Annotated in this window: 42 protein-coding genes, 1 tRNA gene and 2 CRISPR repeat arrays; of the genes, 13 read left to right on the top strand and 30 right to left on the bottom strand. The window is 48.5% G+C overall.

Annotated elements, in window-relative coordinates; all coding sequences use genetic code 11:
• Positions 1-112: 112 nt before the first annotated feature.
• Positions 113-1,420, bottom strand: coding sequence for an RloB family protein (locus HMPREF9439_RS11395; protein ID WP_008864977.1), 1,308 nt, complete (start codon positions 1,418-1,420; stop codon positions 113-115).
• A gap of 229 nt (positions 1,421-1,649) precedes the next feature.
• Between HMPREF9439_RS11395 and mobA the strand changes: the two genes are divergently transcribed.
• Positions 1,650-2,273, top strand: coding sequence for a molybdenum cofactor guanylyltransferase MobA (gene mobA / locus HMPREF9439_RS11390; protein WP_008811733.1), 624 nt, complete (start codon positions 1,650-1,652; stop codon positions 2,271-2,273).
• A complete protein-coding gene (moeA, locus tag HMPREF9439_RS11385) occupies positions 2,263-3,474 on the top strand; it encodes a molybdopterin molybdotransferase MoeA (protein WP_008864975.1) in 1,212 nt (403 codons plus the stop codon). Before mobA ends, moeA begins: the two co-directional genes overlap by 11 nt.
• Here the strand turns inward: moeA and HMPREF9439_RS11380 are convergent.
• Together HMPREF9439_RS11380 and lolA are read right to left on the bottom strand one after the other, a co-directional pair.
• Positions 3,440-4,276: a metallophosphoesterase family protein gene (locus HMPREF9439_RS11380; RefSeq protein WP_008811731.1), complete on the bottom strand. Its 837-nt coding sequence runs from the start codon at positions 4,274-4,276 to the stop codon at positions 3,440-3,442. The two genes, moeA and HMPREF9439_RS11380, sit on opposite strands and share 35 nt — an antisense overlap.
• A 338-nt stretch (positions 4,277-4,614) precedes the next feature.
• Positions 4,615-5,232: an outer membrane lipoprotein periplasmic chaperone LolA gene (lolA, locus tag HMPREF9439_RS11375; protein WP_157645889.1), complete on the bottom strand. Its 618-nt coding sequence runs from the start codon at positions 5,230-5,232 to the stop codon at positions 4,615-4,617.
• A gap of 303 nt (positions 5,233-5,535) precedes the next feature.
• Here lolA and HMPREF9439_RS11370 point away from each other — a divergent pair, with 303 nt between their 5' ends.
• Entirely contained in the window at positions 5,536-6,558 is a 1,023-nt protein-coding gene (locus tag HMPREF9439_RS11370; protein WP_008864973.1) for an amidohydrolase family protein, read from the top strand.
• Positions 6,559-6,569: 11 nt separating this feature from the next.
• A complete protein-coding gene (locus tag HMPREF9439_RS11365) occupies positions 6,570-7,244 on the top strand; it encodes an orotate phosphoribosyltransferase (RefSeq protein ID WP_008864971.1) in 675 nt (224 codons plus the stop codon).
• 61 nt (positions 7,245-7,305) lie between these two features.
• Here HMPREF9439_RS11365 and HMPREF9439_RS11360 read toward each other — a convergent pair whose 3' ends face one another.
• Positions 7,306-9,855, bottom strand: a complete 2,550-nt coding sequence (locus tag HMPREF9439_RS11360) for a DNA translocase FtsK (RefSeq protein WP_008864970.1) — start codon at positions 9,853-9,855, stop codon at positions 7,306-7,308.
• Positions 9,856-9,944: 89 nt separating this feature from the next.
• On the opposite strand from HMPREF9439_RS11360, the gene trxB reads away from it, so the two are divergent.
• Positions 9,945-10,910 (top strand): thioredoxin-disulfide reductase, encoded by a 966-nt coding sequence (gene trxB / locus HMPREF9439_RS11355; RefSeq protein WP_008864969.1) that lies wholly within the window; start codon positions 9,945-9,947, stop codon positions 10,908-10,910.
• Between the two features lie 5 nt (positions 10,911-10,915).
• A complete protein-coding gene (locus HMPREF9439_RS11350) occupies positions 10,916-11,563 on the top strand; it encodes a Smr/MutS family protein (RefSeq protein WP_008864968.1) in 648 nt (215 codons plus the stop codon).
• A gap of 52 nt (positions 11,564-11,615) precedes the next feature.
• Here the strand turns inward: HMPREF9439_RS11350 and HMPREF9439_RS11345 are convergent, their stop codons facing one another.
• From HMPREF9439_RS11345 to hemC, 5 genes are all read right to left on the bottom strand, one after another.
• On the bottom strand, positions 11,616-11,954 hold the full coding sequence (locus tag HMPREF9439_RS11345; protein WP_008811724.1) for a P-II family nitrogen regulator: 339 nt from the start codon (positions 11,952-11,954) through the stop codon (positions 11,616-11,618).
• Between the two features lie 33 nt (positions 11,955-11,987).
• Positions 11,988-13,610 carry an NAD+ synthase gene (locus tag HMPREF9439_RS11340; protein ID WP_008811723.1) on the bottom strand — a complete coding sequence of 541 codons (1,623 nt, stop codon included), beginning with the start codon at positions 13,608-13,610 and terminating at the stop codon, positions 11,988-11,990.
• 148 nt (positions 13,611-13,758) lie between these two features.
• On the bottom strand, positions 13,759-14,292 hold the full coding sequence (gene ppa / locus HMPREF9439_RS11335) for an inorganic diphosphatase (protein WP_008811722.1): 534 nt from the start codon (positions 14,290-14,292) through the stop codon (positions 13,759-13,761).
• A 59-nt stretch (positions 14,293-14,351) separates the two neighbouring features.
• On the bottom strand, positions 14,352-15,101 hold the full coding sequence (locus HMPREF9439_RS11330) for a uroporphyrinogen-III synthase (RefSeq protein ID WP_008811721.1): 750 nt from the start codon (positions 15,099-15,101) through the stop codon (positions 14,352-14,354).
• Positions 15,101-16,033: a hydroxymethylbilane synthase gene (gene hemC, locus HMPREF9439_RS11325; protein WP_008811720.1), complete on the bottom strand. Its 933-nt coding sequence runs from the start codon at positions 16,031-16,033 to the stop codon at positions 15,101-15,103. The genes HMPREF9439_RS11330 and hemC overlap by 1 nt, the downstream gene beginning before the upstream one ends.
• 198 nt (positions 16,034-16,231) lie before the next feature.
• Between hemC and argH the strand changes: the two genes are divergently transcribed.
• The gene (argH, locus tag HMPREF9439_RS11320) at positions 16,232-17,668 is read left to right on the top strand and encodes an argininosuccinate lyase (RefSeq protein ID WP_008811719.1); all 1,437 of its coding nucleotides are present in this window, start codon (positions 16,232-16,234) and stop codon (positions 17,666-17,668) included.
• A 93-nt stretch (positions 17,669-17,761) separates the two neighbouring features.
• On the opposite strand, the gene HMPREF9439_RS11315 is transcribed toward argH, so the two are convergent.
• Both HMPREF9439_RS11315 and HMPREF9439_RS11310 read right to left on the bottom strand, forming a co-directional pair.
• On the bottom strand, positions 17,762-18,790 hold the full coding sequence (locus HMPREF9439_RS11315; RefSeq protein ID WP_008864967.1) for a branched-chain amino acid aminotransferase: 1,029 nt from the start codon (positions 18,788-18,790) through the stop codon (positions 17,762-17,764).
• Between the two features lie 107 nt (positions 18,791-18,897).
• Positions 18,898-20,253: a TldD/PmbA family protein gene (locus HMPREF9439_RS11310; RefSeq protein ID WP_008811716.1), complete on the bottom strand. Its 1,356-nt coding sequence runs from the start codon at positions 20,251-20,253 to the stop codon at positions 18,898-18,900.
• A gap of 31 nt (positions 20,254-20,284) precedes the next feature.
• On the opposite strand from HMPREF9439_RS11310, the gene yjgA reads away from it, so the two are divergent.
• The 4 genes from yjgA (at position 20,285) to gluQRS (ending at position 24,258) form a co-directional block, all read left to right on the top strand.
• Positions 20,285-20,881: a ribosome biogenesis factor YjgA gene (gene yjgA / locus HMPREF9439_RS11305; protein ID WP_008864966.1), complete on the top strand. Its 597-nt coding sequence runs from the start codon at positions 20,285-20,287 to the stop codon at positions 20,879-20,881.
• Positions 20,871-22,139 carry a molybdopterin adenylyltransferase gene (gene mog / locus HMPREF9439_RS11300; RefSeq protein WP_008864965.1) on the top strand — a complete coding sequence of 423 codons (1,269 nt, stop codon included), beginning with the start codon at positions 20,871-20,873 and terminating at the stop codon, positions 22,137-22,139. The genes yjgA and mog overlap by 11 nt, the downstream gene beginning before the upstream one ends.
• A gap of 93 nt (positions 22,140-22,232) precedes the next feature.
• A complete protein-coding gene (locus HMPREF9439_RS11295; protein WP_008811713.1) occupies positions 22,233-23,333 on the top strand; it encodes a mechanosensitive ion channel family protein in 1,101 nt (366 codons plus the stop codon).
• A 58-nt stretch (positions 23,334-23,391) separates the two neighbouring features.
• A complete protein-coding gene (gene gluQRS, locus HMPREF9439_RS11290) occupies positions 23,392-24,258 on the top strand; it encodes a tRNA glutamyl-Q(34) synthetase GluQRS (protein WP_008811712.1) in 867 nt (288 codons plus the stop codon).
• Here gluQRS and HMPREF9439_RS11285 read toward each other — a convergent pair.
• From HMPREF9439_RS11285 to rpsU, 16 genes are all read right to left on the bottom strand, one after another.
• Complete coding sequence (locus HMPREF9439_RS11285; RefSeq protein ID WP_008811711.1) at positions 24,255-25,631, bottom strand: DEAD/DEAH box helicase; 1,377 nt, start codon at positions 25,629-25,631, stop codon at positions 24,255-24,257. The two genes, gluQRS and HMPREF9439_RS11285, sit on opposite strands and share 4 nt — an antisense overlap.
• 500 nt (positions 25,632-26,131) lie before the next feature.
• The gene (locus HMPREF9439_RS13685; protein ID WP_270208577.1) at positions 26,132-26,275 is read right to left on the bottom strand and encodes a hypothetical protein; all 144 of its coding nucleotides are present in this window, start codon (positions 26,273-26,275) and stop codon (positions 26,132-26,134) included.
• Between the two features lie 51 nt (positions 26,276-26,326).
• A CRISPR array of direct repeats spans positions 26,327-26,722; the repeat unit is 29 nt; unit sequence CGGTTCATCCCCGCTTACGCGGGGAACTC.
• 77 nt (positions 26,723-26,799) lie between these two features.
• Entirely contained in the window at positions 26,800-27,081 is a 282-nt protein-coding gene (gene cas2e / locus HMPREF9439_RS11280; RefSeq protein ID WP_367882962.1) for a type I-E CRISPR-associated endoribonuclease Cas2e, read from the bottom strand.
• 5 nt (positions 27,082-27,086) lie between these two features.
• Positions 27,087-27,980, bottom strand: coding sequence for a type I-E CRISPR-associated endonuclease Cas1e (gene cas1e, locus HMPREF9439_RS11275; RefSeq protein ID WP_008864961.1), 894 nt, complete (start codon positions 27,978-27,980; stop codon positions 27,087-27,089).
• Between the two features lie 20 nt (positions 27,981-28,000).
• The gene (gene cas6e / locus HMPREF9439_RS11270; protein ID WP_008864960.1) at positions 28,001-28,645 is read right to left on the bottom strand and encodes a type I-E CRISPR-associated protein Cas6/Cse3/CasE; all 645 of its coding nucleotides are present in this window, start codon (positions 28,643-28,645) and stop codon (positions 28,001-28,003) included.
• On the bottom strand, positions 28,627-29,376 hold the full coding sequence (gene cas5e / locus HMPREF9439_RS11265; protein ID WP_008864959.1) for a type I-E CRISPR-associated protein Cas5/CasD: 750 nt from the start codon (positions 29,374-29,376) through the stop codon (positions 28,627-28,629). Before cas5e ends, cas6e begins: the two co-directional genes overlap by 19 nt.
• 7 nt (positions 29,377-29,383) lie before the next feature.
• Positions 29,384-30,436 carry a type I-E CRISPR-associated protein Cas7/Cse4/CasC gene (gene cas7e, locus HMPREF9439_RS11260; RefSeq protein WP_008864958.1) on the bottom strand — a complete coding sequence of 351 codons (1,053 nt, stop codon included), beginning with the start codon at positions 30,434-30,436 and terminating at the stop codon, positions 29,384-29,386.
• A 17-nt stretch (positions 30,437-30,453) separates the two neighbouring features.
• Positions 30,454-31,005: a type I-E CRISPR-associated protein Cse2/CasB gene (casB, locus tag HMPREF9439_RS11255; RefSeq protein ID WP_008864957.1), complete on the bottom strand. Its 552-nt coding sequence runs from the start codon at positions 31,003-31,005 to the stop codon at positions 30,454-30,456.
• Positions 31,002-32,513: a type I-E CRISPR-associated protein Cse1/CasA gene (gene casA, locus HMPREF9439_RS11250; protein ID WP_008864956.1), complete on the bottom strand. Its 1,512-nt coding sequence runs from the start codon at positions 32,511-32,513 to the stop codon at positions 31,002-31,004. The genes casB and casA overlap by 4 nt, the downstream gene beginning before the upstream one ends.
• Positions 32,514-35,234 (bottom strand): CRISPR-associated helicase/endonuclease Cas3, encoded by a 2,721-nt coding sequence (locus HMPREF9439_RS11245; protein ID WP_008864955.1) that lies wholly within the window; start codon positions 35,232-35,234, stop codon positions 32,514-32,516.
• A 579-nt stretch (positions 35,235-35,813) separates the two neighbouring features.
• A CRISPR array of direct repeats spans positions 35,814-36,568; the repeat unit is 29 nt; unit sequence CGGTTCATCCCCGCTTACGCGGGGAACTC.
• 247 nt (positions 36,569-36,815) lie between these two features.
• Positions 36,816-36,892, bottom strand: a tRNA-Ile gene (locus HMPREF9439_RS11240).
• Positions 36,893-37,212: 320 nt separating this feature from the next.
• Positions 37,213-39,657 (bottom strand): RNA polymerase sigma factor RpoD, encoded by a 2,445-nt coding sequence (rpoD, locus tag HMPREF9439_RS11235; RefSeq protein ID WP_008864952.1) that lies wholly within the window; start codon positions 39,655-39,657, stop codon positions 37,213-37,215.
• A gap of 351 nt (positions 39,658-40,008) precedes the next feature.
• Positions 40,009-41,322 carry a Na+/H+ antiporter NhaC family protein gene (locus HMPREF9439_RS11230; RefSeq protein ID WP_008864950.1) on the bottom strand — a complete coding sequence of 438 codons (1,314 nt, stop codon included), beginning with the start codon at positions 41,320-41,322 and terminating at the stop codon, positions 40,009-40,011.
• A 2-nt stretch (positions 41,323-41,324) separates the two neighbouring features.
• On the bottom strand, positions 41,325-43,274 hold the full coding sequence (dnaG, locus tag HMPREF9439_RS11225; protein ID WP_008864949.1) for a DNA primase: 1,950 nt from the start codon (positions 43,272-43,274) through the stop codon (positions 41,325-41,327).
• Positions 43,275-43,382: 108 nt separating this feature from the next.
• Entirely contained in the window at positions 43,383-43,829 is a 447-nt protein-coding gene (locus tag HMPREF9439_RS11220; RefSeq protein ID WP_008864948.1) for a GatB/YqeY domain-containing protein, read from the bottom strand.
• 30 nt (positions 43,830-43,859) lie between these two features.
• The gene (rpsU, locus tag HMPREF9439_RS11215; protein WP_008811706.1) at positions 43,860-44,072 is read right to left on the bottom strand and encodes a 30S ribosomal protein S21; all 213 of its coding nucleotides are present in this window, start codon (positions 44,070-44,072) and stop codon (positions 43,860-43,862) included.
• A 269-nt stretch (positions 44,073-44,341) separates the two neighbouring features.
• Here rpsU and HMPREF9439_RS11210 point away from each other — a divergent pair, with 269 nt between their 5' ends.
• Positions 44,342-45,031, top strand: a complete 690-nt coding sequence (locus HMPREF9439_RS11210; RefSeq protein ID WP_008864947.1) for a hypothetical protein — start codon at positions 44,342-44,344, stop codon at positions 45,029-45,031.
• A gap of 44 nt (positions 45,032-45,075) precedes the next feature.
• Positions 45,076-46,110, top strand: coding sequence for a tRNA (adenosine(37)-N6)-threonylcarbamoyltransferase complex transferase subunit TsaD (gene tsaD / locus HMPREF9439_RS11205; protein WP_008811704.1), 1,035 nt, complete (start codon positions 45,076-45,078; stop codon positions 46,108-46,110).
• Between the two features lie 115 nt (positions 46,111-46,225).
• Here the strand turns inward: tsaD and HMPREF9439_RS11200 are convergent, their stop codons facing one another.
• Genes HMPREF9439_RS11200 through ispH form a run of 3 tightly spaced genes read right to left on the bottom strand, consistent with a single transcriptional unit; the run spans position 46,226 to position 48,137 of the window.
• On the bottom strand, positions 46,226-46,717 hold the full coding sequence (locus HMPREF9439_RS11200; RefSeq protein WP_008811703.1) for an aminoacyl-tRNA deacylase: 492 nt from the start codon (positions 46,715-46,717) through the stop codon (positions 46,226-46,228).
• A 9-nt stretch (positions 46,718-46,726) separates the two neighbouring features.
• The gene (locus HMPREF9439_RS11195) at positions 46,727-47,203 is read right to left on the bottom strand and encodes a methylated-DNA--[protein]-cysteine S-methyltransferase (RefSeq protein ID WP_008864946.1); all 477 of its coding nucleotides are present in this window, start codon (positions 47,201-47,203) and stop codon (positions 46,727-46,729) included.
• Complete coding sequence (ispH, locus tag HMPREF9439_RS11190) at positions 47,181-48,137, bottom strand: 4-hydroxy-3-methylbut-2-enyl diphosphate reductase (RefSeq protein WP_008811701.1); 957 nt, start codon at positions 48,135-48,137, stop codon at positions 47,181-47,183. The genes HMPREF9439_RS11195 and ispH overlap by 23 nt, the downstream gene beginning before the upstream one ends.
• Positions 48,138-48,207: the final 70 nt, after the last annotated feature.

The following is a 48,207-nucleotide window of genomic DNA, read 5'->3' as shown; positions in this document are numbered from 1 at the left end:
AAAACGGAGGCGAATTATGAATGCTTATTTTGGGCTTGTCAAGTCAACAAAATTCAACTTTCTTTCAACAGATTTTTTATCTCAATAAAGGCTTCAATGTCACGCTTACGTATTAGTCATTATTGTCCCTACTCGGAGGCTCTTCTTGCGTTGTCTTTGAGGAGAGCTTTTCCTTGAGTTCCAGGAGGTAACTCAACCGGCCTTCCGCATTCTTTAAAAATTTGGCTTGGTTTTCTTCGTACACTCTGTTCTTGTTGTTATTTTGTGAAGCACGCTTGCTCTTAGCCAGCAAATAGCCTGCCCTCGCTTGTTCTACTTTATTCTGAGCCGCGGCTATTTTTTCTTCGATTGCCAAAAGCTCAGTATTGTCGATGTTTAGAACTGCTGATACTTCTGAAGCGTCCTCTAAAGTTTTACCGGCTATATCCGCAAGAGCTTTCAGCAACTCAGGAAAACACGATCCTATTTGATCGGGGTCTTTATCAGAATTCTGGTACTGCACCATTGCAAATGACAATTTCGAGTGGAGTTCTTCTACATAACCCAATCCATTCTTCTTGTAGCTAGGCCACTGTTTCATAAGGGCTTCCAAGCTCTCTTCAGGATCGAATAATTTGTAGTAAACCTGCTCAACAATTTCCTTTTCCATGCTTTCAGAAACTTTGAGCAGTTGAGTTTGTGTCGGGCCAGGAAAACGGACTGATGCTGTTAATCCGCATGGAAGTTTTAAAAAGTGCATCAAGAACCAAAGCTCTATGCAGGGATTGGACCAGCAAAGACGAATTCTTCTATTGCGAGAAGCTAGTTCGAAAGCTTCCCGGTAGGAAGGATGTCTATCCCGATCGAAAACACACCAAACATCTCTTAATGTCGTTCCTTTTAATTCATCCAGCGCCAGAATTCTGGCTGCTTCCTTTACCATTTCAGCCGGTGAATTGCCTGATGGCTTGATAATGGAGATCTTATTCAGCACACCAAGTCTTCTCGCATAGGCAGAAATGTAGTTTCCTTCCGTCTCGCCTTCGACCAAGAAACAAAGGTGATCGGGCGAAGCTTCCAATGTTTCTTTAGGAACCAGGGCGCGCTTCAATGAGTCAACTAGGTCTGCGATGATTTCGGGGCAGCCCCCCGTAGCTTTGCTAATGATTTCAACCCTCAACCCTTCCCTGTACCGAAGAATAAATTCTTTGACTTCTGCTGCTTCAAGCTCGGTCTCCATTGTTTTTGTGAAAACACTGATCTCTTCAATTTCTTCATTTGTCAATTTCAGATTAGGCTCGAACTTAGCTGGATAGACGGTGAAATCTACGGTAGCTGCCTTTTGATTGATTTTCGCTCGCTTGCCCTCAGAACCTGCTTCGAAACGCACGATTTTGTACTTCAAGCCGTTTTTAGAAGCTATGTATTTCAGTTCGCTCATGATGAAACACCGACAATAGTTTATTTGTTTCATCGTCCTCCTTAGTGCGTCAGGTGATGTCTTACGTCCTAAAACAGCAAATGACAAATCAGACTTTTGTAGGCTTCAGTCAAACGATATGTTCGGGATACACTGTCCTTTTGTTCGATTCAAAATCCAGGAGTAATACAATCAAGTGATAACTCAGATGTTCGGCATTGGCCGAACACACTTTGTAGATTTATTGCGAATGAGTAACGAAACAAAAAACGAAATCAGCGGAATTCTCTTGGCAGGCGGAAAAGCCCGAAGAATGGGAGGCGTAAATAAAGGAGCTCAGCTTCTTGGAGGCCGAACACTCGCAGGCTTGGTCATCGAACGCATGAAACCTCAAGTCAAGTCCATATTCATTAGCTCTAATGAGTTTGCCGCCGAATTTGATTCTTACGGTTATCCTGTGTTCAAGGATGTTCGTCAGGATTATCCGGGGCCTTTAGCCGGAATCGAAACTATCTTAAAACAAGACTTAGGCGGTCCTTGGTATTTCGTCTCACCGACGGATACCCCGTTTCTACCGAGAAATCTGGCCGGACTTTTGCATAAGACAGCGAAAGAGAAACAGGCACTCTGTGTTTTTCCAACTCACAAAGGTAAAAAGGAACCTCTGCACTGCCTGCTTCATAAAGACGTCCTGCCCTCGCTAACCTCATTCTTGGATTCAAATAAACGGAGCGTTCTGGGATTCCTAGAGCATCTTGGTGCACTCGAATTGGAATGTGAAATCGATGAAGGCGATTTCATGAATCTCAACACGCTTGAAGAGCTGGAACTATTAAACAAAACGTTAGAACAGGAGCTTTCCGATGGAAGTTAAAACCTACACGCAGACACTCGAATTTCTGCGTTCCTATATCGAGCCTGTGGCTTCAACAGCAGAAAAGACGATTTCCGAAGCGCTTGGTTTTGTATTAGCTGAAGATCTTCACTCACCCATCGACCTTCCGCTTTTTAATAACTCAGCGATGGACGGCTGGGCTTTTGGTTCGGAAGACATCAAGCCTGAAGGTTTTACGTTAAAAGAGGTCGGATCTTCTTTTGCCGGTCATCCTTACCCGAAAAAGCTGCAGTCAGGTGAATGTGTTCGTATTATGACCGGCGGAGAAGTACCAGAAGGAGCGGACACCGTCGTCAAACAGGAAATTGTGAAGGCCGACGATAAAGAAATTACTTTCCCGTCGGAAGTAAGGGCCGATGACAATGTCCGCCGAAAAGGAGAAGAGATCAGGAGCGGTGACGTTTGCATGACGAAGGGTACGCTGCTCCATGCGCCCGAAATAAATTTCCTTGCAGCGCTCGGCATTCACAAGGTAACTGTTTTTAAAAAGGTGAAGGTCGGCTTTTTCTCCACGGGCGACGAACTTCAAAGCATCGATCAGCCACTTGCTCCGGGAAAAATTTACGATTCGAACCGTTACTGCATCGGAGCGATGTTAAGAGAAAAAGGCTTTGACATCATCGATTACGGTGTTATCAAAGATAATCCTGAAACCTTGAAAGAATGTCTTTTAAGAGCTTCTCAAGAGTGCGATGCCGTGATTACCTCCGGCGGTGTCTCCGTGGGAGAAGCCGATTTCACAAGAAAAGTTGTCTTAGAGATCGGGGAACTCATTTCCTGGCACTGTCTAATTAAGCCGGGCAAACCTTTAGCTGTCGGAAAAATCGGAAAGGCATATTTCTTCGGTCTCCCGGGAAATCCCACTGCTGCACAAGTCACTTTCTATGCCATTGTCTCCATTGCCTTGGCATTACTCTCCGGTCAGAAGGATCCTAAATTGGTCTATGCCTTAGCGGCGGCAAAAGGCAAGTTCAAGAAGAATGTAGGTTACACAGATTTCCAAAGAGGTCTGTTGACAATGGAAGACTGCCGAGTAACGGTGACGCCTGCAGGTTCACAAAAAACGGGCGCCTTAAAGTCCATGATAAAAGCCAACTGTTTCATTTACTTGGCTGATAATCAGGCTGCACCCGCTGACGGAGAACTTATCCCTGTCGTTCCTTTTTGGGGAGCCTGTTAGACCATCCCTTTCTTGAAAACCGATTGAATCGATTGAGACGCCGGAACTTAGAAGCCGGCGTTCTTCTTAACTGAGTTTTCACCGGAGAAGGTGCAGACCGGACTTTTGCTTCGAGCTCACGCGGATCGACCTGTGCGGGAACGATAACGTTTCCTTCTAAATCAATGATTCCGCGAAGTCCGATTCCGCGTGCGCAGAGTCCGTTGCACGGGCAATAGCGCTTGCTTTCATGCTGGTGGGCGTGAAAGATAATTTTGCAACCCATTTTCACAGCAAGATCGTCCAAGGCTTTGAAGCCTTTCGGATGCATCGAGGGGGCTTCATGCGTAATCAGGATGTCAGCCTTGCATTCCTTGAGTTTTTCATAGACACTCTGGAAAATCGTCGAACGGTGTCTGCGGGGAAGACCGCCGCGCCACATTCCGCTCTTGCCGATCTTTCGGATGAAAAGGCTTGGAGAAGCATAAAGCGGCATTGCCGGAGGCATCCAAATTTGGCCGCGGAATACACCGCCTAAACCGGCCACTTTAACGCCGCAAACGTCCTGAACTCTGCCGTGGAGATTATGTTTAGCGAAAGAAGACCTCCAAAGACGGTCATAAATAAGGTCTGAGTCAGTGTCGTGATTACCCGGAATCCAGTAAATCTTGGTTCCTTTAACACCTTTAAAAATCTCATCCAAGGAATGAGACGGCGTCAGGTCGCCGAGAATCAGAACCGCATCCGGGTGCCATTGGTCTATGGCGCTCAGGATGTGGTCAAACTCTCCGTGCGGATCGCCGCATAGAAAAACCTTACTCATTCATGCCTCCGTTGCTAACGAAGGCAGAGTTCACCCGACTTCTCGCCGGACGAAAAACTTCGTTCTTTGTGTCCATCAATACAAGCCGGCCTTCTTTTTACTTATAAGGGACTGGATTAGAAGACCTGGCTCCCCGTGTGTTCTGCTACTCGGAGAATAACACTATTTAGCGCCGTCTAAAAATTAAACCGACTCTCCCCACAAATTTGGGCATAAAAACTGACAAAAGAAACACAAATCGCACAATTTTTTCTAAAAAGAGAAGCACTGCGCGTTATCAGCCGCAGAGTACCTGGCTAAAAATTCAGATTCCTGCGCCAGGCCGGAACAAAGATTCTTCACTTGACTTCGATCACGTCCGCACCTTTAGGAGCCGTGAATTTAAAAGTCTCGGGGCTTAACTGAACATCAGTCTTAAGATCGGAAATCGTTAGATTTGTCTTCTCACCCATCGATCCGACAAAAATGAGTTTCTCAAGTTTTTCAGACTTAAATCCGAAAGAAACTGAGTTCACCGAAGCGTCCTTGGCTTTAGGCGTTAGCGTGATCCAGGTATATCCGTCTTCTTGCTTGGGTTGTGTCGCATTCCAATCTTTTTTGTAGGACTGAGTTCCGAATAGGATAGAGGCAGGACTCTTAGGAATAGCTCCTTTAGCCGACCGAACAGTCACTTGGTTTAAATCCTCATCCCAAATATAGATTCGGCTGCCGTCGCAAACCATCTTCTGAGGATACGGGCTGGTATAAGTCCAAACAAATTTTCCGGGCCGAGAAAACGAGAACGTTCCTTTCTGTAATTCTTCTGCAGGTTTTCCGTCTTTTTGAAAGGTTTGTTGCTCAAAAGCACCGGAAGCCTGTTTTGTCTCATTCAAAAAATTATTTAACAGATCCAACGGCTGGGAAAAAACAACGAACGGAAATAAACCGGTAATGGTCAAAAGTGCTGTTTTTTTCATGAAACGCTTCTTCCTCAATCTAACAAAAGTTAGCGATGAACTAATCATAAATGATGATTAGTAGTTTTACTAAGACTAGCGTTTTCTTGCAAACATTGTTTGCGATTTGTTTGTTCCCTCAGGCTTTTAATCAAAAAATCTCATCTTATTTTTGCTATGCTCCTAGCTCATGAAAACAGGAACAATCCAAATTCAAGAAGAAAAACTTCTGTCTTTTTGGAGGGCTTTGCGCAAGCCCAAGAATAACTGTTTTCTTCAACGGCCTTCCCAATTTCGGGAGGCCGTTTTTTTACAGGAATTGAAATGAACTTGGAAACTCCTCTTACTATTCGCTCGATGATTGAACCGGTCATCAAAAGGAACGGCGGATGGGTGAATACCCATGCTCATGCCGACCGTTCCTTTACGCTGAGTCCGGATGTACTGCATATGAGAAAGACTTGCACGCTGCAGCAGAAATGGGATGCGCTGGATAAGCTAAAGTCAGAATCCACTGAAGAGGACTTCTACAGAAGGTTTTGTCAATTCTTCGAGCTCATGATTTCTCAAGGCGTCACTGCCGTCGGTACCTTCGTGGACATCGACCCGCAGAGCAGAGACCGCGCTATCAAAGCCGGCGTTCGAGCAAGAGAGCATTACGCAGACCAGCTGGCTGTTAAATTCGCTAACCAGACGCTCAAGGGTGTTATCGATCCTGAGGCCAGACAATGGTTCGATATCGGCTCCGAAATGGTCGACATCATAGGTGCCCTTCCTAAACGCGATGAAAAGGACTACGGAAAAGGCTCCGAAGCTTTTGACATTATTTTGAGCACTGCAAAACGCCTCAATAAGATGGTTCACGTTCACGTCGATCAATTCAATGAATCGCTTGAATATGAAACCGAAGAGCTGTGCGCTAAAACCATTGAACACGGTATGCAGGGCAAAGTTGTGGCCATTCACGGTATTTCCATCGCAGCTCACTCCAGAATGTATCGCCGCCGCTTGTACGATCTGATGAAAAAAGCCGACGTCATGATGATCGCCTGCCCTACTGCTTGGATTGACACACCGCGTTCGGAAAGTATCGGCCCTGTCCATAACTCGATGACTCCTGTCGATGAGCTCGATCCTGCCGGCATCACGGTTGCCTTAGGTACGGATAACGTCTGCGACGCCATGGTGCCTTGGAATGGCGGCGATATGTGGCACGAACTGATGACGCTTGCGACCGGCTGCCGTTATGACGAAATGGAAGCCCTGGCAAAGATTGCAACGGTCAACGGACGCCGAGTCCTCGGTCTGCCGCCGCTGGAAAACACCGACTTCTCTATCCAAATCTAGGAGTGTCAGCAATGCCTACTTCTTTTATCGCTCAAGATATCATGGCTGAACACCTCCTCAGTCATAACGCCATCGTATTTCTCAAAGACAAGCCTATGCGTCTTCGCTCGGGTCTGGTCACTCCGATCTACGTTGATAACCGTATCCTTCCTTCTTATCCGGAAGCCTGGAGAGATATTGTTGAAACGATGGCATCCCGCATCGTTGAACTTAAGCTGGACTTTGACGTCATCGCCGGCGTTGAAGGCGCCGGAACTTCTCACGGCGCCGCCCTGGCTTACCGCCTCGGCGTTCCGTTCGTCACGGTTCGCCGCGCTACCAAGAGTTACGGCAACCTCAGTCGAATCGACGGTATCGACGTCAAAGGCAAAAAAGTTCTCATCATTGAGGACCATCTTTCTACCGGTCTTTCTTTATTGGATGCAGCCAAAGTACTTCGTGAAGCCGGCGCCATCGTAGAAGCCTGCTTTGCAATCACTAACTTTGATATGCCGGAGACGATGAGAAACTTTGAAAAGCATCACATCACCGCTTATCAGCTTCTTCCTTTTGCGTTCATTGTTGAAAAAGCCGAAAAATTAGGCCTTATCGACGCAAACGAGAAAGAACAAATCGATGCTTGGCTGGATACGCCCTGGACATGGGCAGCTGAGCGCGGTCTGTTTGCTCAAGCTTCTGAAAACTAATCAGTTCCCATTAACAGAAAACGGAAGGCCTCGAAACCTTCCGTTTTTCATGTGTGAACGTTTAATCCATTGAGGGACCGGAACCAACTAAAACTCGGCGTTTGCCCATACTGTTCGGTTTAGACACCACGCCTTCCTGTTCCATTTTTTCGATCAAGTTGGCGGCACGGTTATAGCCGATGTTTAGACGGCGCTGCAGGTAGGAGATAGACGGGCGATTTTCCGTCGTAACCAGCTGAACTGCCTTGTCATAAAGTTCGTTACCTTCATTGCGGGCGGAAGAAGTTTCTTCAACCTCTTCCTCTTCTTCCTCAGGTGCGTCAGTCACACCATCGACATATTCCGGCTTGCCTTGTTCCTTGAGGAACTCGGTCACACGGTAAATTTCTTCGTCCGGAACAAATGCACCGTGGATGCGCTGCAACTGAGCACTGGGCTTCATATAGAACATGTCGCCGCGACCAAGCAATTCTTCCGCACCCGGAGTATTCAGAATCGTCGTCGAGTCATAGCGGTTGGAGACCTGGAAGCTGATACGCGACGGGCAGTTAGCTTTAATCACCGGCGTGACAATATCAGCACTCGGACGCTGTGTGGCGATAATCATGTGCATGCCGGCCGCTCGGGCTTTTTGGGTCAGGCGCATGATCTGAGTCTCTACTTCCTTGCCGTAAACCATCAGCAAGTCAGCCAACTCGTCGATGATGATAATGATGTACGGGATCTCTTCCAAAGGAATCGGCGGCTGGGCATGCGGATTCATAATCGGAGTACCGGCTTCCTTCGCTTCGCGAATTCGCTGGTTGTAACCGTCAAAGTTTTTCTGTCCGGCCATCTTCAGCAGTTTGTAGCGTCGATCCATTTCGCGGACGGCCCAGGCCAGACAATGAGCCGCCTTGGCCATATCCGTAATCACCGGGGTCAAAAGATGGGGAATATCTTCGTAGGGACTGAATTCCACTTCCTTCGGATCAACCAGAATCAGCTTGAGCTTATCAGGCGGATTCTTATACAGCATCGACAGAATCATGGCGTTGATACCGACGGACTTACCGGAACCCGTAGTACCGGCGACCAATAGATGAGGAGCTTTAGCCAAGTCAATAACGACGGGGTCGCCCGCAACGCCTTTACCAAGTGCCAAGGTCAGCGGAGAAGTACTCGACTGGAAGGGGTGACTGTTGATAATTTCTTTCAGATAAATCGTCTGTACCGACTGAGAAGAATTCGGCACTTCAAGACCAATACAGTCAGCTTCCTGCATATTCTCTACAATACGAACATTGGGCTGTCCTAAGCCGCGAGCCAAGTCTTTTGCCACTTCCACGAACTTACGAGAGCGGACGCCCGGAGCCGGCTGCAGTTTGAATCGGGTAATAATCGGCCCCGGCAGAGCAGAAAGAACCTTAGCGTTAATTTTATAATTTTGGAGTATGTGTTCGATACGCTGAGAGGTCAGGTTCAATTCTTCCCTGCTGACCTGAACCGCTTCAAACGGAGGATCGTTCAGCAACGACACCGGAGGCAGGACAAACTCCTTCGGTTCTTCCGGAACTTCTTCGATCAGCCGGGCTGGCTGTTCAACGACATGATCTTCGATCGGCAGATCTTTGACACTTTCCTCTTCATCGCGGATATCTTCAATATCGAAGGGTTCTTTTTCCATCGGCGCAACGGTATTTTCGGGCGTAGGGCGGAGTGAGGCCGGTGCCAAGTCTTCCGGATCGCGCTCATAATCAATCGGTTTAAATTGATCCGGACCTTTCACCTCGTCTTCCTTATCATCAGCGAATAAAAGTTCCTCAGTTTTAATCTCTTCAGCCCGCGGCTGAACAACCGGAGCGGAAGCAGCAGGAAGCGCAGGCAGTTCGGGAGAAGGCCCTTGTCGGTCCTGAAGCGACTTCTCTCTTTCCTCCATAGAGGCTTTCGCAAAAGCGTCATCTTCTTTGCTTTGCTTAATTGAAGCCACTCTGCGGAATAAACGCTCAAAAGTTCTTCCGATTTGTTCCGCGACCGACATCCAAGAAAAACCGAAAAACACGGAAGAACAAAACAGAACTAAAACAAGAACGAAAGCCGTGGCTGCTTCTAGGCTCATCCAATAGAGGAGCTCGGATCCGATCGCGCTTCCAAGCGCTCCGCCTGTCGTGCCGGGAAGCCCTTCGGAATGAGTATGGAACCGAAGGAAGAACAGCGCACAGCAACTAAGGACCAACACACAGAAAGCCAAAATACGGAAACCCATCGGGATCGGAGAAACGGAAACTTTTTTTCCTCGCAGGCGTTTTAAGCCGCGAACCAGAAAATAAAAGAGTCCGATAACAAAGACCCAGGCGCCCCAGCCGAATAAAAGATAGAACAGATCGGCCGTCCAAGCACCCTGCACTCCGAAGAGGTTGCTGACTTGGAGCTTGGTATTGAAGCGTGAAAATCCCGGATCCGAGTAGTCATAACTTCCCAGAACAAGAGAAAGAGCGATACAAGCCGCCGCGCAAACGCAAAAGAGAACCAGACCCCAGAGTTTTCCTCCGGCGCCGACCTCGTCTTCGGAATTATTCCGAAACCGGGGGAAATTTCTATATAAGAAGGAGGTTTCTATCGAGTTGCTCATTATGTGTTAAATGGTGTTTCCGTAATTCTAGTTGTAAACCAACGCTCTATAATCGTTGGACAATTTGTGAATATTAAAGGAAGTAGAACATGACTACCAATACCGAACACAGTAAAGTTTTGATCATCGGTTCGGGCCCCGCCGGCTATACCGCCGCCGTTTATGCCGCCCGCGCTAACTTAAAACCTACTCTCATTACAGGTATGGAGCAAGGCGGTCAGCTGACAACAACGACTGAAGTCGACAACTGGCCCGGCGACCCCAAAGGCGTGATGGGTCCGGAACTTATGCAGCGCATGCTCGAACATGCTGAGCGTTTTGAAACAAGAATCGTTTTCGATGAAATTTCCGAAGCTCATCTGAACGAAAAACCGATCCGTTTGGTCGGCAACAACGGCAACTACACTTGCGACGCTCTGATTATTGCTACCGGCGCCAGCGCTAAGTATCTCGGTCTTCCCAGTGAAGAAGAATTCAAGGGCAAAGGCGTTTCCGCCTGCGCAACCTGCGACGGTTTCTTCTACCGCAACCAGGAAGTTGCCATCGTCGGCGGCGGCGACTCCGCAATTAAAGAGGCCATCTATCTTGCCGGTATCGCCTCCAAGGTTCACATGATCCACCGCCGCGACCAGTATCGCGCTGAAAAAATCATGGTAGATCGTCTTAAAGCCGTCGCAGCCGAAGGCAAGATCGTTCTCCACGAGTTCTGCACGCTGGACGAAATCCTGGGCGACAAGACCGGTGTGACCGGCGTCCGTTTGAACAACCTCAAGACGGGTGAAAAGGAAGACATTCCGGTTATGGGCGTTTTCATTGCCATCGGCCACTCCCCAAACACCAAGATGTTCGAAGACCAGCTGGAGATGAACCACGGTTACATCGTCACTAAAGGTATTGCCTCCGGCGCTGCTCAGGCCACCAACCTCCCGGGTGTCTTTGCCGCCGGCGACTGCCAGGACCAGGTTTACCGTCAAGCCATTACCAGCGCTGCTTCCGGCTGTATGGCTGCTCTGGACGCCTTAAACTATTTAGAAACAAACGGTTTGGTTGATTAACAGAAATGAATGTCGATAAAGAGTCTTTCGCTTCTCTGATGGGCTTGAAGGAACAACTGAAAGTCAAACAGGAAGAAGAAGCACGAATCGCTGCCGAAAAGGAACAAAAGCGTAAAGAGGCTGAGGCTAAAGCTCACGAGTTCGAGAATGCAATGAAAGAACTCGGAGTCAAAAAAAAAATAGGCAGGGAAGATAAAGTCTTCCACGCCATGCCGAAGCCGGCACCCATTCCTCGTCAGCGCTACGCCGACGAAAAGGCGGTGCTCGAAGACTCTTTGTCCGACAACATCAGTATCGATCACCTTCTGGATTCCGATGAACGGCTGTCTTATCGGGCACCTTCTATGGCGCCCGATGTTCCCAAGAAACTGCACCAGGGCGCATGGTCCGTTAAAGGTACCTGGGATCTTCACGGGTACACGTCGGAGGAAGCCAGACTGCTTCTGGTGGAATTCTTAAACGAGGAGAGAAAAGCCGGACACCGTGCCGTGCGAATCATCCACGGACAAGGATTCGGCTCTGCTGGACGGAAGCCTGTTTTAAAGGAAAAGGTTCCGGTTTGGCTGGCTCAGCGAAAAGAGGTGCTCGCCTTTGTACAGGCGCCGCCTTATGACGGAGGAGCCGGCGCCGTTTATGTTCTTTTAGCGCCTTAACCGGCAGAAAAAAAATTCGACCGATGCTTTGCGGCATCGGTCTTTCGTTTTGTTAGACGGCAGCGTTTCCGGTTTCACCAGTTCTGATTCGAATCACCTCTTCGACCGGCATCACGAAAATCTTTCCGTCGCCGATCTTGTTGGTACGGGCGGTTTTCATAATCGCTTCGACCGCCATGTTGACCAGCGAGTCGTCGACCACGCACTCAATCTTCATCTTGGGCAGAAAGTCCACGACGTACTCCGCACCACGGTAAAGTTCGGTATGTCCTTTCTGACGGCCGAAACCTTTGACCTCGGTCACGGTCATACCCTGAACACCAATTTCTGCGAGTGCCTCTCTCACTTCGTCAAGTTTGAAGGGCTTGATAATAGCGACGACTTGTTTCATTTTTTCTCCCGAAATTTTTCAGAAATTTTACTCTTAAAGTCTGTATTTATTAGTGACCGGGAAGCGCCAATCCCGCCCGAAAGCGACTTTTGTCACCTTAGGTCCGATCGGAGACTGGCGGCGCTTGTATTCCGCACGGCTGACCATTCTTAAAACTTTGTCGACGACGGCACGGTCAAAGCCTGCTGCAACAATCTCTTCCGGCCCTTCACGATCTTCGATGAAGCGGCGAAGAATCTCGTCGAGCACGCTGTAATCCGGCAGAGAATCCTGATCCTTTTGATTCTCACGAAGCTCCGCGCTCGGAGCACGAGTCAGTATCGTTTCCGGGAAAACCGGATTCTCTTTACTGCATTCGTTAATCCAGCGGCACAAAGCGTAGACCTGAGTCTTGTAGACGTCTTTAATCACGGCGAAACCGCCTGCCAGGTCGCCGTACAGGGTTGAATAACCGACCGCCATTTCGCTCTTATTCCCGGTCGTAGCAACCATCGAGCCGAACTTATTGGAAATAGCCATCAGAATGACACCGCGGATACGTGCCTGAAGGTTTTCTTCAGTGACATCGTGCGGCATGCCGTTGAACTGCTTGGCCAGCATGAATTCAAATGCCGTGTAGCCGTCCTGAATTGAAATCGTCTCAAGGCGTACGCCCAAACGAGAAGCCAATTTGGCCGCGTCACCACGGCTTAATGAAGATGTATAAACGGACGGCATCATCACGGCGAGCACTTTGTCGTTGCCCACGGCGTCCACCGCGATCTTAAGGACCAGTGCAGAGTCCACGCCTCCGGAAAGGCCCAGCACGACACCCTTAAATCCGTTCTTATTGATGTAGTCCCGCATGCTGACAACCAGGGCTTCGTAAAGCACGGCCCAATCAGACAGCGGCTGGGAATCCTCTCCGCGGCAGATTCTGCCTTTTCTGACTTCCACAGAAAGAAGCGACTCTTTCATATGAGGCGCACGGGCCAGAACCTCGTCGGCCGAGCAGGCAAAAGTTTCTCCGTCAAAAACGATTTCATCCTGCGCTCCGCACATATTGACGTAGCAGGCGTCCATTCCGATGGCGTTCACATGGCGGCGCACCATATTTAACCGCTGTTCTTCCTTTCCTTCTTCAAACGGAGAAGCATTGGCGATTAAGAGAACCTGTGCGCCCTGCTCTTTGGCTTGCGAAGGTGCTTCCGGGAACCAAATATCTTCACAAATATTGACGCCGAAGCGCGTATCTCCGACATCAAACGTGCAGACGTCTTCTCCGCCCGGCGTGAAGTAGCGTTCTTCATCAAAAACACCGTAGTTGGGAAGATTCTTCTTTCGATAAGTAAGGAGAATTTTGCCGTTGAGGATGACGGAGACCACGTTATATAAACGGCCGGCTTCTTTTAAGGGATAGCCTGCAAGAATATGCAGTTTCGGAAAACGGGTTGAATATTCAACCAGCTCATTGAGTTTCTTTGCACAGTCTTCTAAAAAACTGTCCAAAAACAATAAATCTTCTGGAGGATATCCGCACAAAGAAAGTTCAGGGGTCACTAAGATGTCGGAATGCTTCGCTTTTTCTGCGGCTTCGGCTATCCGCTTAAAGTTTCCTTCCAAGTCACCGGCAGTCTGATTCAGCTGCGCCATTGAGACCACTACTTTTTCAATCATCCGTGAACCTCCTAATCGATTGCGGACTCCAAACCCGATGTTCTAGATCATACAAAACAAAGTGCCGTCCGAGTGCTCAGCGGAGGCCAAAAATAGAAAACCCGAGCGAATTGCCCGGGTCTCATCCTAAAAAACAGGGATCGAAAGATTATTTAGCGTTGTTGTAAGCTTCAACGCCTTTCATGATCACCTTGCAGGCTTCTTCAGGACCGGTCCAGCCGGAAACCTTAGCCCATTTGCCTTTTTCCAGATCTTTGTAGTGTTCAAAGAAATGGCGGATCTGAGCAAGATAATCTTCAGGAACATCATCGATGGTCTGAATCTTGTTGTAGCGCGGAGTCAGCTTCTGAACCGGAACTGCAAGCATCTTCATGTCGCCGCCGCTTTCGTCTTCCATCAGGAGCATGCCGAGCGGACGGCAGCGGATCACGGATCCGGCCAGCAGAGGGAACGGAGTAATCACGCAAACGTCAACGGGGTCACCGTCATCGCCGAGGGTCTGAGGGATGAAACCGTAGTTTGCAGGATAACGCATGGAAGTGCCGATGAAACGGTCGACCAGAAGAGCGCCGCTTTCTTTGTCAACTTCATACTTGACGGGGTCGCTCTGTGCGGGGATTTCAATCACAACATTGAAATCGTGCGGCAGGTCTTTTCCTGCGCTGATTTTGCTCATATCCATAATATTTTTCCAACCTTCATTAATTAGGAAATAATCTATTAATTTTAATCGTTAGTTCCTTACTCTGCCAAGGAGATCAATTTATCAGCAAGTCCGCTGCAGCGGGACTCCACTAATTCGACGTTCTTGAAACCCTCCTCAAAGAGATGCTCTTGAATGCGGGGATGGATCGTCAGAACTAAAGCCGACTTCAGCCATCCGGCATTGTCTCCTCCGACGTTTTCTTCGAGGGTTCGTATGGCGTCCGTGCTCGTCAGATAAACCACCGGCGCTTCTCCGCGTCCGATCCACCTCTTTTGATCGCCTGAAGCCTTCAGCGGGATTCTCTTATAGATAGGTGCCACGGTCACAGGAACACCTTTATCCCGCAGCACGTCAATCAGGAACTGACGGCCCGTGTCGCCTCGAATGAGGACAACTTCCGGAGGAAGACCTTCTTCCAAAAGGAGTTCAAAAAGCAGTTCGGAACCGCTCTCCAGAGAGCTTCCGTGCGGAAAAAGAATTTCGTGTGCTGCAGGAAAAGCCGCGGTCAAAGCTTTAGCGGTCGGTTCGCCGACACAGGCAAAGCGAGCAGATTCAGGAAGCTGAGGAAAAATGTCCTTCATGAAGCTGACCGTCGTCGGACTCACGAGAATCAGCAACGCGCCTCTTTCAGCTCCTTCGAGAATTTCTTTGACGCTTTCCTCGTAATCTTCCGAACGATCAAACGTAAACGCCGGCCAGTAAACCGAACCGGCCGTTTTTGCTTCCAGTTCTTCCTGAAGCCGCTGCCCGCCGGGCCCCGGCTTCATGTTTAAGATCGTGCGCATTACTTTCCGAGCACTTCTTTCAGAAGACGCTTAGCGCCTTTTTCGATCAGCTGATCCAGCACCTTGCGGGCATTTTCTTCAGGCTCATTTGCCAGGCCCGTGTATTCAGCCGTCACATATTCACCGGTCATGTGGTTGCCGACAAGTGCGCGGAGGAACATCTGACCGTCGTCAATCGTGGCGTAGGCAGCCAAAGGAACCTGGCAGGAACCGCCGAGTGCTCTGGAAACCGCTCTTTCCGCCTGAGTGCACAGACGAGTGTCTTCGTCGTTGAGCGCTTCGACGTATTTCTGTGTCATTTCGTCGTTTCCAACCGCTTCAATGCCGATAGCACCTTGACCCGGCGCCGGAAGGGAAACTTCAGGCGGAATAATGGAACGAATGCGATCGGACAAACCGAGGCGCTTCAGACCGGCTACCGCCATCACGAGGGTGTCGTACTGTCCGTTGTCGAGCTTAGAAAGACGAGTGCCCACGTTACCGCGAATCATCTCGACCTTGAGGTGCGGGAAACGGGAACGAACCATCAGTTCACGACGAAGGCTGGAGGTGCCGACAACGCTTCCGGCCGGCATCTCTTCTAAAGAGGCATATTTATGAGAAACCACAGCATCGCGCGGATCTTCACGGACCATCACGGCAGCCAGTGTGAACGGCTCAAGAAGATCCATCGGGACATCTTTCAGACTGTGGACGGCGATTTGAGCTTTGCCTTCAAGCATAGCGGCTTCAAGTTCTTTAACGAACAAACCTTTTCCTCCGATCTTGGAGAGCGTGACATCCAAAATTTTGTCGCCTTTGGTAGTTAAACCTAAAAGCTGAACATCAAGCTCGGGGAATTTTTCTTTCAGGCAGCTCTGAACGTACTTTGCCTGCCAAAGCGCCAGCGGGCTTTCGCGAGTGGCAATAACCAGATGATCTTGCTGAGTCATTTTTTAACTTTTTAGAGAAATACAAAGAATGAATGGGAGTTTATCAAGATGGGCGGGAAGCGCGTTACACCGGTCTTAACAATCGCTTTCGAAAACCACCTCTAACAACAAAGAAAACCTTTTGTAGACAATCCGTTACCCGACAATTCAGTCATTACTGGCTATAATTGGCCTTTTTCATTACTGACTGCAAAAGTTATGGCCCAACACAATCCTCTCTCAGTTCATGCCGATCCGCTTGCCTCCAAAAAAGAAGCTTGGAGCGGACGCTTTTCTGAGCCTATGGCCGAATTTGTCCTTCGTTACACCGCCAGCGTGAACTTTGACAAGCGTATGGCTGAAGCCGATATCGCAGGCTCCGTGGCCCATGCCAAGATGCTTGCCAAATGCGGCATTATTTCCAAAGAAGATTTGAATGACATCGAACGCGGAATGCGTCAGATTCTTCAGGAAATCAAAGAAAACCGCTTCGAATGGAAACTCGAACTCGAAGACGTTCATCTCAACATTGAAGCCCGCTTAACGGAACTTGTCGGAGACGCCGGAAAGCGCCTTCACACCGGCCGCAGCCGTAATGACCAAGTTGCATTAGATATTCGTCTGTACCTGCGCAATGAGATCGACCAGATCATGGATCTTCTCTCTCATCTGCAGAAATCCCTGCTGACGGTTGCCGAAAAGAACATCGACACCATCATGCCGGGCTACACCCACATGCAGGTTGCTCAGCCCGTCACTCTCGGCCATCACTGCCTGGCTTATGCCGAAATGTTCGAGCGCGACCGCGAACGCTTGGCTGACTGCCGCAAACGCGTCAATCGTTCTCCGCTCGGTGCCGCTGCTCTTGCCGGCACCACCTATCCGATTGACCGCGAATACACGGCAGAACTGCTCGGATTTGAAGGTGTGACTCAGAACTCTCTGGACTCCGTCAGCGACCGCGATTTTGCAATTGAATTCTGCTCCTGCGCTTCGCTCATCATGATCCACATTTCCCGTATGTCCGAAGAGCTCATCTACTGGATGAACACCAACTTCGCATACATCATGCTGCCGGACAGATTCACGACGGGTTCCTCCATCATGCCGCAGAAAAAGAATCCGGACGTTCCGGAAGCTGCCCGCGGCAAGTCCGGACGCGTGGTCGGTCACCTGATGGGCCTTCTGATGCTGATGAAGGGACAGCCCCTTGCTTACAACAAAGACAATCAGGAAGACAAAGAGCCGCTCTTTGACACGATTGATACCGTCAAAGACACTCTGCGCGCTTTCATCGAAATGATCCCCGGAATCCAGGTCAACAAGGCCCGTATGCGTGAAGCCGTCATGCTCGGTTATCCAACCGCTACAGACTTCGCCGACTACCTCGTCCGCAAAGGCCTGCCCTTCCGTGACGCTCACGAAGCTGTCGGCTGCGCCGTGCGTCTTGCTTCTGAGAAAGGCTGCGGTCTGCATGACCTCACGCTTGAGGAATTAAGAGAATTCAGCGATAAAGTCGGTGAAGATGTTTACGACAGTCTGACGCTTGAAGGCTCCATTGCTTCCCGCAACCACACCGGCGGCACGGCACCTTCTCAGGTCGCCAAACAAGTCGGCATTTGGAAAGAGCGTCTCAAGAACCGCGCTCATAAATAATTCAGGAACGCACGGGAACCTTAAAAGTTCCCTTGCTCCCACGCGAAACGCCCGGATCTCTCCGGGCGTTTCGCTTTTGCTATTCAGCAAAAATTATTCAGCGTCAATCTTGACGACCCAGCCTTCAGGACCTTCGATTTCGCCCATCTGGATACCGGTCAGTGTTTCTCTGAGCTTGGTGCAGATAGGACCCATCTTTTCCATGCCGGATGGGAAGTAGATATCGCCGTCAGGTGTATTGACCATACCGATCGGAGCCAAGACGGCAGCCGTACCGCAAAGAGCGCCTTCAGCCATGTCTTTGAGTTCGTTCAGCTTAACGGGACGCTCAACAACCTTATAGCCCAATCTCTTGGCAACGTCGATTAAAGAGCGGCGTGTGACGGAAGGAAGAATGGAATCGGACTTCGGAACAATGATTGTGCCTTCCTTGTCAACGAAAATCAGGTTGGCACCGCCGGTTTCTTCGATATAGGTGCGTGTAGCCGGATCAAGGTAGATGTTTTCGGCGTAGCCGTGGCGATGAGCTTCCATTGTCGGATGCAGACTCATAGCGTAGTTCAGACCGGCTTTGATATGACCGGTTCCGCGGGGAGCGGCACGGTCGAACTCAGGAACCGTCAGCTTAAGCGGCTTGATAGCGCCTTTGAAATATGCGCCGACCGGCATCACGAAAATTCTGAAAATAAACTCATGGGCCGGCGCCACACCGATCTGAGGACCGGAACCGATCATGACGGGGCGGATGTACAGCGTTGCGCCGGTGCCGTAAGGAGGAACCCAAGCAGCGTTGGCTGCGACAACGTCCTTGACGGCCTGAATGAATTTTTCTTTCGGGAAAGCCGGCATTTCAAGGCGTTCGGCACTGCCCATCATACGTTCTGCGTTCAAATCCGGACGGAAAGTAACGATATCGCCGTTGACGGTGGTGTAAGCTTTCAACCCTTCAAAACAGCACTGGGCATAGTGGAATACGCAAGCGGCTTCGGACAGTTCGATATTGGAATCAGTGATCATCTTACCCTCATCCCATTTACCGTCTTTCCAATGAGCTTCGAAACGGTAGTCGGTCGGTGTGTAGCCGAAGCCTAATTTGCTCCAGTCAATATCTTTTTTCTGCATTTTTTCTCCTACGAGATTCGTTTTGTTATAGATCCCTAATTGTAATAATTTGAAAGAAATTATTCGGACTTCTGAGGAGAAATTAGCAGGAGCGGCTTTTTTCAGACTTAAGAATTTCCGGCAACGGTCATTTCTTTAATCAGCACCGATCCGCTGAGGTAGCAGCCGTTCAAGTCCACGTCGTCTGACATCGCTTCGATAGACATGAAGATGTCTCTGAGATTGCCAGCAACGGTAATGCCTTCCACCGGGTAAGCGATCCTTCCGTTCTCCACCCAGAAACCGGATGCGCCCTTAGAGAAATCTCCTGTCGTGTAGTTGACGCCCTGCCCGATGAGCTCAGTTACTAAGAGGCCGGTTCCCATACGGGAGAGCAATGCGGAAAGCGTTTTTTCGGAGGCTTCCGGTGCTTCGGAGAAGATGAGGTTGTAGGGTCCGCCGGCATTTCCTGTTGTCGTCATTCCCAACTTGCGAGCCGAATAGCTGCTCAGAAAAAGTCCGCTCAGCACACCGTGATCGACGACTAAGCGTTCAGAAGGACGGACGCCTTCATCATCAAAAGGCGCCGAGCCCCAATAGCGCGGGATGAACGGATTCTCCAAAATGGAAAGATGATCGGGGAAAATCGGTTTATTCAGCATTCCTTCGAGGAAGGAGGTCTTGCGGTACAACGCTGAACCGCTTGCCGCATGAACAAAGGTTCTGAATAAGCTCTTGGCAACCGGTGCTTCAAAAACGACCGGGCACTTGCGGGTCGATAAACCGCGTGCCGACAGATGATCTACAGCTCTTTGGCCGGCGATCATGCCGACCTGCTGCGGCGAGAGCAAATCCATCGACGAAACGCCGGAAGTGTGCCAGGAGCCGACCTGCATTCCGTTTTGGTCCTCAGCGATCACTGAGGTGTCAATCGAATGGTCGCTAAAGGGATAGCCGTGCAAAAAGCCTTCGGTATTTCCCAAGATAAAAGAGCCGATCGTTGTCGTGACCATTGCGCCGTCGGAATTCACCACGCGTTTATCGACACTCAATGCCGCTTTTTCTGCTTCGACCGCCTTTTGAACCTGTTCTTCAATCGAGATGTTCCACGGATGGAAGAGATCAAGCTGACGTGGGTTCGTGCAGAGTCGTTCTTTATCCGGCAGGCCGTTGCATTCATCCGGTGTGGTGTAGCGCGCCATATCAAGCGCCGCTTTGACCGTTCTTAAGATCGATTCTTTGCGAAAGTCTCCGCTGGAAGCCACAGCCTTAGATTTACCGAGATAGACGGTAATTCCGAAATCTCGGTCATGGGTATGTTCGATGGATTCCGTTTCCCGATTTCTTACCGTAACACATGTCCCCTTCTCTTCACTGACTTCTACCGAAGCGGAAGTTGCACCTAGAGAAAGCGCTGTGTCTAAAGCATGCGAAACCAAGGAACCGAGCTCTTCTGAGCTACTTATTGTGGGAGTTTGACTCATATTTTGAAGCGGAAACTAAAGATTGGAGATTATGATAGCGCTTGATGCAAATATTACTAAAGAAGGTCACGCTAATATGAAGAATACAAACGAAAACCTTGAAGAAGAGTACAGCGGTCCGAGCAAAAGTGAACTGAAAAGAAGGGCCGAGCATCTGCAGGATCTCGGTAAAGAACTGACCACCCTGGGTGCCGAAACGCTGGCAAAAATCGAACTTCCCGAAGTCATTCTTAAAGCCATTGAGGATTATCACCGTGTTCCCTCCTTCGGTGCCAAACGACGCCAGCTCCAGCTTATCGGCAAATACATGAGAGCATTAGACGGAGACGCCGTTCGTCAGGCCATTGACCGTGCAACAGGCAACGATAAAGCGGCGGTGGCCGCACTGCATAAGAGTGAACGTCTGAGAGATGCGTTGATTGCAGATGATGCCGCTCTGACAAAATTTATTGCTCAGTTCCCTGACGTCAATGTTCAGGAAGTTCGTCAGCTTATCCGTAATGCTCGTAAAGAAGCCGAAGGCAATAAGCCTCCGAAATCCGCCCGTGCACTCTACAAACTAATCTACGCAATGGTTCTTCCTCCGATCGTGTTGGAAGCGACTGAGGAGAAAAACGATGAAGAATAGCAAAGCAAAAATCGGTCTGGTTTCCATTTCCGATCGTGCCTCTTCCGGAACTTATCAGGACAAAGGCATTCCCTCTTTAAAAGAATGGCTCGCTAAGGCTTTGCTTTCTGACTATGAAGTTGTGGAAAAACTCATTCCTGATGAACAGCAGCTTATCGAAGCGACTCTGAAAGAATTGTGTGATCAGGAAAACTGCGATTTGATTCTGACAACCGGAGGCACCGGTCCGTCTCGTCGTGACGTGACGCCTGAAGCCACGCTGGCTGTCGCCACTCGTACCCTTCCGGGATTCGGAGAACAAATGCGTGCGGTTTCTCTTGCCTTTGTTCCGACCGCGATTTTGTCCCGCCAGGTCGGCGTGCTTCGCGAAATCAAAGATCATGCCGCTTTGATCATTAACCTTCCGGGGCAGCCCAAGGCTATCGCTGAAACTTTGGAAGGCATTCCTTCCAAAGGCATTCACGGTATTTTTGCGGCAGTACCCTACTGTATTGATTTGATCGGCGGTCCGGCCATTGAAACCCGTCCTAATGTCGTTAAGGCTTTCCGCCCGAAATCCGCGCCGCAGCCTCATGTCATTGATGCAAAAATCATTGAACCAAAAGAAGGCAAAGCGGACTCCACGATCATCATGCTGCACGGCTTGGGCAGCGACGGATCGGATTTCGAACATTTCCGAGAGGAACTTGCAGCATGCGGCGCACCTGTCGAACAGGCTCGTTTGATTCTTCCGACCGCACCTGAACGTGCGATTGCAGCAAATAAAGGCTTCCTGATGCGCGGCTGGTTCGATCTTCTCGACACCGACGGAATCGGTGCCAGCGACGAGCCGGCACTTATTGAGAGCGCCCGTATCGCAGAACGTTTAATTGCCCTGGAAGAGACGAAAGGCATTAGACGGGATCGAATCTTCTTAGGAGGTTTCTCACAGGGCGGCTGCGTTGCGCTTTACACGGCTCTGAAACTCGACCGTCCGATCGGCGGCATCTTCTGCCTGAGCGGCTATCTGCCCATTGAGTCTGCTGACGATATTGAGCATGTCGGTCAAGGCATCCTCTCTCCGATTTTCCTCGCCCATGGAAAAGAAGACAGCGACGTACCGCCCGTGTACCCTGAGATCAGTGTTAGAGAACTTCGTAAGCTCGGAGCGACCGATCTTTGGTCCAAGGGATATGACGGAGCCGGTCATGATTTAAGCATCGAGGAAGTCACAGATCTGTCTGACTTTTTAGAAAAATCTTTAGTAGCTTCCCAATAAAGCTTTGTATCCGATTTGAGGCAAAAGTGCGCTTTTTTAAGGCGCTCTTTTTTATGCTGGAATCCTTAGGAAAAATATATAAAAACTAAGATCATGGAATCTTTTTGGGACAAACTGTTAAGCGGGTCGGAGGCGATCCTTGAGCCCTTGCACGTACCGCTGTTTACGGCCGGCGGCAGTCAGATCGACACGTTCGATATTCTCGAGTTCTGCTTGGTCTTTCTCATTGCTTATTGGCTTGGCAAGTTAGGAGAAGAAAGCATCAGGAAGTTCGGCTCCCGTCACAACTCCGTCCGTCCGGAATCCCTTTCAATGTTTGCCCGCTTCATCCACTGGGGCATATTGGCCGTCGGCATTCTGATGGGCTTATCGATGATCGGTCTCCCGATCACACACTTGGCGATCTTAGTTTCTGCCTTATCAGTAGGCATCGGCTTCGGACTACAGACGATTGTCAATAACTCCGTTGCCGGTTTGATTTTGATATCGGAACGTGCGGTCAGCTTAGGCGATATTATTGCCACCCCGAGCGGCCAGGTGGGCCGGGTGACCATGATCACGATTCGTGCCACGCGTATTGTAACCCCGACTGGTCAAGCAATCATCATCCCTAATGCTTCCCTGATTAACGGCTCTTTTACCAATTACACCATGGATCGCCGAGGCGTTCGAAAGATCTATCCGTTCTCGATCCCTTACGGCATTGACTTTCGCAAGGTTAAAGAAATTATTGAAAAGGCTGCCGTCTCAGTTCCGTTCTGTATTAAGCCCGATGCACTCCATGAGGTAGAGTGCGGTATCACCGGATTCGGGAATTTTGGCATTAATGTAGAACTGGTTGTTTGGGTTGATCCGATTGAATTGATGGAGCCGTACCGCCTAGAGGCGGCCTTTTTGAACGCTATCAATGATGCGTGTGTAGCCAACGGCATTGTGATGCCGGGACCCTCCTATGGGGTCACTGTCTCCCCGACACCGACACCTGTTGCGTTCAATGCTCAGGTTTCAGGCACCTCTTCTCCTGTGCCTTCTAATCTCCGGGCACCTGCTCCTACAAATCTTGTTCCCTCGGCAGATCCTTCGGAGAGTGCGAAAGCCATCGGACAAGTTCCGCCGGCACAAGCTGCAGCCATCATAGGAGTCCCGCAGTCTATGACTGAAAATCCTTCTCCAAAGAAAGAAAAAGAGGAATAGTTGACCTCGTAATTTCTCCTCAGACTAAAATTTCATTATCAGTTTGAGGAGATTTTTTTTGAGTCATTACATCGGACGCTTTGCACCATCCCCAACCGGCCATCTACACGCCGGAAGTTTGGCATGCCTTTTAGCAAGTTATCTCGATGCTAAAGCTCATAGAGGAACGTGGATTATTCGCGTCGAGGACATTGATCCGCCTCGTGAACCTGCGTGGGCAGCAGAGGATCAGCTCGAAACCATCGAAGCGTTCAAGCTACACTCAGATCGTCCAATTCTCAGACAGTCAACTCGAATTGAGGCCTATCAACAGGCCCTCAACTTTTTAATCGGTAAAGGTCTGGCCTATGGGTGTGCTTGCACTCGCAAAAGAATCGAAGCCGCCTGCTTAGCTGCCGGCTTGCCACAGGGCGCCTATCCCGGAACTTGTCGCCATGGAACAGGCGGTGCACCGATTCGTGCGTGGCGCTTTCTTGTAGACGACGGTTTCATCTCTTTCAATGACAGATGGCAAGGTACGTTTAAACAGAACGTTTTGAGAGAAATCGGCGATTTTGTTATTCGGAGAGCCGACGGACTCTGGGCCTATCAACTCGCCGTTGTCGTCGATGACGGATTCCAGGGCGTGACACACGTTGTCCGCGGTGCTGACTTGATAGACAACACGCCGCGACAAATTTTGCTTCAGATAGCATTAGGTTTAACTACACCAGGGTACATGCACATCCCGCTCGTACTAGACAAGAAGGGGAACAAGCTCTCTAAACAGACATTGGCCCCAGCGATTGATCGAAGCAAGCCCGAAGAAGAAGCCGCACGTGCCTGGACTCACCTAGGATTCAAACCTTTTGCTTTCGATACTCTCGACGAGTTTTATTCAGAGGCAGTTAAGCGTTGGAGAACGAGATTCCAAATTAAAGCCTAGTTTCTGCGGCCTGTTCCACCTAACAGAACTGCAACTTCTCTCTTCTCCCCAGAGACAGATCTTGAGAAATTTTGTGGGGCGGGTTTCTTTCCAGAAGAACGACCTGGTACATAGGGCCGTGAGAAAAATGGATCCTCCGGCTTGCGAGGAGCTTTCCAAGCATCTGTACTTGAGGAAAACTTTCGTGGAAATCTTGCTCTCTTGCGAGGTTCAGGATCAAGCTCCTGCGGGATTAAATTTACCCTCGTCAGCTTGCGAATCGCATCAAAACTCTTCTTATCTTTGTCTGTAACCAGCATCAATGCCAGGCCCGAACTTCCTGCGCGACCTGTTCTGCCAATTCGATGAACATAGTCCTCAGGAACAAATGGAACGTCGTAATTAATCACGAGCGGCAGCTCGGCAATGTCCAAACCGCGGGCTGCGACATCCGTCGCCACCATGATATTTAAGGTTCCATCCTTGAAATCTTTCAACAGCTTCAAGCGCTCTTCTTGGGTTTTGTCTCCATGAATTGCATCAGCATTGAATCCACATTTTTCTAATTCACGTGCAAGTCTACGCGCCGTCAATTTTGCATTGACGAATACGATTGTCTGGAGCGGTTTGCCATCGGGGTCTTCTCCGCGGGTTTTCAGAAGTTCCACTAAAGCATCCGTTTTTTGAAGCTCGTTAACAGAGAAGACCTCCTGTTTAATGGTAGCTGCGGTCGCGTTTTGGCGAGCCACCTCGATAACAACAGGATCAGTCAAGAAATTTCCGGCTAACTTCTTAATTTCCGGAGAGAACGTAGCTGAGAACATCAGATTCTGGCGCTTTTTGGGAAGCGCATTCAGGATCCTGGAGATGTCCGGCAGAAAGCCCATATCCAACATACGGTCGGCTTCATCCAAAATGACAATGCCGCTCTGATTAAGATTAGTGTTTCTCTGCTCGAGATGATCCAATAAGCGTCCGGGTGTCGCGATCAAAATCTCCACGCCCTTCCTTAATGCCTCAGCTTGAGGTTTGATATCCACCCCGCCATAAACAACGCCAATTCGGATGGGTGTATCAGCTGCGTAATTTGAAAGTGCCTCTGCTGTTTGATCTGCCAACTCTCTTGTCGGAGATAGAATCAAAACTCGTACAGGATGACGCGCCGGAGATGTGCTTGTATTTGCTAATGGCAAAAGTTTTTGAAGGACAGGAAGTCCAAAACTAGCGGTTTTGCCAGTTCCGGTCTGGGCCGCTCCCATAACGTCGCGTCCTTGAAGAACGACTGGGATTGCCTTACATTGGATCGCGGTCGGCTTTGTATATCCCATTCGTTTAATTGCGGAAAGCAAATTCGGGGCTAATCCAAACTGTTCAAAATTTTGACATTCTGCCATTTATCTATTTTTTCAAAAAAATCCCAAAAGAAACATTCTACAACTCTAGAACTTGCGCTTATTGTGCTCGACCATGAATAGGCACAATGGGTGATGAGCTTTCATCCTTCAAAGCCATCTGGCTGATAGAAGGTATGTTCTTTAATCAATATTGTGATTTTATTAATACTTTTAGCGCACTAAATTCTTGAGCAAAACCTTCTTTTTCGAATTAGAAAGAGAAGCCTAAAAGGCTTTGGAGATGATAGTGAATTAATACGAATAGAAAGATAGTTTCTATCAATTCCGACTCTTTTCGCAGAAGGATTTCCAACAACAATATCTAAGACAGTAAGTGACTACGGTTCATCTAGTACTTGAAATTAAACCGTTGAAAAATCCATCATTACGGTTCACTTCCATGTACGTGTACAACTCAGCAGTAAAGGGAAAGAAGAAATTGTTTTTTCGATCAACCCCTCCAATAACATAATGAGGAAAGAAGCGGAGGTCTTCTTGAATTATTGCTGAATCCACGGTCCATCCCCGCTTGTGGGGAACTCTTTGACATCGAGATGATCGATGACCCAATCCATCGGTCCGCCCTCGCTTGCGCAGGGAACTCGCATAGCTGTTGGATTTTCAACATCAATCAGTCGGTTCATCCCCGCTTGCGGGGAACTCTCTAAGCCGTCGTGGGCCATTGTCCAGTTGGACGGTTCATCCCCGCTTGCGCGGGGAACTCAGGATTTAGATCGTCTAGGTTACGTTGCTGACCGGTTCATCCCAGCTTACGCGGGGAACTCTTGGCGGCTCCGATATTCGTGCGGGCTTGTGCCGGTTCATCCCCGCTTGCGCGGGGAACTCGTATGAACGTAAAAAAGTTACTGAGTACACGTCGGTTCATCCCCGCTTACGCGGGGAACTCCTGTAGTGTTTTCATTTAGCCATCCTCCAGCCCGGTTCATCCCCGCTTACGCGGGGAACTCTTACTTGCAAACTCACTGAGGGACAGTACATAGCGGTTCATCCCCGCTTACGCGGGGAACTCCAGGGTACGGATATGAAGGACGATTTAAAAGACGGTTCATCCCCGCTTACGCGGGGAACTCACTTAAAGACGGTATAAATCCGTCTATTCATACTTTAGGCATTTAATCGAAATTTTTAAAGAGCATTAACTAACGAATTAAGACGACGGTATAAACGAAACCAAGCGAAGACCGTCCATCTCAACCGGGATTCGTCTATTTTTACCAAAGGTTAGAAAATCAAATCCAGTTTCATTGTTCGTCGCCCATGCCATGACGACGTTCCCATCCTCACAGAGGAGCGTCATTTGATTCCAAATCATTTCTCTCACTCTCCTAGAAACAGCTCCCACGTATACACCAGCTCGAACTTCCAACAGCCAGATCGCTAATCTGCCTCTTAACCTTGGAGGAACGTTCTCTGTAACTACGACCACCATTGTCATTAGCCTTTTCCTCTATGACCTGGGTCTCCGAGCGTATCAGGTTCAGGAATCGCCGGTGCCCACATATCTTTATCAGGTTTAGGAGGCTCGATTCCTCCCGCAGCCAAAACATTTTCGATCATGGGAATGATTCGTTCAGTCAGTTTGGTCCTTCTAAAGATATCTCTGCAGGCCAGTCGAACAACTCTGTCCGGTTCGGGAGGCTTCTGCGCCGCTATCTCAAATGCTTTTGGAACTATGGCGTCAAACTTGATGATATCTGCGATGTCATACACAAACGATAGAGGTTTACCGCTGTGAATAAAACCGATTGCCGGCGCATAGCCTGCCGCCAAAACTGCAGCTTCTGTTATGCCGTACAAACAGGAGGTTGCAGCACTGATACAGCGATTCGCGATATCACCTTTTTCCCAATCTTTAGGATCATAACGACGGCCATGCCAAGTCACCCTATACTTCTGTGCCAGGAGCCTATAGGTTTCTTTAACTCTGAAGCCTTCTATGCCCATCAATTGTTGGACGGATAGATTTTTATCAGGCCGTTCCTTAAAGCGTAACTCGTACATTCTTTGAACAACCCTGAGCCTAAGTTCCTTATCCAAAGCCAGGCGCGCTTGATACAGCAATTTATCAGATCTGGCACCTCCCGGTTGACCGGATGAATACAGACGAACACCAGCTTCCCCGACCCAAACGAGAAGAGTTCCAACTACAGAGGCTAACTTGACCGCAGCATGGGAAACGCGCGTACCCGGCTCCAGCATGATGCAAGCCACAGATCCAACTGGAATATGCGTTCGGACTCCGTTCTGGTCAACCAGTACAAATGCTCCGTCTATCACATCTAGATGACCGTATCTCAAAAAAATCATCGAAATACGGTCCTTGAGCATGATCGGTCCAAGAGGAGGAATCACCAGGCCACCTGCCTTCTAATCAGCATGAGACCACACCCGAAAGCTTTCTCCTTCCCAAAGCCGATCAGGAGTTTTCTTAGAAATTTCTCAGGATCACAAATCTCTAAAACTCCGGAAAAATCCATGATAGAGAATGTGATTCGGTCTCCGTTTTTCCCATACACACACTTCCCTTGATAACTCTCCACATTTGATGAAATTAGGGAAAAGCCTGCTCCTGTCCCTTGCCTTTTTAACCATTCCGCTGCTTCTGCCTGTTGAAGTATTAGGAGATCCTGCCTTTCAAGCTGGGGTACCCTCTTCTTTAAGTCCATAAATAGGTCGTATCTTCTGCCTTTTCGACAAACCGTAGGATTGGCCCTCAAAGAAAAAATAAGGCGATCCCCTTTTCTAAGCTTTGGTTTAAATTCTTTTGTCTCTATCTGGAATAGATCGTTCTTCGTAGGAGCATTTTCAGAAAGAACATAGAATCTTAAGAAGCCCTGCCCCTCTTCTTCTCGGAAAAGGAATTTCCTTGTTTCGTCATCCGTGAAGAGCAGCCATACCCACTGGTGAAGAGCGTAGCTCCCTTTCGTTATTAATTCCTTTAGGCGTCCCGGAGGTAATTTCGCAAGGTCAAGGGTTATTCTGGAGTAGTACATTGCGAATCCTCCCTGTTTAACACTTCTCCGTAATTAATGGTTCTTTCCTCAAACAACCATTTAGTGCGGCTAAGCGGTACGTCTCTTCTTCTAATAATAAATTTCGGTTTGAGATCTTGACACTCTCTCTCCCAATAGCCATCTGTCTGGAGTTCCGGAAGATTGAGGCCCACCGAATTTAATTTCTCCTTAAATTTTTTAGAGCAGCTCCCTAAGACACCTTTGAGATCTCCGCTCATAATCTGAGGGCAAAAGGGCAAACCTGAAGGATTGCTCTTCCGGCCCAAATACGGTGTGAACGTCGGACGCTCCATATACTCTTTAAGTTCCTCTAGCGAATAGGGTGCCTGTGGCTTGGCTTTAACAGCTACAAGCCACCAAGAGTCGCTTAGATAATCTCGAGTAGAGAGTATCGTCTCGAGCTGTTCAGGGTTAGAGAGTTCCTCTTTACGAGTTAAATAAAGAATCTTCTTATTTTCTTTAGGAACCTGGACAGTATGAAAATCCTGAGCCCAAACGGGGTTTTCACTTCCGCAAATTACAAACTCATAGTTTGCTGCAAAGGCCCCATGCATTTTCTCCCGATCTCTCGTAATGCCCACAGCACCCTCAAGAATTCCCAGCAATGCTGATTTTGTGGGAATACCCAGCGTTTGCCTAACTCCGCCCGGAGCACACTCTCCCCACGACGCCATTGGCCCGAATAGTTGAAATATCAGAAATTGATCCATAACTCGCTCACTGACCAACGAATTCAAGCAATTCGGACATAGATCCCGACGGTTTTGTGACATCAAATTTCCTGAAAGCGGTTTGCTGTCCATAAACAGAGTTCAAATTTTCTCGGAATGTCTCCAACCTTGTGATCGCATCTGAGATCATGTTATTTCCGGAGATGGGATGGCAAACAGCAGCAGCCAAGGAACGAGGCTGGAATTCCCCTTTTTCAGCGAGCGCCCAAAGGGCATAACCTCTGCTGCCGAAGCTATTCTGCTTGCCGGTGGGAGGAGTTGTTAACGCCGCTTCTACCAAGGCAATAACCGCTTTTTTGGCCAGAGGTTCGTCTCCGTCAAGATTCTTAACGAGCAAATCGAAATCTAAACAGATATAGTTGTAAAAAACAGCAGATCCAAATGCTGTTTCGCCTAAGTGTCCGGCCCCTGCATCATCAGCCTCTTGCTTCAAATCATCGATCGCTGTAAAAAAATCGTCTTCAATAACAGAAGCGGATACTCCAATCGCATGAGCCACTTGGCAAGCAGCTTCTACATTAAATTTAGGCGAGCTTGCCAGCATTCTTCCGAACAAAGCGATATCCACAGCATGGTTCTTATTTTGGAAGATGGCTAATTCCTCTTCAGTTGGTTCCCTCTTTTCTTCAGAAAGACGCTTTGCAAGAACCCTAACTTTTTCCATCTCCTCAGGGCTAATATGGACGAGTTGCTCTGTTTCTGTATTTACAAGTGAACTGGAATCCTTATCCTTTTTTGCTTTGCCTAGTTTGTTGGCAATCTCAGCTGCCCACTTGACAGCTGTTTTCTGATCAACACCCCCGTCCATCATAATCTTTGCGGCTTCAGTGGCAATTCGGCAAGTTCTGATTCCGATGTGTTTTTTCAATTGCTCGGAGAAGACTTCAGAGGTTCGCCAGGCGCGCTTCAGACTCTGAGAGGAAATTCTAAGTCGAGTAGCACCGCCAAACATCACAGTTTTAGGAGCTCCAGTATCGTCTCGATTGAGATTAGCCGCGGGAAAGGCTGTTAAGAAATGAAGTTGAATAAAGTTGGACATTGTTCTCTCCTTAAAAATTACTCTTGATTGTTGTCATCTGACGCGCCGTAATAATCTAAACTCCAGCGAACCTGGATTAAATCTGTTGGGCGAATATCTTGACCTTTGTTGAAAGCCAACATTTGATTATCAGCGCACCACCTAAAAACATCGTCTGCCAGCGAAACTATGTTTAGTCTGCCATCAGCAAGCTTTACGGCTCGTCTTAACTCTCTAAACAACCCCTCTTCTGTTCTGACTGCTAATAGTCGGCGAAAACGCAGCTCGCTCATTACGGGTGCTCCGCCATTCTTCTGAGCCATCCGTTCGGCAAATGAGAGGGTGGGATCATTTTCCGATACATGAGACACAACGCCGGCAATGATAGCCAGAGCCGTAAAACGCCAAGCGGCTTTTCCTTCCCACAGAGGTTTTAACTTAAATAGCAAATCCCGGAATCCTGAGGATGTGTAAACATCCAGCAGCGAAGAGCATCTACGCAAACTAGCTCTCTGCTGCCGATCTTCTTCCAAATTGTTATGCCAGCTGTTCAGCTTATTGGCATACTCGGTTCCTCGAATAAAGCTCATTTCGCCTCCTTAGGAGTAGATCTTGATTTGGCATAAAGACTCGCCAATAAATTTTTTCTTGCTTCCGAACACTCTTTGTAATCTTTTGGATTCATCTGAGAGGAAAAAGTTCTGTCATCAAAAAAAATCAGTGCAAATCGATTTATGTTTTTTATAAAAGCGCTGAGTGATTCTGAGTCGGAGTTTTTCTCGTCTAGTTCCCTAATCAAACCTAAAAACAGATTTTGAGTAAGATTCCAAAACTCAACGTCCAAATAAGAACACTCACGATTTAATTTACTGAATGCTCTTTTCAGCCCAAGAAGAGTCCGTGCAGCCTTGTCTTGAGCAACCTGTAAGGAAGACTGCATTTCTTTTGACAATAATTGGGGAAGATGATGCTCATACCAGCATCGTACTTTCATGTTGTCGAAGTCGTACCCGAATCCCCAAAGGCCGTGTTTTGTTTCAGTACCAATGTGATGTTTGAAAGTTTCCACAACCAGCGCAGGAATTTCTTTTGTATCCTTGCGGGTTGTTTCCTCATTTAAACCGAGCCAATCCTTCCAAACCAAGCCGCCCGGCTGAAGCTTTACGGAATTTAACTCTCCGGGAGTTTTTAACTTACATCTGTAGGGTGTCAGGGGATGAACCCAACCAGAATAGTTGATCCCGTAGTTTTGTACTTTCATTTTTGAAAGCAGCTGATCACTTTCTTCTCCGCAAAAATCACACCTCCCTTCTTCCAGATCCTCAAAATCGATCCGTACTCGGCGAGGCATTCCCCAGTATGCCTGAAGAGGATTAACTTGTTCCGGAGTCGTCTCGCTCCCTTTAGCTTTGCTGGTCCTTGTTTTTCCCATCCAAGGAAAAACCGCCGCATCAAATTCTTTAGGTACGGGCAGATTCGACTCAAACTCCGGCATAACATTGGCCCATAACTTGCGCCAAAGAGGAACATTTCGGTCGCCTTTGTAACTGTGAAGTTCAATTAGAGTGGTAAGCGGACCGCCTCCGCGAAGGCCGGTACGATACCCTTGTCCTCCAGAGGGAGCATTTAACTGCAAAGAAAATAGAGCCATTGCTGCACAATGAGGACAAAATCTTTTTTCTCCGCGCTTAATAAAAAAGTCTTTATTATGTTTTATGGTGTTCTCACCCGGAGATTCCGGAAGAAGCGCGGCCAGAGGAACCGCTTCTCCTTCCAGCTGGTCAAAATCCTGCATGAATGAAGGGCTCTGGGGACCAAAAATAAACGCCGGCCCGACCTTAGAAAATGCCTTAGCTAGATCCGCTTTTTCTAATCCTTCTTCCCAGATATCAAACCACGCGTCTTCATCCTCCGGCGCCAGGGTTGTTTGGATGAGGCCAATTAAAAACTGCCACAGTGCTGTTTGAAAATCGGCCCTCTCAGCCGCAATGTCCACAATCTCTTCGTCTAATATTTCAAGAGGTGAGATTTTTCTGACGACACCTTTCCTGTCTCGGACCGGTATCCATTGCTCTGATATTAGTGATATTTGCGTCAATTACTCCTCCTGTTTTTTGTTGTTTCCGACAAGCCCTTCTCTGTCCGTATAAAAATCGCAATTCTCCTCGACGAGGAGTACAAGGGAATAGTCCTTATTTTTTTTATGTTCTCTGCACCAGTCCTCCAAGCAGTCTTCAGACAGACCAATGCAGGCATTTTTGTTTTTCTCCCACCAGCCTCTCCGAACGGATAGTCTGCTCGACTCCCACGCCTCCGGACCGTCTCCTCCTGAATAGGGGATAATTTTTCCATTCGTATTCTGTGCCAGCCATATGTTAACTGACTCTGATGCCAGTCGGGTAGAAACATCACCCGCGAAATAGCTATCGTCAATGTCATCCGAAACGCCTGAATTCCAATCAGCAGAGCTCAGATCTTCCTGGAAGCTCACCGATGAATAGCCCGCCGAGAAAACGATTAAATTATTTTTTGCCATTGACCTAGCGGAGTATTCTTTACCACGGTCTTCGAGTGCGCTATCTTGTAATCCACTAGGAATATCTAAGCCATTACCGTAGACGGATTCAATCAAAAGCCGTGCATTATCTGGGAGCTGGATAGTTCCTTGTTCTCTCAAGACTTTCTGAGTTAACCAAAGTCGCGCATGATTCGGATAAACGTAGGCACCTGCATGAAACATTGCCGAATACCAATCTTGTTGGGGAGATTCCGCCCATCTAGGGGCCAAAATATGAAGAACCGGAGTTCCCCTCTCATCCGCTCCAGTATCCTTTACTCTCCCAGAAGCATCTCGATTATGCCGGTGCAGACGGCCTGACCTTTGTACCAGCAGGTCTATCGGAGCCAAGTCCGAAATCAACTCATCAGCATCTATGTCCAGTGACTGTTCGATGACCTGAGTTGCGATGACGATTTTCCCCGCTCGTTCAGAAGAGCTGCGTTTGCCTAGTTCTGACACCGCCTGCTCTTCGATTCTCTGTCTGTCGCTAAATGCGAATCTACTGTGGAAAAGTAGGATTTTTTCCGGATCAATTTTTTTAGAAGAAAGTAATGATCGAAACGCCCGTAGAGCATCATCAATGGTATTCCGAATCCAAACCACGCTTTTGCCTGAAGATGCCTTCTCGATAATGTATTCGATGCACTGTTTCTCTGAGGAGAGCCATGAAACATCGATATTTCTCGGGCGATTCGAGAGAACAGGTATCGATTCAATACCGTTCGAATCGGCCTTTGTAAATAAGGGATAGCTTAACGTCTCAACATCCGAATCTTTTGACGGTTCGACTGACAAGACAGATTGAAAAGCAGATAAATATTGGGTCCTTTGCGTCTGAGACATGGTCGCCGACAGCAGAATTATCGGGGCACCGTAATAAGCCAAGACACTAATTAACTGCTCTAACTCTTTACCCATGTACGCGTCGTAGGCGTGAACCTCGTCGACAATAAATACCTTTTTCTCCAGCCCCAAAAGCCTTAAGTTGTTATGCCGAAACTGCAAGACACCCATCAGGGCTTGATCGATCGTGCCGACGCCTACATCCGCCAAAAGCGCCTTTTTGCTGCTTTCGGCAAACCAACTCGCACAACCTGCGTAAACAGGAGTTTCGTTGTTAAACTCTGAGGAACCTTTTAACAGGTTATCCCATATTTTGCTGGTAAAGCCTTCCATTAACCGGCTGCGGCTATGAGCGAGAATGAGGCTCGGTTTTGAGCCGGGTAAGTACAATTTACTCAGAACATCAACCAACCTGGAGTACATAGCATTTGCCGTCGCCATGGTTGGAAGAGCATAAAAAATCCCATTCGCCCTCCCACTGCTCATCAGTCTCTTAGCCAATGTTAATGCAGCCTCTGTTTTCCCCGACCCTGTCAAATCTTCCAAAATAAACAATTGGGCTCCGATTTTGTTGAGTTGAATTTCCGTTGATACCTCTTGCAGAGGAGAGGGTGTGTGGATATAAGGAAATAGAGATCGGATATTTTGAAACTCTGAAACCTTGGGTGAAGGTGGAAGAATAGCCAAGGCACGTTCAGCTTCTGACAGAGCCTTTTCCCAATACACCTTAAGCGGAAATTCCTCATCAACCCATTGAAAGAATTTCTCGTTAGAGCCGATCCAATTGCAAAGAACTACCAATCCGGAGATTACCCAGGAGTAATACTTAGTCCTATGCCTAACCTCCTTTTGTTTAAAACAAACTGGGATTTCCGCTAAGGGAAAAAGTTTCAATGCCTCTTCTAAATATTGGAATGCGTCTTTCTTATTTTGAGAAGTGAAATTATTTAGATTTTCTTTCAGTTTAGGAGGAACACCATGATGTCCTGTTGTAACAGATATCCAAATGTCTAGGATTCCAGCTTTTCTTCCTGTACCCAACTCGGACTTTGGCAAAACTTTTTCTAATTTCTCAGGCTCTTCAAAAATCTCTCTCCAGAAAGCGTAACCCAAAACATCGTGCCTAAAATTCTGGCAGACAAGTTCACGGCAATCTTCCTGACCGCCTACCCAAACCTCCCTTTGAAACGAGCAAGCAAACTTTCCTATGTCATGAGAACTAAGAAGCCAAGCAAAAAACTGCGCTCCGCTTTCTCCTTCCAGACCAACTTGTTTGAGAGTATCAGCAGCTCCAAACAAATTATTGGTTACCATCAAATAACCGACGGCTGCCACATCGAGTAGGTGGCAAGGGAGTAAATGAATCCGCCCAACTCCCGAGATGTGGTCTTTTCTATATTTTGCCCAGTAGCGCATAAAATCAAAAGGGTAATTGTTCTTACGACATCGTATTACACTTTATTACATCGAAAACATGCAAGAAACTTTCATTATTTTGAAAGTTAGGTTGTCGGCTTAAAGGGTAATCATTTTTTACCTAGATAAAAATTCCAAATTTTTGGGGTGTTCACAACCTGAAGAAATCCTTGAGAAAATTGACTATTTCATTTTGATAGGATTAGGATCATTAAGTAGTCGAAAATTTCAACATAAAAGAGATGGTTAACCTCTCTTTAATTTTTTATTTGGTTATGAACCTGTCCGCAGGGTAAGAAATTCGAGATTTCGCAACTGGTTGAGATAACCGACAATTTCTAAATATCAAGTTGACAATAAAAGACAAGAAAAGCGGTTATTTATTAACGGAACTCCGTCCTTTGAGAGGATTTTTTCATAGACTGCTTTTTTGATCACTTCCGCCACGATCTTCACTATTAAGCCTACGACTGGACCTACTAGAAAAATCTTTGGCTCTTTTTGCTCACATCTGAGAGACCGGTACATCTCCTTCACGCGGGAGCTCTCTTTACAGGGGAATAAGGCCGACGCCGAGCGAGGCTCCTCCCCGCTTACGCGGGGAACTCTCATCGTTGGATGAAGCACCAATCACCAAACCCGGTTCATCCCCGCTTACGCGGGGAACTCTTTGCCTGTCATAAACTTTCCTTTGCCCTCTTCGGTTCATCCCCGCTTACGCGGGGAACTCTGACCGAGTTTCTTTGGCCTCGACTGTCTATGCGGTTCATCCCCGCTTACGCGGGGAACTCAGAAGGTCAGTCAATCCGAGCTGGCTCGGAGACGGTTCATCCCCGCTTACGCGGGGAACTCGGGTGAATCCAAGATGGGTTGGTGGGCGGATTCGGTTCATCCCCGCTTACGCGGGGAACTCACCGATGAGCTTTACTCGGCAGTGCGCCGTACCGGTTCATCCCCGCTTACGCGGGGAACTCGCTACTGATACTGTTTCTGTTACTGGCGGTTCATCCCCGCTTACGCGGGGAACTCAGCAGGAAACATTCGGCGCCCGCCAAAGGCCTCGGTTCATCCCCGCTTACGCGGGGAACTCTAATTCTTTAATTTCTTTTGAGGTTAACATGACGGTTCATCCCCGCTTACGCGGGGAACTCTGCTTGAGTGGGAGCGAGTCGATCCGTTCAACCGGTTCATCCCCGCTTACGCGGGGAACTCTGTCGAGCGAACTATACACGATTGTCAAGACACGGTTCATCCCCGCTTACGCGGGGAACTCCGCAGAACTGGTAGGCGTGCAGATTTCGCATACGGTTCATCCCCGCTTACGCGGGGAACTCACTTAAACAAGGCATAGAGCACCTTACTAACTCTAGCAAAGATTTCCTATCGGAAAAATATGCAAAGAACCCTGAGACTGTTTTGAATCATTTCAAGAACAGTTCCCTGGATTAGAAAATTTCAGAGCCATTTAATTTCAAAGACAAATGCTCTGCTGACCTGAAAGAGGATAATAACGTTTACAGAAGGCTGGGGTTCAGAATCTGTTCCATCCTGACTTCAATTAATTGGATTTAATAGATGAGGTGGTGGCCCCAACTGGACTTGAACCAGTGACCAATCGATTATGAGTCGACTGCTCTAACCAACTGAGCTATGGGGCCTAATGATGAAGAGATCACCATTGTGCAGAAGTGCAATTCTATCAGAACTTCTAATGATTCGTTTTTAACCTTTCCTTCTCAAAAGACTGAGGCGTTGTCATAAATAGAATTAAGAAGGTGGTGGCCCCAACTGGACTTGAACCAGGAACCAGTGAGACACGAGAAAAAACTCTTCTATATCAATTCCGTAGTTAGCCGAACATAGATAAACATCTCCGAGTTCTAAAAGAACCTACATAGCACAACAAACTGTTAATCAGTCCGACTCCAGATAAAGCAAAGGCCGGAAAATTCCGGCCCCTACTTCGTGTTTTTAAATCTTAGTTATTGCTTCCGCCTTCCATGAAGCTCTTCAACTTATCCGAACGGCTTGGATGACGAAGCTTACGAAGGGCTTTGGCCTCAATCTGACGAATTCTTTCACGAGTAACATCGAACTGACGGCCGACCTCCTCCAACGTGTGGTCGGTGCTCATTTCAATGCCGAAACGCATTCTTAGAACCTTGGCTTCTCTCGGAGTCAGAGAATCCAGAACTTCCTTAGTGATCTCGGTAAGACTGGACTGCTGAGCGGCTTCCGCAGGAGCAACAGTTCCGAAGTCCTCCAAGAAATCTCCAAGATGCGAATCCTCGTCGTCACCGATCGGGGTTTCCATAGAAATCGGTTCCTTAGCGATCTTCAGGATCTTACGGATCTTATCTTCCGGCATATCCATTTTCTCAGCCAACTCTGCTGGATCCGGCTCAACACCGGTTTCCTGGAGGATTTGGCGAGAAATACGGTTCATCTTGTTGATGGTTTCAATCATGTGAACCGGAATACGAATGGTTCTGGCCTGGTCAGCAATAGATCTCGTAATAGCCTGACGAATCCACCATGTGGCATAAGTAGAGAACTTATATCCGCGGCGATATTCGAACTTATCAACAGCTTTCATCAAGCCGACGTTGCCTTCCTGAATCAGATCGAGGAACTGCAAACCGCGGTTGGTGTATTTCTTAGCAATAGAAATCACCAGACGAAGGTTAGCTTCGGTCATTTCGCGCTTAGCTTTTCTAGCCTTAGCCTCACCGGTTGCCATCTGGTTGTAAACGTCCTTCAGATCCTTCAGAGGCAGCGTTACAGCATTCTGAATATTCTGAAGCTGCTGCTGGAGATGCTGAATTTCAGGAAGCTTACGTTTGACGTCGATTGCGTAAGGCTTATCGCTCTCAGCAATTGCCTGAGACCATGCCAAGTTCGTTTCGTTGTCAAGGAATTCCTTGAGGAACAGCTCACGCGGCATCTTTGCACGATTGACGACGATGTCGTAAATACGGCTTTCGTACTTACGAACTTCTTCAACCTGCGTTTTCAGCATGGTGCACAAGCGTTCAACAGTGTTAGCTGTAAAGCGCAGAGAAAGCAGTTCTTCCTGGATTGCATCCTGGGCCTTAATAAAGGCAGGAGAACGGTAACCTTCAGCCTCGTAGGCATGCTTCAGATCTTGATAAAGCTCTTTGCAGTGGTCGAGTTTGGCAAGAACGACTGTCTTGAGTTCGTCAATCTGACCTGCCGTCATACCGGAAGCACCAATGTCCGTGCTTTCGTCGTCTTCAGCCACCTGCTCGCTGGCTTCTTCATCCAAACCGTCAACCAAGCCGTCCACGATCTGGTCGATCTGCATTGTGCCGTTTCTGACCTTTTCAGCGTCTTCCAAAATAGCAACGATCGTTGTCGGGCAGCCGGAAATAGCGTGAACCATGTGCTTCAAGCCGTCTTCAATTCGCTTTGCGATTTCAATTTCGCCTTCGCGAGTCAGAAGCTCGACGGAACCCATTTCTCTCATATACATTCTGACAGGGTCAGTCGTACGGCCAAATTCGCTGTCGACGGTGGCCAAAGCAGCTTCAGCTTCTTCTTCCGCTGCGTCGTCGCTGGCAGTCGGAACAGAATCGCCGATGAGCAAATCGTCTGCGGTCGGGGCCTGTTCGTAAACCTGAATACCCAAGTCAGCCAATGTCGAAATGATCTGGTCGATCTGATCCGGATCGACGATATTTTCCGGCATGTGGTCGTTAACTTCAGAGTAAGTCAGATAGCCTCTTTCCTTACCCATGCGAATTAACGCCTTAAGCTTGTTCAAACGAGTTTCTTTATCGTCTTCTTCATGATGAGCATAGCTACGGTTCAAGGCTTCTTTCATTGCCTTGTCACGTGCCTTGCCTTTTCCGCGAACAGAAGCCGGCGGAACATAGGACTCAGCGATTGCGACTTCTTCATCGATGGAGTCGTCGTCGCTATCACCAACCAAGTCGTCCTCAGTTGTCTCAACTTTTGCTTTTCTGCCGGGACGGCCGCGTTTGGCCTCAGGTTTTGCCTTTGCCGTTGTCTTTTTAGCAGCTGTTTTCTTAGCAGGAGCTTTTGCGGCTACGGCTTCGCCAGCAGTTTCGTCAGCTGCGGCAGATTTAGCTGCTGTCTTTCGAGTTGTCTTTTTTACGGGGGTTTCTTCAGCAGCTTTAGAAGGTGTGGCTTTAGCCGCCGATGCCTTTCTCGTCGTTTTTTTAACCGGTTCTGCCGTCACTTCGGCAACCGTTTCTTCAGCAGCTGCCTTCTGAGTACGAGTTCTCTTTGCAGCTGTAGCTTTCGTTGCCGTTGTTTTAGCGGCTGTTTTCTTTGCAGCGGTCTTGGTTGCTGCAGTAGTTTCGGCTGCTCCTACTTTTTCTGTAGTATCAGCGCCTGCATTCGTAGTTGTCTTCTTAGTTGTTTTTTTGGCTGTTGCCATGTTCCACCTTATGATGACTACGCATCAAACGATCGAAAAAACAAAAGCGGAAAAAATGCACCGCAAAACTGCTCGTGTAAAATTCCGCCTGTCTTTAACGAATTAACCTGAAACGGCCGGTCGAAGGAAGCAAAAAATTTCAGCGGCCATAGCGTTGGACCGATACGTAAATCCTTCAACACCCGACTCAATTTCAGGGTTTTTAAAGCGCCTCCGATCTATCCTCGATCTCCTGGGCGCGCAAATAGCCCTACCGACTATTTTGGTAAGGTAATTTTACCATACCTGTCAAGGCCCTTCCCTTAATTTTTGCGAATTCGTCGCAAATTGAGGAGTTTTTTGATAATCAGCTTAGGAGAATGTCGGGTAGGTTTTGCGAAGAACTTTTTCGACGAGAATGCCCCATACCGGAAGCATCCAAAGGAAGACCGCTGCAATAACGCAGCTTTGAGGCGCGCCGATCGTTGCCACAGGTACAGCACCGGCGATGGACCATGGAATCAACGGGGCAATGACAATTGCGGTGTTTTCCAATGAAGCGGCCATTTTGATTTTATCCGGCTGGATCTTATTGCAAAGCTGCTCGGTCAAAATAACTGCAAGCATCTGGTTGCAGGATAAAGCAGCCGTCGCCAAGGCGGTCAGCGTAATTGTCAGGAAAACGCCTGCCTTCGCACCGAGATAAGCAATGCCGCTTTCTAAACGTCTCAGCATCCCCGTCAACTCAAAAATCCCGGCAAACGTGCAGGAGATAGAGATGATGCAGCAAACCTGAATCATCGAAAGAACTCCGCCGCCGTTCATGAGACGCCCCACTTCAGGGGAAGCTGCCTGATATCCGCTGAATAAAATCTTGCAAAGTTCAATAGAACCTAAATCTCTCAAGAAAAGCGCTGTGACGAAAGCCGATGCGATACTCGCGATCATAGTGAGCTTAATGTCGGCCTTGAGCATGACCATCGTTAACAGAACGATGGCCGGAATCAAGGTCCAAGCAGACAGAATGTATTCCTGACTAAAAAGTTTTGTCAGGTCAATATCCGCGGCTTGGGCGCCCTGCCCGTTTCCTACAAAAAAGTAAATGAGACACGCAAGGAGGAACGGGATCAACCCAGTCCTCAGCATATTTTTAATGTTTTTATAGAGCTCCGTACCGGTAACAGCACAGACTAATTGCGCGCTGGTCGATACCGGAGAGCAGCGATCTCCTACATATGCACCGGCAAGAGCAGCTCCGCCGGCCCAAAACGGAGAGACGCCCATACCGACACACAGCGACATGGTAACTACACCCATCGTTGCCGCGGTACCAAAAGAAGTCCCGATCAGAGAACTCAAGGCGGCATTCAAAATAAAGGTGCCCAGGAGACTCCAAGAAGGAGAAATGATCTCGGAGGCATAGCTGACAAGGTAGGCGATCGTTCCGCTGGCTCGCCAGGACGCGGTCAACGCTCCGATTAAGAGCATCACTATGATGATGTTGCTGATCTTGGCAATGCTTTGACGGCAAGCCTTTCCGATTTCCTGCAGGCTAAAGCCGCGATAAAGGGCATAGCCGCAGAAAAGGAAAAACGCGAAAATCAGCGCGTAGAGGATCGATGTGCCTGTGAAGAGACAATAAAAAAGAGAGGCGCAAAAACTGCCGACTGTCAGAACTTCTAACATTCTTACTTCTCTCGTTTTCTCAGCAGAATATCGTTAATACCCGCATCAATGGATTTGATTTCTTTCTGGAGATCCTGATCGAGCTGCATCAAGTCTCTGAAAACTTTTCTGTCAGCGTCATCTAAGTTGCCCTTTGTCGACAAAGCCCGACGCTGCACCTCGACGCGATTCAGCTCCATCTGAAGAAGGATACGGCGGCATTCCAATCGCGCTGCTTCCAGCGGTGTTTGAAGTATCTGTCCTTGACTCAGCCCTTTTCGAATGACCGAATCAATGCCCTCTTCCAGTAAGAAGGTGGAAATCATTGAACGGGCCGAATCCATTTCTTTTTCGAAATTTTCATCGGCAGGTCCCGGAAGGTCAGCCAGGAACTGGGCAAGCGTGTGGCCGCTCTCATCCTCGTGCGTCACTCGCTCAATCACTTTGAACAACAATTCCGAAACCGGAGAATTGCTCTCAGACAGCTGCTCGGCGAGCATGCCTTCAAATTCCAGGGCCAGCTGAGGAAAACGCAGAAAGTTTCTTAGGAGTGCCATTAAAGGGGCGTCTGCCTTCGGAGGAATACTTCGTCCGGTCGACGTCGGAATCCGCGGCGTCTTATACCGGTCGTAGCCTCTTCCGAAGCTGTATCGCTGATTGCCAAAGCCGCTGGGTCTCTGAGGAGCCGCCGGCGGCAACACAGGAAAACCGAAATATTTACGGAGTTCGTCGGAATTCTTATAGCCGACTGCCGTGCTCAAACGTTCGATTAAGCCATCGCGCAGAAGCGGACTTTTTGTCTTACGAACGAGCGGAGATGCTTCTTCAATAAATGCGTTGCGGTCTTCAAGAACGGCTAAATCCAGTCCTTGAGACAATGCTTCAATCAGGTAACTGGAAAGCGGCAGCGCCTTTTTGAGCATCTCTTCGAAGGCGGGAGCGCCGGACTTCTTGACCAAACTGTCGGGATCTTCGCCCTCGGGCAGGAACACAAAACTGACTTTCTGAGCATCATCCAAGAGCGGAAGCGACAAATCCATCGCGCGCTTTGCCGCCTTACGCCCTGCCGCATCTCCGTCAAACGAGAAAATGACGTGATCGGTCATCTTAAGAAGGCGTTCAATATGCTCAGCTCGAATCGCTGTACCCAGTGGTGCACAGGCCTCTCCGAATCCGGCTTGAGAAAGCTGAATCACATCCATCTGGCCTTCGACCACGATGACGCGCTTTTTATCCTGAATGCTTTTGCGCGCTTCGTACAAACCGAAGACTTCGGAGCCTTTCGTAAAAATCGGAGTGTCGCCTGTGTTGATGTATTTAGGCTCTTCCCCGATCATGGTTCGCGCACTAAATGCAATGACTTGTCCGCGAATATTGCGGATCGGGAACATCAGGCGGTTGCGGAAGAAATCGTAGACATTTCCGCTTTGACCAGTTCGCTGAAGACCGGCCTCTAACAGCAAGGGCTTGAGATCAGGAGAGAAGACGGCGTCTAAGTTATGCCAGGCATCCGGCGAAAAACCGATTCCGAAACGCTCGATGGTTTCGTCTTTGAGTCCGCGGTCATGGAGATAATCTTGTGAGAACTTGTCGCTGTTGAATTTATCGCGGTAAAACTCCATTGCCCTCTGCATAATCTCGGACAAACGCGGTTTACCGCTCTTGGGTTTTGGTGCGCCGCCTTCATAGCGAACCTGCATGCTGAATTCGGAGGCAAGTTTTTCGACCGCATCGACAAACGGAAGATTCTCATACTTCATTAAGAAGCTGATGGCGTTGCCGTGTTCTCCGCAGCCGAAGCAGTGATAGAAGCCGCGTTCGCGGTTCACCGAAAAGCTGGGACTTTTTTCATTATGAAAAGGGCAGCATGCCCAGGCCGAAGCTCCTTTTTGCTGCAAAGGAACTCTTCGGTTGACGACCTCGTAAATGTCTGCTCGGTCAAGCAGTTCTTTAATAAAAGACTGTGCGATCAAGAATCAAACTCTCACAAGAAAAGGCGGGGGACGGAAACTGTTTTGAAAGATCCGGCCGCTATAAACAAAAAGACGTCCCGCAGGACGTCTTTTATAAAATCTCCCAGCTTACTGAGCCAGTCTTGCCTTAAGCAGTGCGGAAACTCTGCCCATGTCAGCTTTGCCTGCAACCTTCGGCTTGATCATTCCCATGGCTTTGCCCATGGCGGCCGAGCCGCTGAGTCCGGCGGAAGTCACAACCTCATCAACGATTTTCTGAATTTCTTCATCAGAAAGCTGGGCGGGCAAATAGACTTCGAACGTCTTAATTTCCGCTGACTCTTTATCAGCCAAATCTTTACGATTCCCGGCCAGATATTGTTCAACTGAGTCTTTGCGCTGCTTGATCAATTTTGCAATGATCTGCTGAATGACAGCATTATCTGCGGTGATCTGCTCGTCGACTTCTTTCTGTTTGATCGAAGAAAGAAGCATACGAAGCGCGCTCAGTTTCTCTTTGTCATGAGCGCGCATCGCGTCGCGCATATCAGAGGTGATCTGGTCTTTTAAACTCATAACTGCCTCTGTTTTGAAGTGCTTGAAGAATTAGTAGAGCTTCTTCGGGAGCATCATGCTACGAAGACGCTTGTAGTGACGCTTGATAGCGGCAGCTTTTTTGCGTTTGCGTTCAGCAGTCGGTTTTTCATAGAATTCGCGAGCGCGAAGTTCAGTTAAAAGACCGCTCTTTTCGATCGTGCGCTTAAAGCGACGAAGAGCTACTTCAAAAGGTTCGTTTTCTTTAACACGGATTGTGGGCATCGAGCACCTAAACTAAATAACTGTTTAAAAATAGTTTCTTGGTTGAGTACGCGGAATGCACAGGCCTTCCCCTACTCGAAAGTCAGCAATTCTAATGCATTTTTCACTTCCGTGCCTTAACTATCTCATTTAAGTAACAATTTATTTGACCCGAGAGTGCGGAAAGACGGTCGTTTTCTCAACCGAAAAGATCGATTTGAGCAGATAACGCGGCACCTATTTTTCTCGCGACCCACAATAGATTCTTCTTTTGCTGAAGGAGCAGAAAAATGGACAATGATTACTCATGGACAAAATTTAATCCTGCGGCCGCACGAAAACTTTGTGCGTACTCCGACCGCAGGGAGGAACTCTTAACCTGGCTTTATTCAGCACTTCCTGAAGAAACGAATTACCTTCATGGTCCGAACCACAAAAAGCTGACGGATATCGATCCTTTCACGGTCTTCGGCGTGATGAACCGTCACATCTCTCAGGAAAAGAAAGCTGAAGTTGCAAAGAGTTTCAAAATTTTCTTTAAAGTTGACGAGCCTTCACCGACGGACTTCCACGGCGTTTCTCCGCTCAACAACGAAAACTCGATGTTTTTCGGTTTCAAGGACGGCAAGACCAAAGAGGACATTAATAATCTGTGGACTTTGTTCTTAGGCCTTTTCGGCAAGAACGATCAGGTTGCCGGTCTCTTTAATGAGATGACGCGTCATCAGTACGGGATCAAGTTCAACTTGACCATGGGTATGTATTGGGTCTGCCCGACTAAATATTTTCCTTTGGACGGTCCGAGCCGCAAATATCTCAATGCCAGAGGCGTTGCCGTTTCCGAACAAGTTCCGACTTACGATGAATTTGTGAAGATCAGTGAAGAAGTCAGACAAAAACTTTGCGGCGACTCAACGGCAGACGATGCATTTGCCATCGTAACCCGCGATATCTACTACAGCACCCACAAGGCTCAGTAAGGCTAAAATTTGAACTTAGCTTATTTCCTTCGACGACAAAGAGAATGCTGATCCTCGGAATTGAATCTTCCTGTGACGAAACGGGTGTTGCCCTTTACGACACGGACAAAGGTCTTATTGCAGATGCACTTCATACGCAAATCGAAATGCATCGTTTATACGGCGGCGTCGTGCCCGAACTTGCCAGCCGCGACCACATTCGCCGCATTATTCCTTTGCTCAACGAGGTAATGAAAAAAGCCGGTAAGACACCGCAGGATTTGGATGCCGTTGCTGTTACGGAAGGTCCGGGACTTGCCGGGGCACTCCTCGTCGGAAATTCCGTGGCTTACGGTATCGGGCTTGCGCTGAATATTTCTGTAGTCGGTATTCATCACTTGGAAGGACACCTTCTCTCTTCGCTTTTAGCTGAGGATAAACCGTCGTTTCCTTTCGTTGCCCTGCTTGTTTCAGGCGGACACACTCAAATTATGGAAGTTCGCGCCTTAGGCGACTACGAGCTGCTGGGAGAAACGCTGGATGATGCGGCCGGAGAGGCTTTCGATAAAACGGCACAGGCGCTCGGCTATTCTTATCCGGGCGGTCCTGCCGTCTCTGCTTTGGCTGAGAAAGGCACGCCCGGCGCCATTGAGCTGCCGAGACCTTTGATTCACGCACCGAACTTGGATTTCAGTTTTTCCGGTCTTAAGACAGCGGTTATGAACACGGTCCGCAAAGAACCGAAGCCTTTGTCTCAGGAATTCAAAAACAATCTGGCGCGAGCCTTTGTTGATTCCGTCACAGATGTTCTGGTGACGAAGTGTCTGAAAGCACTCAAGAAAACCGGCAATAAATCGCTGGTGGCCGCAGGCGGTGTCAGCGCGAACAAACAGCTTCGAGCTCGTTTAACGGAAGCCTGCCGGAGACGCGGCGTCAAAGTCTTCTTCCCGCCCCAGAATCTTTGTACAGATAACGGCGCGATGATTGCAGCTGCCGCAGGTGCTCACTTAGCGGAAATTAAAGATTTAAGGAATAAGAAACAGGGCGGATTTTCTATTAAGCCGAGATGGTCGCTGGAGCATCCGAACGATAACGATTAGTGGCGGCGGGGACCGGAAGATTCCGGTCGAACTCCGCAAATACCGTACTTAGCAAAAGAGCCGGGATCAAAAACCCCGGCTCTTTCCATATCTTTCCAAAACTTACTGCTGAAGACTACTTTTCAATCGCGCATCCGACTTCGACGGCGCCCAATTGATCCTTCAGCACTTTCGGATCAATCTTGACGTTATAACCGCGCCTGCCGCCGTTGATATAAATAAACGGCAAACCCAAAATTGTTTTTTCGACGTAGACCGGCATGTTCTTCTTTGTACCGAACGGCGAGGTTCCCCCGACTTGATAGCCGGAATTTTTTTCGGCGATTGCAGGCTTGCAAGGTTCGATATGTTTACGGTTCGTTTGACGAGCCAGGTTCTTAGTGGAGACTTCGCGGTCACCGTGCATCAGGATGACAAGCGGTTTTTCATGTTCGTCCTGCATGATGAGCGTCTTTACGACGTTGTGTTCATCCACACCGAAACACGCGGCCGCCTGAGCCGTGCCGCCGTGTTCCACGTATTCATAAATTCCGTCTTCGAAAGGCACTTTATGCTGCTTCAGCCACATAGTTGCCGGGGTGGCAGAAACATGTTCTTTTTTACTCATTCAAACTCCTCACATGTTTTGCTGTTCGTGCTTGAGAAGCCAACATTTTATTGAGAGATTGTCGGCGGAATGCGCGAATCCGCCCAAATTGCTCTTTCCGACAACACGATGGCAACCGACAAAAATCGGCAGCGGATTGTCTCCGCAGGCGGAACCCACAGCACGAGGAGAGCTGTTGAGGTTATCAGCAATTTGTCCGTAGGTCACGGTATCACCGGCTTTAACCTTGGCAATCTCCTTCCAAACCTGACAGCGAAATTCCGTGCCGTCCTCACTGGGCTTCCAATTGTCCAAGGCTTGTACACTGCCTCCCAAATAAGACTTCAGGGCCTTAACCGCCTTATGTTCGGCAAAACTTCCGAGATCTTCTTCGACAGCTTCTTCAGACAACTCGCATCTGACAAGCTCATCACCTTCAAATGTCAAAAGGATCGAACCGAACGGAGCATTCAAACAAGCCTGATTACTTTTGATTGTCACGAGCATTCTCCAAGTCCTTCTTCCACAAGCCCTTCGGCAGCGGGAACTTCACGTCTTCCTGCTGTCCGGTCATGGTTCCGACTTCGTCGGCGCCCAGTGTTTTGAGTTTCTCGACGATTTCGTCGACCAAGATTTCCGGGGCGCTGGCGCCAGCCGTAATGCCGACCCTTTCTATGCCTTCAAACCAGTCAGGATTAATTTCACCTGCATCGTCCAACAAGTAAGCCTTTGTGCCGGCGCCTTCGGCGACTTCTCTCAATCGATTGGAATTCGAGCTGCTCTTTGAGCCGACCACCAGTACGAGATCTACGCGGCGGGCCAACTCTTTAACCGCGTCCTGACGGTTCTGGGTGGCGTAGCAAATGTCTGCTTTTTTAGGCTCTGCAACCAGGGGAAAGCGCTTTTTTAATTCCTGAATCAGCTCCTTGGCATCATCGTAGGAAATCGTTGTCTGACTAACGTAGGCGACTTTTTCCGGGTTCTCGACCTCAAGATCCCAGACCTGAGCAGGTTTTTCAATGACATTGATTTCCGAGTCAACCTGTCCGACCGTCCCTTCTACCTCTGGGTGGCCGGCATGTCCGATCATGATGATGCGGTAGCCCTGCTTATGCATCTTGGTGACTTCCATATGAACTTTGGTCACGAGAGGGCAGGTCGCATCGTAAATGGTCAGATCCCGGGCTCTGGCTTTTTCTTCAACTGATTTCGGTACGCCGTGTGCGGAAAACACGAGAACCGAACCGTCAGGCACTTCGTCAATTTCATTTACAAAAATCGAGCCTTTTTCTCTCAGTGAATTAACCACGTGTTTGTTATGGACGATTTCATGGCGGACGTAGATCGGCGCACCATGCACTGCAAGTGCTCTTTCGACAATCGCAATCGCGCGATCAACACCGGCGCAGAAGCCTCTTGGTTGGGCCAGCAGAATTTTCATATTTTTTAACGGAAAAAACAGATCAAATGTTCTTACATATTAATTAAAGGTTTCTCAATTATTTGTACTA

This window comes from Parasutterella excrementihominis YIT 11859, assembly GCF_000205025.1.
Taxonomy (GTDB): Bacteria; Pseudomonadota; Gammaproteobacteria; order Burkholderiales; family Burkholderiaceae_F; genus Parasutterella; species Parasutterella excrementihominis.
The sequence above is the reverse complement of the archived record's forward strand: the minus strand, read 5'-3'. Positions and strand labels throughout refer to the sequence as shown.

Excerpts from the sequence above, each read along its gene's own strand:
- yjgA (WP_008864966.1), top strand. The coding sequence starts at position 20,285 with ATGATAGCGCTTGATGCAAATATTACTAAAGAAGGTCACGCTAATATG.
- argH (WP_008811719.1), top strand. The coding sequence starts at position 16,232 with ATGGCCCAACACAATCCTCTCTCAGTTCATGCCGATCCGCTTGCCTCC.
- cas1e (WP_008864961.1), bottom strand. The coding sequence starts at position 27,980 with ATGCTCAAGGACCGTATTTCGATGATTTTTTTGAGATACGGTCATCTA.
- casB (WP_008864957.1), bottom strand. The coding sequence starts at position 31,005 with ATGAGCTTTATTCGAGGAACCGAGTATGCCAATAAGCTGAACAGCTGG.
- HMPREF9439_RS11340 (WP_008811723.1), bottom strand. The coding sequence starts at position 13,610 with ATGATTGAAAAAGTAGTGGTCTCAATGGCGCAGCTGAATCAGACTGCC.
- HMPREF9439_RS11380 (WP_008811731.1), bottom strand. The coding sequence starts at position 4,276 with ATGAGTAAGGTTTTTCTATGCGGCGATCCGCACGGAGAGTTTGACCAC.
- mobA (WP_008811733.1), top strand. The coding sequence starts at position 1,650 with ATGAGTAACGAAACAAAAAACGAAATCAGCGGAATTCTCTTGGCAGGC.
- HMPREF9439_RS11230 (WP_008864950.1), bottom strand. The coding sequence starts at position 41,322 with ATGTTAGAAGTTCTGACAGTCGGCAGTTTTTGCGCCTCTCTTTTTTAT.
- HMPREF9439_RS11200 (WP_008811703.1), bottom strand. The coding sequence starts at position 46,717 with ATGAGTAAAAAAGAACATGTTTCTGCCACCCCGGCAACTATGTGGCTG.
- trxB (WP_008864969.1), top strand. The coding sequence starts at position 9,945 with ATGACTACCAATACCGAACACAGTAAAGTTTTGATCATCGGTTCGGGC.
- HMPREF9439_RS11285 (WP_008811711.1), bottom strand. The coding sequence starts at position 25,631 with ATGGCAGAATGTCAAAATTTTGAACAGTTTGGATTAGCCCCGAATTTG.
- HMPREF9439_RS11365 (WP_008864971.1), top strand. The coding sequence starts at position 6,570 with ATGCCTACTTCTTTTATCGCTCAAGATATCATGGCTGAACACCTCCTC.
- HMPREF9439_RS11345 (WP_008811724.1), bottom strand. The coding sequence starts at position 11,954 with ATGAAACAAGTCGTCGCTATTATCAAGCCCTTCAAACTTGACGAAGTG.
- HMPREF9439_RS13685 (WP_270208577.1), bottom strand. The coding sequence starts at position 26,275 with ATGAACCGACTGATTGATGTTGAAAATCCAACAGCTATGCGAGTTCCC.
- cas7e (WP_008864958.1), bottom strand. The coding sequence starts at position 30,436 with ATGTCCAACTTTATTCAACTTCATTTCTTAACAGCCTTTCCCGCGGCT.
- mog (WP_008864965.1), top strand. The coding sequence starts at position 20,871 with ATGAAGAATAGCAAAGCAAAAATCGGTCTGGTTTCCATTTCCGATCGT.
- HMPREF9439_RS11210 (WP_008864947.1), top strand. The coding sequence starts at position 44,342 with ATGGACAATGATTACTCATGGACAAAATTTAATCCTGCGGCCGCACGA.
- ppa (WP_008811722.1), bottom strand. The coding sequence starts at position 14,292 with ATGGATATGAGCAAAATCAGCGCAGGAAAAGACCTGCCGCACGATTTC.
- rpoD (WP_008864952.1), bottom strand. The coding sequence starts at position 39,657 with ATGGCAACAGCCAAAAAAACAACTAAGAAGACAACTACGAATGCAGGC.
- cas5e (WP_008864959.1), bottom strand. The coding sequence starts at position 29,376 with ATGGATCAATTTCTGATATTTCAACTATTCGGGCCAATGGCGTCGTGG.
- HMPREF9439_RS11245 (WP_008864955.1), bottom strand. The coding sequence starts at position 35,234 with ATGCGCTACTGGGCAAAATATAGAAAAGACCACATCTCGGGAGTTGGG.
- ispH (WP_008811701.1), bottom strand. The coding sequence starts at position 48,137 with ATGAAAATTCTGCTGGCCCAACCAAGAGGCTTCTGCGCCGGTGTTGAT.
- lolA (WP_157645889.1), bottom strand. The coding sequence starts at position 5,232 with ATGAAAAAAACAGCACTTTTGACCATTACCGGTTTATTTCCGTTCGTT.
- HMPREF9439_RS11315 (WP_008864967.1), bottom strand. The coding sequence starts at position 18,790 with ATGCAGAAAAAAGATATTGACTGGAGCAAATTAGGCTTCGGCTACACA.
- HMPREF9439_RS11195 (WP_008864946.1), bottom strand. The coding sequence starts at position 47,203 with ATGCTCGTGACAATCAAAAGTAATCAGGCTTGTTTGAATGCTCCGTTC.
- HMPREF9439_RS11360 (WP_008864970.1), bottom strand. The coding sequence starts at position 9,855 with ATGAGCAACTCGATAGAAACCTCCTTCTTATATAGAAATTTCCCCCGG.
- HMPREF9439_RS11295 (WP_008811713.1), top strand. The coding sequence starts at position 22,233 with ATGGAATCTTTTTGGGACAAACTGTTAAGCGGGTCGGAGGCGATCCTT.
- HMPREF9439_RS11350 (WP_008864968.1), top strand. The coding sequence starts at position 10,916 with ATGAATGTCGATAAAGAGTCTTTCGCTTCTCTGATGGGCTTGAAGGAA.
- HMPREF9439_RS11395 (WP_008864977.1), bottom strand. The coding sequence starts at position 1,420 with ATGAGCGAACTGAAATACATAGCTTCTAAAAACGGCTTGAAGTACAAA.
- rpsU (WP_008811706.1), bottom strand. The coding sequence starts at position 44,072 with ATGCCCACAATCCGTGTTAAAGAAAACGAACCTTTTGAAGTAGCTCTT.
- hemC (WP_008811720.1), bottom strand. The coding sequence starts at position 16,033 with ATGACTCAGCAAGATCATCTGGTTATTGCCACTCGCGAAAGCCCGCTG.
- tsaD (WP_008811704.1), top strand. The coding sequence starts at position 45,076 with ATGCTGATCCTCGGAATTGAATCTTCCTGTGACGAAACGGGTGTTGCC.
- HMPREF9439_RS11370 (WP_008864973.1), top strand. The coding sequence starts at position 5,536 with ATGAACTTGGAAACTCCTCTTACTATTCGCTCGATGATTGAACCGGTC.
- HMPREF9439_RS11330 (WP_008811721.1), bottom strand. The coding sequence starts at position 15,101 with ATGCGCACGATCTTAAACATGAAGCCGGGGCCCGGCGGGCAGCGGCTT.
- HMPREF9439_RS11310 (WP_008811716.1), bottom strand. The coding sequence starts at position 20,253 with ATGAGTCAAACTCCCACAATAAGTAGCTCAGAAGAGCTCGGTTCCTTG.
- cas2e (WP_367882962.1), bottom strand. The coding sequence starts at position 27,081 with ATGGTGGTCGTAGTTACAGAGAACGTTCCTCCAAGGTTAAGAGGCAGA.
- HMPREF9439_RS11220 (WP_008864948.1), bottom strand. The coding sequence starts at position 43,829 with ATGAGTTTAAAAGACCAGATCACCTCTGATATGCGCGACGCGATGCGC.
- moeA (WP_008864975.1), top strand. The coding sequence starts at position 2,263 with ATGGAAGTTAAAACCTACACGCAGACACTCGAATTTCTGCGTTCCTAT.
- cas6e (WP_008864960.1), bottom strand. The coding sequence starts at position 28,645 with ATGTACTACTCCAGAATAACCCTTGACCTTGCGAAATTACCTCCGGGA.